Source organism: Carboxydocella thermautotrophica, assembly GCA_003054495.1.
Lineage (GTDB): Bacteria > Bacillota.
In genome coordinates, this window is the sequence record CP028514.1 from 226,626 (window position 1) to 284,296 (window position 57,671).

52 protein-coding genes, 10 tRNA genes and 2 riboswitches (2 of these 64 cut by a window edge) are annotated in these 57,671 nt (G+C 50.6%); of the genes, 47 read left to right on the plus strand and 15 right to left on the minus strand.

Annotated features, from left to right (window positions below; translation table 11 throughout):
• From gspM to CTH_RS01190, 10 genes are all read left to right on the plus strand, one after another.
• On the plus strand, positions 1 to 326 hold the 3' portion of the coding sequence (gspM, locus tag CTH_RS01145; protein ID WP_079906939.1) for a type II secretion system protein GspM. The gene continues 232 nt to the left of window position 1, outside the view; only the last 326 of its 558 coding nucleotides appear in the window; the start codon falls outside the window, past its left edge; its stop codon occupies positions 324 to 326.
• A 90-nt stretch (positions 327 to 416) separates the two neighbouring features.
• Positions 417 to 1,565, plus strand: a complete 1,149-nt coding sequence (gene aroC / locus CTH_RS01150; protein ID WP_078666029.1) for a chorismate synthase — start codon at positions 417 to 419, stop codon at positions 1,563 to 1,565.
• Positions 1,562 to 2,122 carry a shikimate kinase gene (locus CTH_RS01155; RefSeq protein WP_107752760.1) on the plus strand — a complete coding sequence of 187 codons (561 nt, stop codon included), beginning with the start codon at positions 1,562 to 1,564 and terminating at the stop codon, positions 2,120 to 2,122. The genes aroC and CTH_RS01155 overlap by 4 nt, the downstream gene beginning before the upstream one ends.
• Positions 2,100 to 3,191, plus strand: a complete 1,092-nt coding sequence (gene aroB, locus CTH_RS01160) for a 3-dehydroquinate synthase (RefSeq protein WP_242946630.1) — start codon at positions 2,100 to 2,102, stop codon at positions 3,189 to 3,191. The genes CTH_RS01155 and aroB overlap by 23 nt, the downstream gene beginning before the upstream one ends.
• The gene (locus tag CTH_RS01165; protein WP_477021180.1) at positions 3,191 to 4,606 is read left to right on the plus strand and encodes a TldD/PmbA family protein; all 1,416 of its coding nucleotides are present in this window, start codon (positions 3,191 to 3,193) and stop codon (positions 4,604 to 4,606) included. The genes aroB and CTH_RS01165 overlap by 1 nt, the downstream gene beginning before the upstream one ends.
• Positions 4,607 to 4,668: 62 nt before the next feature.
• Positions 4,669 to 6,153, plus strand: a complete 1,485-nt coding sequence (gene glgA, locus CTH_RS01170; protein WP_078666026.1) for a glycogen synthase GlgA — start codon at positions 4,669 to 4,671, stop codon at positions 6,151 to 6,153.
• Between the two features lie 206 nt (positions 6,154 to 6,359).
• Positions 6,360 to 6,698, plus strand: coding sequence for a sulfurtransferase-like selenium metabolism protein YedF (gene yedF / locus CTH_RS01175; protein WP_078666025.1), 339 nt, complete (start codon positions 6,360 to 6,362; stop codon positions 6,696 to 6,698).
• Positions 6,699 to 6,776: 78 nt separating this feature from the next.
• Positions 6,777 to 7,016: a hypothetical protein gene (locus CTH_RS01180; RefSeq protein ID WP_079906946.1), complete on the plus strand. Its 240-nt coding sequence runs from the start codon at positions 6,777 to 6,779 to the stop codon at positions 7,014 to 7,016.
• 73 nt (positions 7,017 to 7,089) lie between these two features.
• Positions 7,090 to 7,617, plus strand: a complete 528-nt coding sequence (gene rbr, locus CTH_RS01185) for a rubrerythrin (protein WP_078666663.1) — start codon at positions 7,090 to 7,092, stop codon at positions 7,615 to 7,617.
• A 23-nt stretch (positions 7,618 to 7,640) separates the two neighbouring features.
• A complete protein-coding gene (locus CTH_RS01190) occupies positions 7,641 to 7,973 on the plus strand; it encodes a rubredoxin-like domain-containing protein (protein ID WP_078666664.1) in 333 nt (110 codons plus the stop codon).
• 63 nt (positions 7,974 to 8,036) lie between these two features.
• Here the strand turns inward: CTH_RS01190 and CTH_RS01195 are convergent, their stop codons facing one another.
• Positions 8,037 to 9,209, minus strand: a complete 1,173-nt coding sequence (locus CTH_RS01195; RefSeq protein WP_078666665.1) for an MFS transporter — start codon at positions 9,207 to 9,209, stop codon at positions 8,037 to 8,039.
• Between the two features lie 148 nt (positions 9,210 to 9,357).
• Between CTH_RS01195 and CTH_RS01200 the strand changes: the two genes are divergently transcribed.
• From CTH_RS01200 to ald, 13 genes are all read left to right on the plus strand, one after another.
• Positions 9,358 to 10,965, plus strand: coding sequence for a methyl-accepting chemotaxis protein (locus CTH_RS01200; RefSeq protein WP_107752762.1), 1,608 nt, complete (start codon positions 9,358 to 9,360; stop codon positions 10,963 to 10,965).
• A gap of 78 nt (positions 10,966 to 11,043) precedes the next feature.
• Positions 11,044 to 11,991, plus strand: a complete 948-nt coding sequence (locus CTH_RS01205) for an L-lactate dehydrogenase (protein WP_107752763.1) — start codon at positions 11,044 to 11,046, stop codon at positions 11,989 to 11,991.
• 134 nt (positions 11,992 to 12,125) lie between these two features.
• A complete protein-coding gene (locus CTH_RS01210; protein ID WP_107752764.1) occupies positions 12,126 to 13,616 on the plus strand; it encodes an IS200/IS605 family accessory protein TnpB-related protein in 1,491 nt (496 codons plus the stop codon).
• Positions 13,617 to 13,871: 255 nt separating this feature from the next.
• Positions 13,872 to 15,863, plus strand: a complete 1,992-nt coding sequence (locus CTH_RS01215; RefSeq protein ID WP_107754230.1) for a DNA translocase FtsK — start codon at positions 13,872 to 13,874, stop codon at positions 15,861 to 15,863.
• Positions 15,845 to 16,573: a pseudouridine synthase gene (locus CTH_RS01220; protein ID WP_078666609.1), complete on the plus strand. Its 729-nt coding sequence runs from the start codon at positions 15,845 to 15,847 to the stop codon at positions 16,571 to 16,573. The genes CTH_RS01215 and CTH_RS01220 overlap by 19 nt, the downstream gene beginning before the upstream one ends.
• A complete protein-coding gene (locus CTH_RS01225; protein ID WP_078666610.1) occupies positions 16,554 to 17,189 on the plus strand; it encodes an ABC transporter ATP-binding protein in 636 nt (211 codons plus the stop codon). Before CTH_RS01220 ends, CTH_RS01225 begins: the two co-directional genes overlap by 20 nt.
• Positions 17,182 to 17,952: an ABC transporter permease gene (locus CTH_RS01230; RefSeq protein ID WP_078666611.1), complete on the plus strand. Its 771-nt coding sequence runs from the start codon at positions 17,182 to 17,184 to the stop codon at positions 17,950 to 17,952. Before CTH_RS01225 ends, CTH_RS01230 begins: the two co-directional genes overlap by 8 nt.
• A gap of 40 nt (positions 17,953 to 17,992) precedes the next feature.
• A complete protein-coding gene (locus CTH_RS01235; protein ID WP_078666612.1) occupies positions 17,993 to 19,522 on the plus strand; it encodes a HEAT repeat domain-containing protein in 1,530 nt (509 codons plus the stop codon).
• A gap of 80 nt (positions 19,523 to 19,602) precedes the next feature.
• Positions 19,603 to 20,394 carry a ZIP family metal transporter gene (locus tag CTH_RS01240; protein WP_143311875.1) on the plus strand — a complete coding sequence of 264 codons (792 nt, stop codon included), beginning with the start codon at positions 19,603 to 19,605 and terminating at the stop codon, positions 20,392 to 20,394.
• 11 nt (positions 20,395 to 20,405) lie between these two features.
• A complete protein-coding gene (locus CTH_RS01245) occupies positions 20,406 to 20,846 on the plus strand; it encodes a DUF441 domain-containing protein (protein WP_242946631.1) in 441 nt (146 codons plus the stop codon).
• A 14-nt stretch (positions 20,847 to 20,860) separates the two neighbouring features.
• Complete coding sequence (locus tag CTH_RS01250) at positions 20,861 to 21,955, plus strand: tetratricopeptide repeat protein (protein WP_159073787.1); 1,095 nt, start codon at positions 20,861 to 20,863, stop codon at positions 21,953 to 21,955.
• A gap of 10 nt (positions 21,956 to 21,965) precedes the next feature.
• Complete coding sequence (locus CTH_RS01255; protein ID WP_079933385.1) at positions 21,966 to 23,534, plus strand: sigma-54 interaction domain-containing protein; 1,569 nt, start codon at positions 21,966 to 21,968, stop codon at positions 23,532 to 23,534.
• A gap of 155 nt (positions 23,535 to 23,689) precedes the next feature.
• The gene (gene ald / locus CTH_RS01260; protein WP_078666617.1) at positions 23,690 to 24,820 is read left to right on the plus strand and encodes an alanine dehydrogenase; all 1,131 of its coding nucleotides are present in this window, start codon (positions 23,690 to 23,692) and stop codon (positions 24,818 to 24,820) included.
• A gap of 94 nt (positions 24,821 to 24,914) precedes the next feature.
• Here ald and CTH_RS01265 read toward each other — a convergent pair.
• The 10 genes from CTH_RS01265 to CTH_RS01310 all read right to left on the minus strand — a co-directional run bounded on the left by CTH_RS01265 (position 24,915) and on the right by CTH_RS01310 (position 25,938).
• Positions 24,915 to 24,990 (minus strand) — tRNA-His (locus tag CTH_RS01265).
• Positions 24,991 to 25,000: 10 nt separating this feature from the next.
• Positions 25,001 to 25,077, minus strand: a tRNA-Arg gene (locus tag CTH_RS01270).
• Positions 25,078 to 25,100: 23 nt separating this feature from the next.
• Positions 25,101 to 25,176, minus strand: a tRNA-Trp gene (locus CTH_RS01275).
• Between the two features lie 7 nt (positions 25,177 to 25,183).
• Positions 25,184 to 25,260, minus strand: a tRNA-Arg gene (locus tag CTH_RS01280).
• Positions 25,261 to 25,268: 8 nt separating this feature from the next.
• Positions 25,269 to 25,343: transfer RNA gene (locus CTH_RS01285), tRNA-Gly, on the minus strand.
• A 187-nt stretch (positions 25,344 to 25,530) separates the two neighbouring features.
• Positions 25,531 to 25,606: transfer RNA gene (locus tag CTH_RS01290), tRNA-Lys, on the minus strand.
• 10 nt (positions 25,607 to 25,616) lie between these two features.
• Positions 25,617 to 25,691 (minus strand) — tRNA-Gln (locus CTH_RS01295).
• A gap of 7 nt (positions 25,692 to 25,698) precedes the next feature.
• Positions 25,699 to 25,777 (minus strand) — tRNA-Asp (locus CTH_RS01300).
• Between the two features lie 5 nt (positions 25,778 to 25,782).
• A tRNA-Val gene (locus CTH_RS01305) sits at positions 25,783 to 25,858 on the minus strand.
• A gap of 4 nt (positions 25,859 to 25,862) precedes the next feature.
• Positions 25,863 to 25,938: transfer RNA gene (locus CTH_RS01310), tRNA-Glu, on the minus strand.
• 200 nt (positions 25,939 to 26,138) lie between these two features.
• A riboswitch (SAM riboswitch) is annotated at positions 26,139 to 26,230 on the plus strand.
• An 81-nt stretch (positions 26,231 to 26,311) separates the two neighbouring features.
• Here CTH_RS01310 and CTH_RS01315 point away from each other — a divergent pair.
• Both CTH_RS01315 and CTH_RS01320 read left to right on the plus strand, forming a co-directional pair.
• Positions 26,312 to 27,460 (plus strand): trans-sulfuration enzyme family protein, encoded by a 1,149-nt coding sequence (locus CTH_RS01315; RefSeq protein ID WP_107752766.1) that lies wholly within the window; start codon positions 26,312 to 26,314, stop codon positions 27,458 to 27,460.
• A gap of 3 nt (positions 27,461 to 27,463) precedes the next feature.
• Complete coding sequence (locus CTH_RS01320; RefSeq protein WP_079933384.1) at positions 27,464 to 28,609, plus strand: trans-sulfuration enzyme family protein; 1,146 nt, start codon at positions 27,464 to 27,466, stop codon at positions 28,607 to 28,609.
• A gap of 69 nt (positions 28,610 to 28,678) precedes the next feature.
• Here CTH_RS01320 and CTH_RS01325 read toward each other — a convergent pair whose 3' ends face one another.
• Positions 28,679 to 28,888: a hypothetical protein gene (locus CTH_RS01325; protein WP_078666659.1), complete on the minus strand. Its 210-nt coding sequence runs from the start codon at positions 28,886 to 28,888 to the stop codon at positions 28,679 to 28,681.
• An 86-nt stretch (positions 28,889 to 28,974) separates the two neighbouring features.
• A riboswitch (cyclic di-GMP riboswitch) is annotated at positions 28,975 to 29,065 on the minus strand.
• A gap of 156 nt (positions 29,066 to 29,221) precedes the next feature.
• Here CTH_RS01325 and scfA point away from each other — a divergent pair.
• Both scfA and scfB read left to right on the plus strand, forming a co-directional pair.
• Positions 29,222 to 29,362 (plus strand): six-cysteine ranthipeptide SCIFF, encoded by a 141-nt coding sequence (gene scfA, locus CTH_RS01330; protein ID WP_078666660.1) that lies wholly within the window; start codon positions 29,222 to 29,224, stop codon positions 29,360 to 29,362.
• 74 nt (positions 29,363 to 29,436) lie between these two features.
• Complete coding sequence (scfB, locus tag CTH_RS01335) at positions 29,437 to 30,786, plus strand: thioether cross-link-forming SCIFF peptide maturase (RefSeq protein WP_318262721.1); 1,350 nt, start codon at positions 29,437 to 29,439, stop codon at positions 30,784 to 30,786.
• A gap of 239 nt (positions 30,787 to 31,025) precedes the next feature.
• Here scfB and CTH_RS01340 read toward each other — a convergent pair whose 3' ends face one another.
• The gene (locus CTH_RS01340) at positions 31,026 to 32,348 is read right to left on the minus strand and encodes an ISNCY family transposase (protein ID WP_107752771.1); all 1,323 of its coding nucleotides are present in this window, start codon (positions 32,346 to 32,348) and stop codon (positions 31,026 to 31,028) included.
• A gap of 182 nt (positions 32,349 to 32,530) precedes the next feature.
• On the opposite strand from CTH_RS01340, the gene CTH_RS01345 reads away from it, so the two are divergent.
• The 15 genes from CTH_RS01345 to CTH_RS01415 all read left to right on the plus strand — a co-directional run bounded on the left by CTH_RS01345 (position 32,531) and on the right by CTH_RS01415 (position 45,976).
• Positions 32,531 to 33,895, plus strand: coding sequence for a peptidoglycan DD-metalloendopeptidase family protein (locus CTH_RS01345; RefSeq protein WP_078665427.1), 1,365 nt, complete (start codon positions 32,531 to 32,533; stop codon positions 33,893 to 33,895).
• A gap of 155 nt (positions 33,896 to 34,050) precedes the next feature.
• Complete coding sequence (trxB, locus tag CTH_RS01350) at positions 34,051 to 34,977, plus strand: thioredoxin-disulfide reductase (RefSeq protein ID WP_078665426.1); 927 nt, start codon at positions 34,051 to 34,053, stop codon at positions 34,975 to 34,977.
• A gap of 77 nt (positions 34,978 to 35,054) precedes the next feature.
• The gene (locus tag CTH_RS01355; protein ID WP_159073788.1) at positions 35,055 to 35,804 is read left to right on the plus strand and encodes a tetratricopeptide repeat protein; all 750 of its coding nucleotides are present in this window, start codon (positions 35,055 to 35,057) and stop codon (positions 35,802 to 35,804) included.
• Between the two features lie 118 nt (positions 35,805 to 35,922).
• On the plus strand, positions 35,923 to 36,774 hold the full coding sequence (locus tag CTH_RS01360; protein WP_078665424.1) for a peptidase MA family metallohydrolase: 852 nt from the start codon (positions 35,923 to 35,925) through the stop codon (positions 36,772 to 36,774).
• A gap of 26 nt (positions 36,775 to 36,800) precedes the next feature.
• Entirely contained in the window at positions 36,801 to 37,664 is an 864-nt protein-coding gene (locus tag CTH_RS01365) for a BON domain-containing protein (RefSeq protein ID WP_078665423.1), read from the plus strand.
• Between the two features lie 118 nt (positions 37,665 to 37,782).
• Entirely contained in the window at positions 37,783 to 39,045 is a 1,263-nt protein-coding gene (gene murA, locus CTH_RS01370) for a UDP-N-acetylglucosamine 1-carboxyvinyltransferase (RefSeq protein WP_079906417.1), read from the plus strand.
• Between the two features lie 42 nt (positions 39,046 to 39,087).
• Complete coding sequence (locus CTH_RS01375; RefSeq protein ID WP_079906418.1) at positions 39,088 to 40,368, plus strand: methyl-accepting chemotaxis protein; 1,281 nt, start codon at positions 39,088 to 39,090, stop codon at positions 40,366 to 40,368.
• Between the two features lie 74 nt (positions 40,369 to 40,442).
• The gene (locus tag CTH_RS01380) at positions 40,443 to 41,069 is read left to right on the plus strand and encodes a class I SAM-dependent methyltransferase (RefSeq protein ID WP_107752775.1); all 627 of its coding nucleotides are present in this window, start codon (positions 40,443 to 40,445) and stop codon (positions 41,067 to 41,069) included.
• Positions 41,044 to 41,835: an MBL fold metallo-hydrolase gene (locus tag CTH_RS01385; RefSeq protein ID WP_078665419.1), complete on the plus strand. Its 792-nt coding sequence runs from the start codon at positions 41,044 to 41,046 to the stop codon at positions 41,833 to 41,835. The genes CTH_RS01380 and CTH_RS01385 overlap by 26 nt, the downstream gene beginning before the upstream one ends.
• Before the next feature lie 38 nt (positions 41,836 to 41,873).
• A complete protein-coding gene (locus CTH_RS01390; protein ID WP_079906420.1) occupies positions 41,874 to 43,034 on the plus strand; it encodes a S1C family serine protease in 1,161 nt (386 codons plus the stop codon).
• Between the two features lie 18 nt (positions 43,035 to 43,052).
• Complete coding sequence (locus CTH_RS01395) at positions 43,053 to 43,220, plus strand: CxxH/CxxC protein (RefSeq protein ID WP_078665417.1); 168 nt, start codon at positions 43,053 to 43,055, stop codon at positions 43,218 to 43,220.
• Between the two features lies 1 nt (position 43,221).
• On the plus strand, positions 43,222 to 43,701 hold the full coding sequence (gene rlmH, locus CTH_RS01400; protein ID WP_107752777.1) for a 23S rRNA (pseudouridine(1915)-N(3))-methyltransferase RlmH: 480 nt from the start codon (positions 43,222 to 43,224) through the stop codon (positions 43,699 to 43,701).
• The gene (gene mntA, locus CTH_RS01405) at positions 43,698 to 44,162 is read left to right on the plus strand and encodes a type VII toxin-antitoxin system MntA family adenylyltransferase antitoxin (protein ID WP_107752779.1); all 465 of its coding nucleotides are present in this window, start codon (positions 43,698 to 43,700) and stop codon (positions 44,160 to 44,162) included. The genes rlmH and mntA overlap by 4 nt, the downstream gene beginning before the upstream one ends.
• Before the next feature lies 1 nt (position 44,163).
• The gene (hepT, locus tag CTH_RS01410) at positions 44,164 to 44,592 is read left to right on the plus strand and encodes a type VII toxin-antitoxin system HepT family RNase toxin (protein WP_078665414.1); all 429 of its coding nucleotides are present in this window, start codon (positions 44,164 to 44,166) and stop codon (positions 44,590 to 44,592) included.
• A gap of 193 nt (positions 44,593 to 44,785) precedes the next feature.
• Entirely contained in the window at positions 44,786 to 45,976 is a 1,191-nt protein-coding gene (locus CTH_RS01415) for an RNA-guided endonuclease InsQ/TnpB family protein (RefSeq protein WP_107752781.1), read from the plus strand.
• Positions 45,977 to 46,018: 42 nt separating this feature from the next.
• On the opposite strand, the gene CTH_RS01420 is transcribed toward CTH_RS01415, so the two are convergent.
• Entirely contained in the window at positions 46,019 to 46,435 is a 417-nt protein-coding gene (locus CTH_RS01420; protein ID WP_079907544.1) for a secondary thiamine-phosphate synthase enzyme YjbQ, read from the minus strand.
• 138 nt (positions 46,436 to 46,573) lie between these two features.
• Between CTH_RS01420 and gltB the strand changes: the two genes are divergently transcribed.
• The 3 genes from gltB (at position 46,574) to CTH_RS01435 (ending at position 53,560) form a co-directional block, all read left to right on the plus strand.
• Entirely contained in the window at positions 46,574 to 51,154 is a 4,581-nt protein-coding gene (gene gltB / locus CTH_RS01425; protein WP_078665412.1) for a glutamate synthase large subunit, read from the plus strand.
• A 21-nt stretch (positions 51,155 to 51,175) separates the two neighbouring features.
• Positions 51,176 to 52,660: a glutamate synthase subunit beta gene (locus CTH_RS01430; protein ID WP_107752783.1), complete on the plus strand. Its 1,485-nt coding sequence runs from the start codon at positions 51,176 to 51,178 to the stop codon at positions 52,658 to 52,660.
• Positions 52,661 to 52,801: 141 nt separating this feature from the next.
• Complete coding sequence (locus tag CTH_RS01435) at positions 52,802 to 53,560, plus strand: carbonic anhydrase (RefSeq protein ID WP_079933376.1); 759 nt, start codon at positions 52,802 to 52,804, stop codon at positions 53,558 to 53,560.
• A 42-nt stretch (positions 53,561 to 53,602) separates the two neighbouring features.
• On the opposite strand, the gene CTH_RS01440 is transcribed toward CTH_RS01435, so the two are convergent.
• A complete protein-coding gene (locus CTH_RS01440; RefSeq protein WP_159073789.1) occupies positions 53,603 to 55,495 on the minus strand; it encodes an AMP-dependent synthetase/ligase in 1,893 nt (630 codons plus the stop codon).
• 186 nt (positions 55,496 to 55,681) lie between these two features.
• On the opposite strand from CTH_RS01440, the gene CTH_RS01445 reads away from it, so the two are divergent.
• Together CTH_RS01445 and CTH_RS01450 are read left to right on the plus strand one after the other, a co-directional pair.
• A complete protein-coding gene (locus CTH_RS01445) occupies positions 55,682 to 56,938 on the plus strand; it encodes an MBOAT family O-acyltransferase (RefSeq protein ID WP_107752787.1) in 1,257 nt (418 codons plus the stop codon).
• A gap of 122 nt (positions 56,939 to 57,060) precedes the next feature.
• A protein-coding gene (locus CTH_RS01450) for an SGNH/GDSL hydrolase family protein (protein ID WP_107752789.1) crosses the window boundary here: on the plus strand, positions 57,061 to 57,671 show its 5' portion. 490 nt of this gene lie beyond the right edge of the window; only the first 611 of its 1,101 coding nucleotides appear in the window; the start codon lies at positions 57,061 to 57,063; its stop codon lies off the right edge, out of view.

A 57,671-nucleotide genomic window follows, 5' to 3' on the forward strand; every position in this document is an offset into this window, starting at 1 on the left:
AACTGGAAAAGCGCTTGCCTTCCAGCCTGGCTCAGGCTGATCTGCTGGGGCAATTGCGCCAGCTGGCCCAGGAGCATCAGGTCACTCTTGAACTGGTGCGCCTCAATTCCCAGCAGGAGGAACAAACTGTTGCCGGGGTGAAGGTCAAGAGTGTGCAGATGGCGCTGGCTTTAAGCGGCAGCCGTCAGGCTTTGCGGGATTTTCTTGCCGACCTGGAAAAACTGCCCCGGGCTGTCCGGGTACAGGCCGGGGAGCTCAGTACCAGTGAACAGGGGCAGCGACTGGACTTGAATCTGGTAATTTATTTTTTGCCCCCGGAGGTGTAAATTGACAACATACTGGTTTTGGCGGCATAATAGTAGATAACATCCAGGATGATGTTATCTGCTATTTTTTTGAGTTGAGGAGGAGCAGGGATGAGGAGATTGCGCTTTTTAACTGCCGGGGAATCCCACGGGCCGGCGTTAACAGTGATCATTGAAGGAATGCCGGCAGGGGTGCCTCTGACCAAAGCAGAGATTGATGAGCAGCTATGGCGCCGCCAGCAGGGTTATGGCCGCGGTGGGCGCATGGCCATAGAAAAGGATGAAGTGGAAATTTTGAGCGGAATCAGGCACGGTCTGACTCTGGGCAGTCCCATCAGTTTGTTAATTCGCAACCGGGACTGGGAAAACTGGCAGGAAATAATGTCTCCCCATCCCCGAACGGAAGGGACGGGGACAGAAAAAAAAGTGACCCGGGCCCGGCCTGGTCACGCGGATTTGAGTGGTGGCATAAAATACAAACACGGGGACCTGCGGAATATACTGGAACGGGCTTCGGCCCGGGAAACAGCTGCCCGGGTGGCAGCCGGTGCTGTGGCCAGGGCCTTGTTGAGGGCAGCCGGAATAGAATTAGTTGGGCAGGTGACAGCAATAGGTGGTGTAACCGCAGATACTTCCGACCTAACCTGGGAGGAGATTGCTTGCCGGATACCCCGGTCTCCTGTTTTTTGTGCCGATGAAAAGGCCAGCCGGAAGATGATGGCCGCTATTGATGAAGCCCGGGCAGCAGGAGATTCCCTGGGCGGGGTAGTGGAGGTAGCTGCCCTGGGAGTACCGGTGGGGCTGGGCAGCCATGTCCACTGGGACCGGCGGCTGGACGGGCGGCTGGCGCAGGCTGTAATGAGTATCCAGGCCATCAAAGGGGTGGAAATCGGGATGGGGTTTCTCGCCGCAGCCCGTCCTGGTTCGGAAGTGCATGATGAAATTTTCTGGGAAGAGGGACGGGGGTATTACCGGGAGACTAACCGGGCCGGAGGGATTGAAGGTGGTATCAGTAACGGTGAGCCCATTATTGTGCGGGCAGCAATGAAGCCCATTCCCACCCTCTATCGTCCTTTGCGCAGTGTGGATATCGAAACCAACCAGCCGTATCTGGCTTCGATTGAACGCAGTGATATCTGCGCTGTACCGGCAGCCCTGGTAGTGGTAGAAGCGATGGTGGCCCTGGTGCTGGCTGATGCAATTCTGGAGAGATATGGTGGAGATAACTGGCAGGATCTGAAAGTGGCTTTAGGTAGGTGAGGGTAGTGCTGGTATTTTTAACAGGTTTTATGGGTACCGGTAAAACCGCTGTTGCCCGACGGCTGGCGGCCATACTGGGATGGCCCTGGGTGGATACTGATCAGGAAATTGAAAAGGTAACAGGCCTCTCTATTGAGGATATTTTCCGCAAACACGGGGAAATTCGCTTTCGTTCGGAAGAAACCCTGGCTCTGAAGCGGATTGTGCGGGACTGGGCAGGACAGCCGGGAATAGTTTCCACCGGGGGCGGTATGGTTTTGAAGGCGGAAAATGTGGAACTGATGAGGGCCCACGGGGTGATCATTGGCTTAACAGCCACCCCGGAGGTGATTTTCCAGCGGGTAAAAATGCGGCAGTTGCGGAAACGGCCACTGCTCAGGACCAAAGGGGATGTGCGGGCCCGCATTGAGGAGCTGATGAGCCTGCGGGAACCGGTTTATCGGTCGGTAGCAGAAGTGATTATCGATACCTCCAGCAAAGAACCGGAGCAGATTGCCCGGGAGCTGGTCGAATGGATAAAAGGCAGGATGGCAGGTGAAAAGAGTGGAAAAAGTTAAAGTGGAACTGGGGCGGCGCAGCTATGAGATTCTGGTGGGACGTCAGCTGCTAGTTCAGATAGGAGAAAGCTTGGCCACCCTGGGTAAAGGGCGGCGGGCACTGGTAGTGACCAACCCCCTGGTCTGGGATTTATACGGGTCAGAAGTGGAAAAAGGCTTGCGGGAAGCCGGTTTTTCCTGGCGGGTAGCGATTTTGCCGGATGGGGAAGAGTATAAGACTTTGGAATCGGTCCAGACCTTGTATGATCAGGCACTGGTTGCCGGTTTGGATCGCCAGAGCTGGATAGTGGCCGTCGGTGGCGGTGTGGTGGGCGATATGGCTGGTTTTGCTGCTGCCACCTTTATGCGCGGTATCAATTTTGTGCAGGTTCCCACTACCTTGCTGGCTCAAGTGGATAGCAGTGTGGGGGGTAAAACCGGAGTCAACCACCCCAAAGGCAAAAACCTGATCGGGGCTTTTTATCAGCCCCGGCTGGTGGTCAGTGACATCGATAGCTTAAACTCCCTGCCAGAACGGGAATGGGCAGCCGGTCTGGCGGAAGTGGTAAAATATGGTATGATCTGGAATGAGTTTTTCTTTGAGTTTCTGGAGCAAAATAAAGAAGGAATCTGGCAGAGACAGGCTCAGCCGGTACAGGAAATGGTCAAGGCCTCCTGCAGCATCAAAGCCCAGGTGGTCAGCCAGGATGAGCAGGAACAGGGGCTAAGGGCTATCCTCAATTTTGGGCATACTTTTGGTCATGGCCTGGAGGCGCTGGGCCAGTATCGGGAATGGAAGCATGGTGAGGCAGTGGCTGTCGGCATGGTCATGGCCAGCCGGCTGGCTGTCCGGGCTGGCTGGCTGAAAGAGGCAGCACTGGAACGGCTGGAACGGCTGCTTACGGCCTTTAATTTACCAGTACGGGCCCCGGGGGTAGATCCGGAAGCTCTCTGGCAGGCCATGCTCTATGACAAAAAAGGCGAGGAAGGGCGTTTAACTTTTATCCTGCCGGATCGCATCGGAGGAGTGAAAATCGTCAAGGAGCTGGATCGCCAGCTGATTTTAGCTGCAATTGCGGAGGTGGTATGATGCTGAAATGCGCCGATTGGGTGGCGGTTTTGCAAAAGGCCCTGGCCCGGGGTGGCGATTTTGCCGATATCTTTTTTGAGGAAAAGGAAACCACCATTATTACCTGTGAGGATAATCGGATTGAACGGATTAATACCGGGATTGACTGTGGTGCCGGGATTCGAGTAATCAGTGGAGAAACTACCGCCTATGCCTATACCAATGACCTGTCCCAGTCCGGTCTGGAACAGGCGGCTCAGGTGGCGGCCAAAGGGGTGGCGGGGGCCCAGCCTGGTACATATGTGTTTGACCTGACTACACCCAGTGCCAGGGTTCCGGCGCCGGTAATCAAGGAACTGCCGGAACAGATTCCGGTAGAAAACAAAGTAGAGGCGGTGCTAGCCGCCAATACGGCAGCCCGTCAGGCGGATGAGCGGATTCGCCAGGTTTCTGTCACCTATGGGGATGTAAAACAAAAAGTAGTGATTGCCAGCAGTGAGGGCCAGCTGGTGGAAGATGAACGCCGGCGCCTCAGGTTTGTGGTCAATGCTATCGCAGCAGCAGATGGAGTCATCCAGACCGGTTATAATGCTGTAGGCGGCGTGGTTGGCTGGGAGTTTTTACAGGAGGAACAGCCAGCGGCTGTGGCCCAGGATGCGGCCAGGCGAGCCGTACTGATGCTGGGGGCTAAACCGGCTCCGGCAGGCCGAATGCCGGTGGTGATGGCCGGAGAAGCCGGGGGAACCATGGTCCATGAAGCCTGTGGCCATGGCCTGGAGGCTGACCTGGTACAAAAACAGCTATCGGTTTATCAGGGCAAACTGGGCCAGGAGGTGGCCAGTCCCCTGGTAACGGTGGCCGATGATGCTACCTTAGCAGGCAAGTATGGTTTTTACCGCTATGATGATGAAGGCACTCCGGCTCAGCCGGTAACCTTGATCGAAAACGGGGTACTGGTGGATTATCTCTATGACCGGCATACCGCCGGCAAGGAAGGGCGGAAGTCCAATGGCCATGGGCGGCGGGAGAGCTATCATTACAAGCCCATTCCCCGCATGGCCAATACCTATATCGCTCCTGGTAAGGAGGACCCGGAGGATATTATCCGGGATGTGAAATATGGCTTGCTGGTTAAAAAGATGGGTGGCGGACAGGTAAATACAACCAACGGGGATTTTGTTTTCGACGTAGCTGAGGGCTATCTGATTGAGGACGGGGAAATCAGGTATCCGGTCCGAGGGGCGACCCTCACCGGCAATGGGCCCCGGGCCCTGCAACAGGTACAGCGGGTGGGTAAAGACTGGGGCTTTGCCATCGGTACCTGCGGCAAAGACGGACAAGGGGTTCCGGTGAGTGATGCTCAGCCTACCATCTTGCTGGAAGAGTTGGTGGTCGGGGGAACAGCTACGGGCGAGAAAAAAATTCGCCGGCTGTAAATAGTTCCTCCCTCTTCCGACTCATACTAACAGAGGAAACTGTCAGAAGAGGGAGGTTTTTTATGCTTCTGGAACGGAATTTAAAGATTTTGCTGGTCTCCGCAGAAGTCGCTCCTTTTGCCAAGACAGGGGGGCTGGCGGATGTGGCGGGCTCCCTGCCCAAAGCCCTGGCGGTTATGGGTAATGATGTGCGGATCGTTTTACCCCGCTACCGGGAAGTGGGAAAACAGAGCACTGTCACCGATTTTCCTGTGGAATTTGGACCGCGGCGGGAGACAGCGATTGTCCGGCAAAACTATATCGAGGCTCATTTAGGGGAGATTCATCGACAAATTCCGGTTTACTTTATCGATAACTATCACTATTTTGACCGGGACGGCTTTTACTGTCATCATGATGATGGGGAAAGATTTGCTTTCTTCTGTAAGGCGGTGCTGGAAATGCTGCCCCAGCTGGATTTTCAGCCGGATATTATTCATTTAAATGACTGGCAAGCGGGGCCCATTGCCCTTTTGCTGGAGGAAAAATATCGCTCCCAGCCGTTTTATGAGAAAATCTCCACCATTTTTACCATCCACAATCTGCAGTACCAGGGCCACCATGATCCCTATCTGCTGGATTGGCTGGGAGTAGATCGGCAACGGGTATTCCATCCTGAGGGAGTGGAGTTTTACGGCAGTTTCAATTTCCTGAAGGCCGGTCTGGTTTATGCCGATAAAATCAATACCGTCAGCCGCACCTATGCCAGGGAAATTCAGACTCCGGAATACGGGGAAAGGCTGGATGGGTTATTGAGAAAGAGGGCGGCTGACCTGTCCGGAATCGTCAATGGCATTAACTTCCACGAGTTCGATCCCAGGACCGACCCGCGCATTTATCGCAACTATGATGCCGACTCACCGGAAATGAAGCGGGAAAACAAATACGCTTTGCAACAGGAACTGGGTCTGCCGGTGCAGGATGTGCCGGTAATGGGGCTGGTCAGTCGGCTGGTGGAGCAGAAGGGGCTGGATTTGCTGGTAGAAAGCGCAGACCAGTTGCTGGCACGGGATGTCCAGCTGGTAGTGCTGGGATTGGGAGAGGCGCGCTATGAACAGTTTTTCCGTCAGTTGAAACAGCGTTATCCGGAAAAGGTGGGAGTGTTTATCGGCTTTAATGGGGTGCTGGCCCAGCGCATCTATGCCGGAGCCGATATCTTTTTGATGCCTTCCCGGTTTGAGCCCTGTGGTTTAGGCCAGCTGATTGCCCTGCGCTATGGCACCATCCCGGTGGTGCGGGCTACCGGTGGCCTGGCGGATACTGTCCAGGATTTTGATATCCGCACCCAGACCGGCAATGGTTTTGTTTTTGCTGAATATGACGCCCGGGCCTTTTTGCGGGCGGTAGAACGGGCCCTGGAGATTTATCAGCATCACCCTTATCTCTGGCGTAAACTGGTACTGGGGGCGCTCCGGGAAGATAATTCCTGGAACAAAGCGGCCGCTGAATACATGGAATTATATGAAGCAGCCCTGGCCAGACGCCTGCATCTGGAAAGAATAGCTTAAAGGAAACGCCCCGCTTTAGGGGCTATTTTTTTGGGGTAAGTCAGGCAAGCTGCAGGCATAAAAAATATTTATAGGCATTACCGCTTGATTAAAAATCATTATACTTTACCTACCAGCTCTCCCAATCTGCTATAATTTGCAACAGAAAAAACTTCAGGGGAGAGATCAGATGTTTAAAGCGTTAACTGTAAAGGAGGAGAGCCCAAATGGCCAATAAGGTAATGGTGATTACCAGTGAGGTTTTAGGTAATGGCCCGGAGGAACTGGGGAAATTGCTGATGAAGAATTTCTTTTATACTTTGACCAGTGCTGAGGCACTGCCTGGCGCCATTTTATTTCTGAACAGTGGAGTGAAATTGCTGGTAGAGGGTTCGGTGGCAGCGGAATCCCTGCAAGTGCTGGCGGAACGGGGCGTAGATCTGCTGGCCTGTGGCACCTGTCTGGATTATTATCAGCTCAAGGATAAACTGGTAGTGGGCCAGGTTTCCAATATGGCAACCATCCAGGAAAAAATGTTGCAGGCTGAAACGGTAATAAATTTTTAGCGGCGGCAGGAATTTGCCGGAAAAAGTAGAATTAGAGTATATAAACCGGGAGAAGCTGTCAGTAAAGGAGGAGAAGCATTGGACAAGGTGGAAACCTACCCCCTGAGTCAGTATCCTGCCCTGGTACCGGTATTAAAAGAGGTGCGGCAGGGGGCCCAGGGGCTGAAAGTGCCGGAGCTTGGTACTCCTTTTGATGGTTGTGCCATTCGCCGCTGCCCGCAGACTATTGATAAAGGCATTTATCTGGTGGTTCTGGAGGAAGACGGACAGATGTTTTTTGTAGAAGATGATTTGCAGGCATTACCTCCCCTGGCATAAGGCCAGGGTTTTTTGCACATCCTTGATAAAAGTAATGGCACAAGCCATTAAATAAAGCAAAGGAGTGGTGAGCATGAGCGAGAAAAAAACTGTTGCCAACCTTTTAGCTGCTTTTGCCGGGGAAAGCCAGGCGCGCAACAAGTACACCTTTTTTGCCAGCATTGCCCGCAAGGAAGGCTGGCTGGAGATTGCCGAAATTTTTGAGGAGACTGCCAAGAACGAAAAAGAGCATGCCGAGGTTATTATTAAACTGCTGAAAAAACTGGGTGACAGCAAAATGAATCTGAAAGCGGCCATCGAAGGGGAAACCTATGAATGGCAGGATATGTATCCGGAATTTGAACGGGTGGCCCGGGAAGAAGGAGAAGAGGAAGCGGCCCGTTTCTTTGCGGAAGTGCAGAAAGTGGAAAAATTTCATGCCGAACGCTTCCAGCAGTTATTGAAACAGCTGGAAGAAGGCACTCTGCTGAAAAAACCGGAAACCATCCACTGGCAGTGCCGGGAATGCGGTTATATCTGGGAAGGCAACGAACCGCCAGCAGTTTGCCCGCTCTGTGGCCATGAGCGCAGCTATTACAAACCTATGCCCAGGGAATGCTAAGTTTTCGAGAGGAGGCAAGAGAGATGATGTGGAAATGCGGTGTTTGCGGATATATCTATGATGGAGAACAGGCTCCCGATAATTGCCCCAAGTGCGGTGCCCCGAAAGAGAAATTCAGTCAGGTTCCCCAGGAGACGGTGGATCTGATTTTAAAGGCCCGGCGGACCAATGACATACATATGGAACTGGCAGGTCTTCTGGACCATGTTCTGGCTCTGGCCGAGGAAGGGATTGAACTTAACCTTGATCCCCCCTGTGTGGGCATTTTCACCAGAGCCAAAACCTGTGCCTGGGAACTGAGACAGGCTATTAAAGCGGAAATAGTGGGGCATATCAGTAAAGGCAAATGGGGTTAAAAGATTGGCCGCAGCGAGCGGCCATTTTTTTTCGGGAACTATTAGGCTCAAAGACTGGAAGAATTATTGCCTGGCTTTCGTTTGTAAGGAATAGCGATTAAACTGGAACAGCAACAGCAAGGCAAGCAGGGCAGGTGCCAGTAGCCAGGTTAGAGCCGGGATAAGACCAGAGCTTTCGGCCTGGTGCCCGGTCAAAAAAAGGCCGAGACTGCCCAGGCCAAAGCCCAGGCCCTGCATCATGCCGGAAGCCATACCGGCAAAGTCTGGTAACAGCTCCTGGGCCATAACGATAGTCAGAGGGAAAGAGGCGGAAAGGGCAGCACCCAGCAGGCCCAGATTCAGCCATAATAGCCAGCCGTTGCTGACTAAAGTAAGGCCCAGGAAAACCACGGCCGCACTCATGCTGAACCAGAACACCCGCCGGGCCCCCCAGCGGTCAGCCCAGCGGCCGGCCATCAAGGTGCCGATGGTACCGGCAAAGAGAAACCAGGTGAGAGCGAGACCGGCGATTTCGCCCCGATAGCCTTTTTCTACCATCAGCTGAACGGCAAAACTGTTAAAAGCCATCTGAATCCAGGAGCGCAAACTGACAATCAGGTTTAACAAAATTAAAGGCATTAAAGGCAGCTGCCGCCACTGCTGGCGCAGAAGCGAAGCCGCACTGGTGGTAGACTGCGGGTTAATGCGCACACTGGCAACAGAGGAAATTGCCAGCAACAGGGAGGTAATCACTCCCGGGATGGCTAGCCAGGCCGTACTGACCAGACCATAATGCAAGGCTATGGGTACAGCGATAACAGGGGTAAGGGCGTAGCCCAGACTGCCAGCTGTTATGTAGGCAGATAGGACAGAGCCTTTATTGTATGCTGCTACCTGGGTGGTTACTACCGAACCCAGAGGGTGGTAGAGGGCGTTGGCCATACCGGCCAGAGAAACGGCCAGCAGCATAAAGGGTAATCCAGGCACCCAGGCCACTGCTGTCATGGCCAGGGAAATAATAGCACCTGTTACGGCCAGGTGCCAGCCTTTGCCCCGGCTGTCTGCCCACAGGCCCAGCAAAGGTTGCAGGGTGGCGGAAAACATGGAAAGGACCAGCATCAGGGTACTCTGCTGGCCTAGAGTTAATCCTCTCTCCTTTCCCAGTAGATAAAGGAGAGGGGGTACAAAATTCATATAAAAATCGATCCAGAAGTGGTTAAAAGCTAGAACGGCCAACTGGAAAGTACGTCGCTGCATAGATATTCACCTGCCAGAAAAACTCGATAGTATCCATTATAGACCTGTATTAATAGAAAAACAACCTTATTTTTTCTTTTCTTTCGACAGGAATTGCTCGGAAAATGTCGAATTGTGAACATTAGAATTTTTAAACGGGGGGAGCGGAATGACTATTAAGCGGCAGATTTGGTATAGTGTCATTGCCTTCTGGTTAATGGGAGTGGTACAAGCGGTAGCGGCCTTTACCGGTCTGGCAACTCCTGCTTTTGTGCTTGTTTTCGGATTGCTGATGATTATCGGGGCCTTTCTGGCAGGCTGGCTTTTGCTGGGCCGTATCCTGCCTCGGCTGGAAAGAGTGCAGAAAGTAGCAGCACGGGTACGGGTGGGCGATATGACGGTACAGGCGGACATAGACGGAAAGGACGAGATTGCGGATTTAGCCAGAGACCTCAATGGGATTGGGGCCCACTTGCAGGGTATTATCCATTCCCTGAAGGAGAACAGTTATGAAATAGGAGATCGGTCCAAATTGCTGGCCCAGGCAGCGCAGACGGCAGCGGCAGCCACCAGCCAGCTGGCAACAGCGGTTAATGAGGTAGCAGCTGGTACCAATGAGCAATCAGCCAAGTTGCAGGAAGTAACTGATTTGGCCCGGCAGCTGGCGGAAGCCATCGACCAGATCGCCAGAGGAGCGGAGGAACAGGCCAGCCATGTCAGTGAAACAGCCCGTCTGACGGAGATGATGGCAGGTCGGCTGGCCCAGCTGGAAATGGCTTTGCAGCAGTTACAGCTGGCTGCCCAGACCACCCTGAATTCCGGCCAAAGCGGGCGACAGGCAGTGGAAGAAACTATTGCTGGTATGCAGCGCATCCAGACTGAGGTAGAAAAAGTAGGGGTGGTGGTGGCCAGATTAGGGGAACATTCCACCCAGATCGGCAATATTATTCAGGTAATTGATGAAATCGCGGAGCAGACCAACTTGCTGGCTCTAAATGCAGCGATAGAAGCAGCCAGAGCCGGTGAGCATGGTAAAGGCTTTGCGGTAGTCGCCGATGAGGTACGAAAACTGGCAGAACGGTCAGGCCGGGCGACAAAGGAAATCGCCCAGCTGATTAACAATATCCAGTCCGGTATCGAAGAAGCCGTTCATGCCATGGGACGCAGTCAGAAAGAGGTAACCAGCGGAGTAGAACTGGCGGCTGGAGCCGGGCAGGCTTTAGCGGATATTCTGGCCAACCTGGAACAGACCGGGATTGTGATGCAGGAAATGGTCCAATCTCTGGCGGCAATGGCAGAAGCCAATGAGTCAGTGGTGAAAGCCGTCAGCAATGTGGCAGCTATAACCGAGGAAAATACGGCCTCTACTGAAGAAATGGCTGCCAATTCCGCTCAGGTTCTCAACGCCCTGGCCGAAGTGGCCATGGCAGTAGAGGCCCAGGCAGCAGCCAGTGAAGAAATGGCTGCAACCGCCCAGGAAATGAATCGTACGACCGGGGAAGTAGCGAAAATGGCTACCGACTTACAGACTATTTCCGAGAAATTACGGGAATGTCTGGGAGAGTTTCAGCTTTATCCCATTGAACGCCCCTGCTGGGAAATCCAAAACTGTCCCACTGAGCGCAAGGAAATGTGTCCAGCCTACCAAAACGAAGAGCTGCGCTGCTGGTTGATTAGTGGCACCTGGTGTGGAGGTGTCAAACAGGGAGATAAGGATGCCAAGCGCCATAACTGCATGAACTGCACTGCTTTCAAGGAAATGATGCGTTTGAAATAGGGAGCTGCGGCTCCCTTCAATTTTTTTGAGAGGCCAGGGTTTTTTGTGGTAAAATATTAAAGATGGAGGTGGAGGTTGATGGAAAAAACCAACAAGATAGTAATTGTCGGAGCAGGCAATGTAGGAGCCACCACCGCGTATGCTTTGCTAATCAGTGGCATTGCCTCTGAACTGGTTTTGTATGATATAAACCGGCAGAAAGCAGAAGGGGAAATTATGGACTTGGCCCATGGGGCTTCCTTTGTTCCTCCTGCCAGACTGAGGGCCGGGTACCTGGCTGATTGCCGGGAAGCGGATATTATCATTTTCACTGCCGGGGCAGCCCAGCAACCCGGGGAAACCCGGCTGGATCTGGTAGATAAAAACACCAGGATTGTGGAAAAGGCTCTGCTGCCCATTCTGGAGCAGGCACCGGAGGCGCTGGTTTTAATGGTAACCAACCCGGTAGATGTTATCACATACCAGGCATGGAAGCTTTCTGGCCTCAGTCCTGAACGGGTGCTGGGTTCGGGTACGGTACTGGATAGTGCCCGTTTTCGGCACGTGCTGGGCCAGCATTGCGGAGTAGATGTCCGCAATGTCCATGGTTATATTCTGGGTGAACACGGGGATAGTGAGCTGGCTGCCTGGAGCTCAGTACATATTGGCGGTATCCGGCTGGATGATTACTGTCTGGCCTGTGGCCAGGGCTGTGGTCAGGAAAAGCGGGAAGAAATGTTCCGCCAGGTTCGGGATGCTGCTTATCAGATTATCCAGGCCAAAGGAGCAACCTATTATGCAGTTGGGCTGGCGGTCCGGCGTATCTGTGAGGCCATCCTGCGGGATGAACACTCTATTCTGACGGTATCCAGCCTCATGCAGGGGGAATATGGCTTGCGGGATGTTTGTCTCAGCGTTCCCTGTGTGATTGGCCGGCAGGGAAGAATCAAGGTGCTGGAGCTCAATCTGACTGCGGAGGAAAAGGAGAAACTGCAGCATTCTGCGGCCGTTATTGCCAGTTATCTGCCCGCGACAGACCGGAAGTAAGGAGGTAAGCAGCAGCTTCAGAAAACTAGACTATAATTGATTGTATTTAACTGTTTTGCTACAATAAAAAAATGGAACTATTATCCATTGGAGAAGCAGCTAAGTTCGGCAGGGTTTCGGGGAGCTGATCAGGAATGCCAGAGAAACACGAGAAGAAGAAATTTAGCATAACTGTGTGCGGGGAGTTTTTTCCGGAGATTTACCCGACTCACCGGTCTTCGAAGTGGAGCCGGGGCGAAGAAGACCCGCTGACTACGGAGATGCGTCTCTTCTGTGCCTGTATGCGGTGGGCCTTTAACCGGCTCCTGGAAGGTGCTTCCCGCCATGAAATCAAGAAGGCAGGACAAGAACTTTTCGGGCTGAACTCCCGCTATGCGGATGATGATAGACTTAAAGCACAGGCCCTGCTGGACTCCCAAACAGAACTGCTGAAGTTAGAAAATGAAGAAACAGAAGAGAAGCTGGGCCGGGCCAGGAAGAAGCTCAGCCTGGCTATGAGGAAACTGGCGAAGGCAGAGGAAAAGGGGGCTGCTTCAGAAGTTATTGAAAAGCTCCGCCTGGCAGTCAAGGGGCGGAACAAGCGGGTGGTTTCACTGGCAAAAAGGCTGGCTGAACTGAAGGATTACCAGGAGAAGGGTACAATACCAGAGGTAGTCTTTGGGGGCAGAAGGCTGTGGGAAAAGGTCTGCCAGGGCCGGGCCGCCCGTGAAAAATGGCGGCACGCCCGCAGGAACCGCCTCAACTCCCGGGGAGACGAGAGCAAGGGAGGCAACCCCAACATTAAGATATTTTATGAAGGACGCTACTTGGTACATTTGACATTTGAAGTGGTCAGGGTGCAGGAACCGGACTTTGCTAAAGGTTGTCTGGCTATAGACACAAACCCTGATGGGGTAGCCCTGTGTAACGTTAGTGCTTCCGGCCAGCCGGAACCGTGGGCGGAGGGTTTCAGCGTTCCTTATCCCGGCAACCTGGGCAAGTACGAAGGAGAGTTTCAGGTTATCCCTTACCCGAACGGTTTTCTTTATATCAGAATACCAGACTTAGCCCATGCTTCCAGCTTCCGGCGTAGCTACCTGATAGGCGTTTTAGCCAGAGTAATGGTAGATATAGCTTTCTTTTCAGGCAAACCCATTGTTTTAGAAAACCTGAACTTTAGCAAAGACAGACTGGACACTAATAAAAAGTTTAACCGCATGGCCTCCAATTTTCCATTTGCGAAAATGGTAGGAGCAATGTATCGGAGAGCGACAAAAGAAGGGGTGCCTTTCAAGTTAGTATCACCCCGGCATACTTCAACCATAGGTTACTGGAAGTATATGAAACGTTACGCCGTTCCGGTGCATTGTGCGGCGGCACTGGTTACAGGACGCCGGGCGATGGGCTTCAGGGAACGGGTGACTGAAGAACTCAGGCAACTGGTATCGCAAATCAAGCAAAACCTGACCCGGAAGGTTAATCCTGATAGACCTGGGGAAGGAAAAGGGATGACCCGTGGGGTCAGGGCCTGCTTGAGGCGGCTGGGGGAGAGGCTTCCTGTGCATAACGGGCTTGCCCAGAGTGAGCAGGAGGCGTATAACTCCGTCTGGCATGACCTGAAGTTATTGGCCCTGTCCGTACGGTGACCCCGTTTAGCCGGTGTCGGACAAACCGGTAGGCGTCCTAACAGGACGCGGGAGGCGGAGTTATACTCCCACCGGGAGGTCAGCATAAACCGGTGCAGTACTCCCGTCCGGGTGGAACTCCCGGGCCGAGGTCCCCTGTCGCCCTGCCCCGCGGGGGCAAATCAAGTATTCGGAAAGGAGGCGAAATCCTGGTCTGGGGGCCGACTTGGCTGGAGATAAAAACAGTCAAGTTTTTTGAACCAGGTTTCAGGGAACATGGGAGAGGAACCGAGATTTTATCGGGAGATTCCGGCTCCAAAAGGGCGGGATCTGATTGACTATATTAAAAATCTGGGGCAATCAGCATCTCAGCCGGCTACGGAGAAAGCCAGACCGGTTACACCGCCGGCTAACCAGGATGCTGGGGTGAGTCCGGGTGCGGGGCGACGCAGTCCGGCTCAGGGATTGTCGGTATCCAAGTTTGAGGAATTGTTTAGCTACCGGCGTCCCGTGTTGCTGGAAGAACTGGAGCGAAAAAAACAAAAGGAAGCGGAAAAAAGGCAAGGGGAAATACTGGCGGCACAGGCAACGGCCATGGAAATGGCCCCGGTTGTGGCGGAGACTATCACAGAATCTTTTCAGGAAGACATGTCCCCTACCCGGCTCTTGACTGACGATGAGTTACTGGCTCTGACCAGCGCCTGGGAAGAACTGGAGGGATGGGATGCTGAAACAGCAGATGGGGAAGAGTCTGAAGAAACAGTAGTGCAGACTGAATCAGAAGAGAAACCGCTTCAGCCGCTAGAGATCAGCAAGGAGGCGGGAGCCAGCTGGCAGGAACCGCAGTCAGTACTGCCTCCTCTGGAGTTTCTTACCTTGCCACCGACAGAACAGACTGCCAACGATGATGATGAGGAAATCCTTCAAAACGCTGCCTTGCTGGAGCAGACTCTGTCTCATTTTGGCATCAAGGCTCAGGTTACCGATTTCAGCCGTGGACCGACCATTACCCGCTATGAATTGCAACCGGCACCGGGGGTTAAGGTCAGCCGGATTGTTGGTCTGGCCGACGATCTGGCCCTCAGTCTGGCGGCAGCCGATATTCGGATTGAAGCTCCCATCCCTGGCAAATCGGCGGTGGGCATTGAAGTACCCAATCGTCAGGCCCGGCCCGTCTATTTTCGCCAGGTGCTGGAGGATCCCCAGGTAAGCAAGCATCCTTCGCCGCTGGCGGTGGCCCTGGGCCAGGATATTGCCGGGGAAACGGTGGTAGCTGACCTGGCCCGCATGCCTCATCTGCTGATTGCTGGTTCTACTGGTTCGGGAAAATCGGTTTGTATGAACACCCTGATTGCCTCCGTCCTCTTCAGAGCCCAGCCCTGGCAGGTCAAGTTCCTGATGATTGACCCCAAGATGGTGGAGCTATCAGTTTACAATGGCATCCCTCACTTGCTGGCTCCGGTGGTAACTGATCCCAAACAGGCTACTGCTGCGCTAAAATGGGTAGTAACTGAAATGGAAAACCGCTATAGCCTGTTTGCTGCCAGTGGTGTGCGCAATCTGGAAAGCTATAATCAGCTGCTGGTATCCCGCCAGGAACAGCCTTTGCCCCTGATTGTGGTGCTGATTGATGAGCTGGCAGACCTGATGCTGGTGGCCTCCAAGGAAGTGGAAGAATACATTTGCCGGCTGGCCCAGATGGCCAGGGCGGCAGGGATACATCTGGTCATCGCTACCCAGCGGCCATCGGTAGATGTAATTACCGGTATTATCAAAGCCAATATCCCTAGCCGTATAGCCTTTGCCGTATCTTCCCAGGTAGATTCCCGCACCATTTTAGATATGGCTGGAGCAGAAAAACTGCTGGGCCGGGGAGATATGCTCTTCTTCCCCCTGGGACAACCCAAACCGCGCCGGGTACAGGGCGCCTTTGTCAGTGACCGGGAGATTGAAAGACTGGTTAACTTCTGGCGCCAGCAAGGCGTGCCTGATTATCTGGTGGGTTTTGGTAGCGAAGACAACAATAATGAAGGCAAAAACCTGGAGGAAGAGGATGAATTGCTGCCGGAAGCTATCCGTCTGGTTATTCAATATGGTCAGGCTTCTGCTTCCCTTTTGCAACGCCGCTTCCGCATCGGGTATACGCGGGCTGCACGGCTCATCGATATCATGGAGCAAATGGGAGTAGTGGGCAGTTATGGAGGCAGTAAACCCCGAGAAGTTTTGATGACAATGGAGGAATTTGAACAGTGGCTCGGGAACGCTTAGACAGGATTCTGGCCCATCTGGGTCTGGGCAGCAGAAAAGAAGTCAAAGGCTTAATTAAGGCTGGCAAGATTACGGTAGACGGGCGGCTAGCCAATGACCCAGGTGAACCCATCGACCCGGAGAGCTGTTGTCTGGCCGTAGATGGCCAGTGCCTTACTTATCGGCGGCATTTTCATTATTTGCTGAACAAGCCGTCTGGTGTGATTACGGCCACTACCGACCGGCGAGAAAGGACGGTGCTGGATCTATTGCCGGCTGAGTGGCGGCGACCGAATCTTTTCCCGGTGGGAAGATTAGATAAAGATACTGAAGGGCTCCTTCTCCTGACTACTGATGGTCAGCTGGCGCATCGCCTGCTAGCTCCCAAACATCATGTGGATAAAACCTATCTGGTGCGGGTGGATGGTCCGCTGGGGGAAAGGGAGCAAAAGGCTATTGAGCAGGGGGTAGAGCTGGAAGATGGCTACCTGACCCAACCTGGCCGGCTGGAGATTCTACGGGCAGAAACTCCGGGAGAAGGGCTGATTACCATCCATGAGGGAAAATATCATCAAATTAAGCGCATGTTCGCAGCTCTGGGACTAAAGGTAATCTATTTAAAGCGAATGAGTATGGGCCCTTTGCAGCTGGATCCGGCACTGGCTCCAGGGGAGGCCCGGCCGCTGACAGCAGCTGAGGAGGCGAGTTTGTATGCTTTCATCCAAACTTGAAGTGAAGGGGCTGACCATTCCGCCCCTTTTTTATAATCTTTCTTTTCAACTTAATGCCGGGGAATGGAAGCTGATAAGTGGTCCTTCTGGTACGGGAAAAAGTACCTTGTTACATTATCTTATCAACTACTGGCAGCCACCAGCAGGAACGATCTGGTTTAATGGCAGGGACATAACTACTATTGATCCGATAAGTTTGAGGCATCAGATGGTTCTGGTGCCGCAGCGGTTTTTTTTATTTCGAGGTACTGTGGCGGAGAATTTGCAAAAACCCCTGCTCTGGCGGGGAAAAAGTTTTAGCTGGTCGACTGCCCGGGACTTGCTGGCTGAATTGGGCTTACCGGAAATTGCGGCGGAGCAACGGGCTGAACTGTTATCGGGTGGGCAACAGCAGAGACTGGCGTTGGCCCGTGCCCTTTTGCTGGAACCAGAAGTGTTGCTCCTGGACGAACCTACTTCAGCCCAGGATGAGGACAATAGTCTCAGAGTGGAAAAAATAATTCGCCGCTATTGTGCCCGGGGAGGAGCCTGCCTCTGGATAAGTCACGATCCCAGGCAACTGGAGCGAATGGGGAATGTTCTCCACTTGAAGCAAGGGGGGGTTTTTCATGAATAACCTGGCCCTGGTACTGGCTTCCAGTCTGGTAATACTGGCTTTGTTCTTATCCAGAGCTTTTCGCCTGGGGCTGGAAAAGGAAATGCTGGCGGGTGTGGGACGAGCAGTAATCCAGCTTCTGGTCATCGGAATGTTACTTAACTGGGTTTTTGCCCGAAACCGCTGGTATTTTACTCTTGCCATGATCGGAATCATGGTTATTGTCGCTGGAGGAAACGCGGCTCGAAGAGGAGAGGGGATACCGCGGGTAAAACGGATAACCATACTGTCCATTGCTACCGGGGTGGCCGTACCGTTGCTGGTATTAGTGCTTACAGGAGCTATTAAAGCTACTCCTAAAGAAATGATTCCCGTGGCCGGAATGCTGGCCGGCAATGCTATGGTAGCCAGCGGATTGGTTTTGAAAAACATGAAAGAGAGCATGGTGCAACAAAGGGAAGAGATAATGAACGCCCTCTATCTGGGTGCTACCATTGCCCAGAGTGTAGCAGAGATTCGCCCCCGGATCATCAAGACGGGGATGCTCCCTACCATTGATGGTTTGCGTACTCTGGGCCTGGTACAGCTGCCAGGCATGATGACCGGGCTGATTCTGGGCGGAGTCTCTCCTCTGGTAGCAGTAAAGTATCAGATTATGGTGGCCTTTATGCTTTTAGGGGCCGTAAGTATTACCAGTATAATGGTGATTTTGCTGGCTTTACCTTCTTTTTTTACTGCGAATGCCAGTTTAAATGAAAATTTACTGAAGGAATTCGGTTCGTAAACGTCGAAATAGTTATCACCGGAAAGTGAAGGTGATAACCGTGAATTTTCAGCAGACTTTACAGCAACTGATAGAGGGCACCAGTAAAGCTGATTTTGCTGCAGCAGAAAAATTGCTGGAACTGACTGCTATTTTAGGGGAGTTTAAATGCCGTTCCTGGCAGATTCATCAGGCCCTGGACCAGTTTGCTGAAGACCCGGATTTGGCCCGGGAATTCAGTCGTCGCCTGATTCTGGCGGGAAGTATACCCAAGACCCGCTGGTGGGCCAAGCGCATAAAACATCTGCGGCGGCAGGGAGATCAGCTGGTGGCCCAGGTTGTGGCGGAAGAAGCGGCCAGCTGGTTGGGACATCCTGAATGGCCGGTTAGGCAGGGAGCAGTAGAGCTTCTGGCGGTAGGCTGCTCTATCCGTGGAGAATGGTTACAGCAGGCTTTGCGGGATTTTCGTGTCTATGTTCGGGGCATGGTTTACCGAATAATTTGTTTTGCTCTGGCCAACCCGGATGTTCAGAAAGTGGAAGGGCTGAGCCGTACTCAGCTTATCGAAATGGTGGAACAGGGGCTGGCGGACCCATCTCCCTATGTGCGGGAAAAGGCTGCCTATTGTCTCAGTTACCTGCCGGAAGTGGATAGTATTGAGCTATTGCAGCCTTTATTATATCAGACTGAGCAGCCATCCCGGGTACGTCTGGCTATTCTCAATGCCCTGATGGAAAATCTGGGGGAAGAGGAACAACGGCATTTGCTCTGGTCTTTGCGGCGGGACCAGCGGCTGGTAATGCGGCTGGCTATCCGGGAAATGGATTGTCAGTTAAGTCGACTGGACCTGGAAGAAGATGAACCCCTGCTGGCCTGGGGACAGTATTATTCTCCCTGGGATTCAGGGAACAAAGAGGCACTGGATCGCTGGTTAGCTATGCTGTTACAATCTGAACCGGCAGGACAGAAAGAAATCATAGGCCTGCTCAAAAGAGCCTGGCAGTTCCACTGGTTAACTGACTGGTTGGATTTTTTGAAGGAAGCCAGTGATAAACAGCTGCAAATACCGGTAGACCTCTGGGAGCTGGTTGGGGAGGAAGCTGTACCGGCATTGCTGGAAATCCTGCGTAAGGAAAAGGATGTGCAGCTGCGCCAGATAGCCATGGCTATCCTGGGACGACTGGGCTGTTATGACGAGCTGGAAAGACATTTGCTGGAGACCAGGAATCCCCCTGACTGGGAGGGGGTACTGGAACAGCTGGCCCGGGAAGGAAATCCCATCAGGTTGAACAACATCAGACCACTCTTAACCAGTTTTGCGCCCAGGGTGATTCTGGCTGCAACCCGTTATTTGCTGGCGATAGACAGTCAACAGCTGAGCCAGTGGCTTAAGGCAGAGCTGTTGCAGCAATTGCTGCAAAATGTAGCAGAAGGTAAAATTTACGGAAAAAACTGGGGAGACCTGGCCCGCTTACTGGCGGCTCTTGCCTGTAAATGGCAGGTGGATTTGCGGCTATTGTTACCCGGTAGTGAGCAGGATAACATTTTATTACAACAGTTCATCCTGGAGGTTTATACCCACCGCAGCTAGGGTGGGTATAACTTTTTCCTGTAATTATGGACAAGAGTTAACGAATATGTTATGGTAAAGCTATTGAAGAGGGTGATAGATTGTTACTACATCTCAGTATGAGTTTAGCGGCGGGTTTAACTATTACTCTGGGTGCGATCCTGGCTTATCAGATTCGCAAGCCGGACCAGAAATTGATGGCAGCTTTTTTGGGTTTTGCCGCCGGGGTAATGGCAGCTTTGATTGGTACAGATCTGTTGCCAGAAGCTATGGAAACAGCAGGCTGGCCGCGGACTATCATCGGTGTTTGCCTTGGCTTTCTTTTCCTGGCCGGTATGGACAGGATTGCCCACCATACCCATGGTTTTGATCCGGAGGTGGAAAAGGAGATAGCCAGCAGCAAAGAACCGGATTGTGGCTGCTGTATCCACCTGGATCATACCAATCTTAACCCGGTCCATTTATGGAAACTGGGGTTCCTGGTGGCTTTAGGAACGGCCTTGCATAACCTGGTTGAGGGATTGACAGTGGGGGTTGGCTTCACGGTTGGGGAACACCTGGGAGAGGCTATTTTGCTGGCTGTAGTCCTGCATAATATTCCTATCGGCATGGCTATTGCCGTGCCCTGGCGTCTGGCCCGGCAGAGCCTGGTGAAAACGATAGCCATGACTTCATTGGTTGGGCTTTTTACCCCCCTGGGAACCTTATTGGGCCTGCTGGCTGATAGCCTGATTGCTCGTTTCGATGGGTTTATTATGGCAGTAGTGGCCGGGACCATGATCTATATCGCCTCCCTGGAGTTGATTCCCAAGTCCTACCGCAATCATCCCTGGTATGGGGCCATTGGGCTGGTAGTAGGGATGTTCACAATTTTTATTGTGCATCAACATTAGGAGAGATGGATATGGGGCAAAATATCCTTTTGTTAATTTTACTGGCTTTAGGGATACTGGGCCGGAATAATACGGTTGCTCTGGCAGCCTGTTTATTACTGGCCTTGCGTTTACTTAAATTGGACAAGCTGTTTCCCCTCATAGAAAAACACGGGCTGGAACTAGGGGTAATAGTTCTGACTATCGGGGTACTGGCTCCCCTGGCCAGTGGGGCGATTTCTCTAGAAACCATCTGGCAAACAGTGCGCAGTTCTTCCGGTTTGCTGGGGATTGCAGTTGGGGTACTGGTTGCCTATCTTGGGGGGCGTGGAGTCCATTTATTATCCGACCTGCCTCAGGCGGCAACAGGGATTATCATCGGTACAGTCATGGGTGTGGCCCTGTTACGGGGGGTACCGGTAGGACCATTGATTGGAGCTGGGATTTTAGCATTATTGCTTCAATATAAGTAGGGGAGGTTGTCATGGTGATTGAATACTTTTATCTACAAGCGGGAGAAAAAGAGTTGATAGGGAATGTGGTGATTGACGAGAGGTTTCCCTTGCCTGTGGTGCAGGAAGACCTTGCTTATATGTTCAATAACGATAAGGGTATTCCCTGGGCTTACTTCATTAAAGGAATGGTATATGTGCTGGCTGAGGAAATCGACCCGGAAAACCACCAGAAATACTGGGAGTTTCTTCAGAATTATGACCCCAACCTGGCGGAAAAACTGGTGGCAGAAGGAGCAAAAGCTGCTGAAAAAGGTGCAAAAGACTGGGCGTTACGCTACTGGCAGGTAGCTGCTCGTCTAGATGGCAATCAGCCGGAGTTGCTCTATAATTATGGCATGTATTTTCTTGAAGAAGCGGCCAGGGCTAATGAAAACAGCAAAAGGGAAGAAATGCTGGAAAAAGCGGAAGAATATCTGGAAAAAGCGATTTGTATTAAAGGAGACTGGGCTCTGCCCTGGTACCGTCTAGGGTTTGTTTATCGTCATCTAGGCGACTGGGCTGAGGCTAAAGAAGCCTGGCAAAAAGCCCGGGAGCTGGGAGTGCCGGTAGAAGTAGAGGCGGAGATTGAACAATTAATCAATGATATCGATAGAATAGAACTGGTAGAATCCCAGTTTAAAAGCGGGCGAGCTTCACTGGCTCAGGGCAAGCTGAAGCAGGCAGCTTTGCTGCTTCAACCCCTGGTAAAAAAATATCCCGACTGGTGGGAAGCAAAATACTACCTGGGGCTGACGTATCGTTATCTAGAGGAATATGATAAAGCGATTGCTGTTTTAAGCGAAACAGTAAAACAGGCTCCCTGGTTCATTTCCGCTTACAATGAGCTGGCTATGTGTCTTTTTGTCCAGGGAGAACTGGAAAAAGCAGCAGATTATCTCTGGTTGGCTATTGCTAAACAACCTAAGGATGCTGGTTTATGGACAAACCTGGGCCTGGTGTATCAGAAGCGGGGTCAGTTGGATGATGCTGCTAAATGTTTCTACAAGGCACTGGAATTTAATCCTAAAGATGCCTTTGCTTTAAATTATCTTGCCGAATTGCCGGAAGAGTATCGCCGACCCTGCTAGGAGGGGAATTATGGCTATACTGCGATTTCGCATTGTCTACCAGGATCGGGTAGGGATTTTGTCTGATATAGCCAGGGAGCTTTCCCTGCAACAAGTTAACATCATTACTCTTGAACTTTCCCCCAATGTTATGTTTATGGAAGCGGAACTGCCGACGGGCCTGGATTTCAGCCGGATTAACCTGCTATTGCATAAGGTGGAAGGAGTCAAGGACGTCGAACTGATTGAGCGCATGCCCCACCAGGAACGGGAATGGCACTTACAGGCCTTGCTGGATTCCATCAGTGATGGTATTCTGGCTATCGATCAGGAGGGCAAAATCGTAACCATTAATCCGGTAGCGGAAACTATTTTCCGCATTAAGCGGCAGGAAGCTCTGGGCCGACCGGTAGCGGAAATTTTAAGCCCGGATATTCCCATGCTCAAATGCTTGCAGGATGGGCAGCCATATTCCCATAAAGAAATGATTCTCAATACCAGGCGGGGGAGATTGCACTTCCTGACTACCGGACGTCCGATTAAAGATGAAAAGGGCCGGGTTATCGGGGTGGTAGCCAGTATCAAGGATATGAGTGAGGTCAGACAGCTGGTTTACTCGGTAACCCAGCCGCCAATGACCACTTTTGCAGATATTCTCAAGACCAGTCCCTCCTTGCGCCCCCTAATCGATTTGGCGCAGACCGTAGCCAGAGGCAATTCCACTATCTTAATCAGGGGGGAGAGCGGTACGGGGAAGGAACTGCTGGCCCGGGCCATCCACATGGCCAGCCGGCGGCGGGGCAAGCCCTTTGTCCCTATTAACTGCGCTGCCCTGCCTGACTCCCTGCTGGAGGCGGAATTGTTTGGCTATGGCGAAGGAGCTTTTACCGGGGCCAAAAAAGGCGGTAAACAGGGGCTATTCGAATTTGCACACCAGGGTACCCTTTTTCTTGATGAAATCGGAGAACTATCTCCCCATCTGCAGGCCAAGCTTTTGCGAGTATTGCAGGAAGGGAGAGTGAGAAGAATTGGGGAGCAAGAGGAAATCCCGGTAGATGTCCGCATCATCTGTGCTACCCATCGCAACCTGGAGGAAATGATTGGAAATGGGCGTTTTCGGGAAGACCTTTACTACCGTTTAAATGTTGTCCCTCTATATTTGCCCCCCTTGCGCGAGAGAAAAGAAGATATCCCCGGTCTGGTGAAAAGCTTTATTGAAAAGTTTAACCAGCGCCTGGACAAAAATGTCCAGGTCATTGAACCTCAGGCTCTGAAGCGGCTGGAGAGTTATGACTGGCCAGGCAATATCCGCGAGCTGGAAAATGTAATTGAAAGGGCTATGAATCTGGCAGCTGGTCCGCGTCTGCAGGAACAGCATATACTCCTGGAAAGAAATCAGGAAGTGCGCTCAACCCTTCCCAGAAACAATTTTGGGGAAATGCGCACTTTGGCTGAAATTGTTGCTGAAGTGGAGAAAGAAGTTATACGTCAGGCCCTCAGTCGGTATAAAAGTGGGCGCCAGGCGGCTAAAGCGCTAGGGCTATCTCACACTGCCTTGCAAAATAAAATCAAGAAATATCAGCTGGCCGATGGCAACTAATCTTGCCATCGGCAATTTACGTTGCCATAATTGGAAACTAATATTGCCAAAATAAAAGAATGGAAACCGGGAACCTTATTAATAAGCTATTCGACAAATCGGCACAATTTTTGCAATAGTAGATGGTGCAGAGATTCAAGGGAGGTATGTTTTTTATGATTATTGGTGTACCCAAAGAGATTAAAAATAATGAAAACCGGGTTGCTATTACTCCGGCAGGTGTCCAGGCAATGGTAGCTGCCGGGCATAAGGTAGTAATTGAAAACAATGCCGGTGCAGGCAGCGGTATTAGCAACGAAGAATACATTGCTGCTGGGGCGGAAATTCTGGCCACTCCTCAGGAAGTATTTGCTGCTGCCGATATGATTATGAAGGTAAAAGAGCCCCTGCCGCAGGAATATGACCTTTTCAAAGAAGGCCAGGTTTTGTTCACCTATCTGCATCTGGCTCCCGAACCGGAACTGACCCGGGCCCTGCTGGCCAGGAAGGTAGTGGGCATTGCTTACGAAACCGTTGAGCTGGACAACCACACCCTGCCCCTCTTGACTCCCATGTCTGAAGTGGCCGGCCGGATGGCAGTGCAAATTGGTGCCCGTTTCCTTGAAAAACCCCAGGGTGGCAAGGGTATCCTGCTGGGCGGTGTGCCCGGGGTACCTGCTGCTGATGTAGTGATTATCGGTGGCGGTGTGGTAGGTACCAATGCTGCCAAGATGGCTATGGGTATGGGTGCTCAGGTAACCATTATTGACAAGAGCGCTGACCGTCTCCGTTACCTGGATGATATTTTCGGTGGCCGCATTAAAACCCTGATGTCTAACTCCTACAACATCGAACGGGCTGTGCGTTTTGCTGACCTGCTCATCGGGGCGGTTCTGATTCCGGGAGCAAGGGCGCCCAAACTGGTTACCGAAGAAATGGTCAAGCAAATGAAACCCGGTTCCGTAATCGTCGACGTAGCCATTGACCAGGGTGGTTCAGTAGAAACTATTGACCGGGTAACCACTCACAGTGATCCGGTTTACGAAAAACACGGTGTGGTTCACTATGCTGTAGCTAACATGCCTGGTGCTGTGGCCCGAACTTCTACTTTTGCCCTGACCAATGTTACCTTGCCGTATGCTCTGGAACTGGCCAACAAAGGCTGGGAAAAAGCTGTACGGGAAAGCAAGCCTCTGGCCCGTGGAGTTAATACTGTCGATGGTAAGCTGACCTATCAGGCAGTAGCTGAGGCTCTGGATCTGCCCTATACTCCTTTGACCGAAGTCTTACCTGGCGTACAACTCTAATAAAAAATAACAGCCCCCATCCCTGCGGATGGGGGCTTTAGGATTCGCATTAAAAAGGTTCGAACCTCCAACTTCGAACCTCGAACTTCGTATATGGGGTGACCGATGGGAGTCGAACCCACGCATGCAGGGGCCACAACCCTGTGCCTTAACCACTTGGCGACGGTCACCATAAATAAATGGCGCGCCCGGCAGGACTCGAACCTGCGACACTCTGCTTAGAAGGCAGATGCTCTATCCAGCTGAGCTACGGGCGCAGTCTATATGCAAATAAAATAAATGGCAGGGGAGACAGGACTCGAACCCGCAACCTACGGTTTTGGAGACCGCCGCTCTACCAATTGAGCTACTCCCCTACATAAATGGCGCGCCCGGCAGGATTCGAACCTGCGACCACCAGATTCGTAGTCTGTTACTCTATCCAGCTGAGCTACGGGCGCATGTTGTATGGAGCGGAAGACGGGATTCGAACCCGCGACCCTCGCCTTGGCAAGGCGATGCTCTACCACTGAGCCACTTCCGCATTGTATAGTTCGCTTGATTATAAACTTCGCATTACTGCGTCAGCTGTCGCTGCGGCATCCTCGACGTACCTCCAGTACGCCTCCGGTGCCTCGCTTCAGCTTCCTTGTACTGCTCGTTTCTAATCAAGCTCAATGAGCAAGCTGACGATTTCGAACCTCGCACCTCGAACTTCGAACTTCGAATAGTGGTGAGCCATGCTGGACTCGAACCAGCGACACCCTGATTAAAAGTCAGGTGCTCTACCTACTGAGCTAATGGCTCACATTGGAAATGGCTGGGGTGGCTGGATTCGAACCAACGCATGGCGGAGTCAAAGTCCGCTGCCTTACCGCTTGGCTACACCCCAGCGGAGATGGCGGAGCAGACGGGATTCGAACCCGCGACCTCCTGCGTGACAGGCAGGCATCCTAGACCAGGCTAGACCACTGCTCCGCGTATGGTGGGCGATGACAGGATCGAACTGCCGACCCCCTGCTTGTAAGGCAGGTGCTCTCCCAGCTGAGCTAATCGCCCATGATGGTGACCCCTACGGGATTCGAACCCGTGTTACCGCCGTGAAAGGGCGGTGTCTTAGACCACTTGACCAAGGGGCCGTTACCGAACTCGTCAGCGACATTTGATAGTTTATCGCATTCCGGCTCACTCTGCAATGGCAAGTAGATTCGATTTTAATAGTTTATTCCCGACATTCTTATATTTTCTCCGAAATACAATGGAATATTCCTCGGCACAAAAAATTTTGCAGAAACTTTTATTGACAAATCCGATGGGAAAACTTAAAATTAAGAAGACGACCTTATCAAGAGTGGTGGAGGGACTGGCCCGATGAAACCCGGCAACCGGCTGGTAAACCAGCGTCCTGGTGCCAATTCCTGTAGATAAGGCGGTTTTGTGCAAACAAGACCTGCCTTGGGCAGGTTTTTTTCTTATCCAAAAGGATAAAGTAAATGGAGGAGGTAGAAGGAAATGCAGCTGGAAACTATTCTGGCTCAGCTAGGGGTTCGCAAGGATCAGGGGACAGGCAGTATTACCATGCCTATCTATCAAACGGCCACTTTTGCTCATCCTGCCCCAGGGCAATCTACCGGTTTTGACTATTCCCGTTCCGGCAACCCTACCCGGCAGGTGCTGGAAGAAGCTATTGCCGCTTTAGAGGGCGGGTGTAGAGGTTTTGCCTTTAGTTCCGGCATGGCGGCTTTGACAGCAGTCTTTCAAATATTTAAGCCAGGAGATAGAATCCTGGTTTGTGATGATTTATATGGCGGTACCTATCGTCTGTTTGAACAAATCCTGCGTCCTCTCGGACTGGCCTTTACCTATCTGGATTTCAGTAATACCAGCGAGGCGGACTGGGAAAACTATGCAGGTCAGGATGTAAAGGCGGTATTTATTGAAACCCCTACTAATCCGTTGATGAAAATCTATCCTTTATCCCGCCTGGCCCAATTCTGTCAGCGGCATCAATTATTATTGCTAGTAGATAATACTTTTATGACTCCCCTGCGCCAGCGACCCCTATTGCTGGGGGCGGATATCGTTATTCATAGTGCCAGCAAATATCTGGGTGGGCACAATGATTTGATTGCAGGCCTGGTCGCAGTCAAGGACCCTGAGCTGGCGGAACGGGTGTATTTTTATCAGAATGCCTGCGGAGCTATACTGGGACCACAGGATAGCTGGTTGTTGCTGCGCGGCCTGAAGACTCTGGCGGTGCGGCTGGAACGGCAGGAGCAAAATGCAGCCGGAATAGCTTCTTATTTAAATAAACACCCGATGGTAAGAAAAGTCTGGTATCCTGGCCTGGCAGAGCATCCGGGAAGAGAGTGGCATTTTGCTCAGGCCAGCGGGCCAGGAGCTATGGTGTCTTTTGAAGTGGAATCAAAGGAGCTGGCATTAGAGGTCTTAAGCAAAATCAGACTTATTTCGTTTGCGGAAAGCTTAGGCGGAGTAGAATCGCTGTTGACTTATCCTGAAACCCAGACCCATGCGGATATCCCGGAAACGGAGAGAAGGAATAGGGGTATTACTGATTGTTTGTTGCGCTTATCAGTTGGCCTGGAGCATCTGGAAGATTTGCTGGCAGATCTGGAACAAGCTCTAGGCGGGGAGGTATAGAAAATGGAACGCGATTTAAAGGAAAAAAGTCTTTACGTTCATGCGGGTCCGCGGGGTGATAAATATACAGGTGCCGTAAATGTCCCTGTTTATCTCACCAGTACCTTTGACCAGGAGGAATTGCCTGCTCGCAAACCCTATGAATACAGCCGGGGCCAGAACCCTACCCGGGAAGCTCTGGAACAGGCTATTGCCAGACTGGAAGGGGGTAAATACGGTTTTGCTTTCAGCTCCGGGATGGCGGCTATCTCTACAGCTCTCTGTTTATTCGCGACCGGGGAGCATGTACTGGTGACGGAAGATTGTTATGGTGGTACTTACAGGATTTTGACCAAATTCTTTGCCCGCTATGGGGTGGAATTTGATTTTGTGGATACTACCGATCTGGAACAGGTAAAAAAGGCGATAAAACCCAATACCAGAGGGATTTTTGTGGAATCGCCCAGCAATCCCCTGATGCGGATTACCGACCTGGCGGCTTTGAGCCAGCTGGCCCGGGAAAAGGGGCTGATTACCCTGATTGATAATACCTTTGCTACCCCTTATTTGCAAAAACCCCTGGCGTTAGGCATTGATGTGGTGATCCACAGTGCGACCAAATACATCGGGGGACATAGTGACCTGCTGGCGGGTCTGATTGTGGTCAATGATGAACAGCTGGCCCGGCAAATCAAGCTGGTTCAGATGGCCTTTGGGGCAGTTCTCAGTCCTTTTGACTCCTACCTGACCTTGCGGGGGCTAAAAACCCTGGCTATTCGCATGGAACAGCAGCAAAGCAACGCCCGGGAACTGGCCCTCTGGCTGCGGGATAGAAAAAAGGTGAAAAGGGTGTATTATCCCGGCTTCAGCGACCATCCCGGTGCGGAAATTCACCAGCGCCAGGCCCGGGGACCAGGAGCAGTGATCACCATTGACCTGGGCAGTGAAGAAGAAGCCATTGCCTTTATTAATTCTACCAGCATTCCGGTCATCGGGCCTAGTTTGGGCGGAGTAGAAACCATTATCACCCATCCTTTTTCCATGTCCCATGCCGGTATTCCGGCGGAAATCAAGAACCGGCTGGGAATTACGCCGGGACTGGTGCGAATTTCGGTAGGGATAGAAGAAGTTGAGGATTTGAAACAGGATTTTTCAGCTCTGGACCGATAATTGCAATTATTTTTAGTCACGTGTCTGCCAGAAAAAACTCCCCTGAACTTTCTGTTCAGGGGAGCCTTGTTAGCTCTCAAATAACACATTGGCATTATAACCGGAACCGCCCGTTTGCCGCATCAGGTCTTTGAAAGTCTTGGGCTGAACGGTACGGATGGGAATTTGTTTGCCGCAGACCGAGCAAATAATGCGCCGTTTCCCCGAAATCGGCTCTCTCTTGGTGATGAGTGTGTCCATTGAGACATGAAGAAATCCACATTTGCATTCCAGTTCCATATATTACACCCCCAAATGAAAAAGCCTTTCCAGGAAGCCTCCAATGGAAAGGCGGAGCAGTCTGTGGCTCTCTATCTCTTTCCAGCTTCGGCAACCTGGCAATCATAGCCTCCGGAGCGAGGCCTTAGACCCATGGCTTTGCGCCCCCACCTTTCGATGGGTTTGCCTTTATCGACTGTGTGTAGTATTTCACTTATTAATTTAGCACTATTTGTAACAAGTGTCAACTCTTAATTGGTGAAAAATGACGAAAAAACTCAAATGGCTTGCCAAGGCAGGGTTTAACTGTTAAAATTATTTAGGGAAAATCAATAATGTGAGGAGGATATTCTAATGGCTAAGCATATTAAAACTCTGGCTGTAAAAAATCTGCAAAATACCGTTAAAACCGGGGGTTGTGGCGAATGCCAGACCAGCTGTCAATCAGCTTGCAAAACTTCCTGCACAGTTGGTAACCAGGTTTGTGTAAGATAAAGAAAGGGCCTGACCTCACCTGCGGGGTCGGGTTTTTTACTGTCTAATGCTGTTTAATGAGGTGGTAGACATTGTTGCATAAATTTACCCTCTTTGGCAGTAGGATTGTCTATGATGTGGCTTCCGGCTCCGTCCATGTAGTGGACGAGCTGACCTGGCGGATTCTGGACTACTGGCCGGTTGCAAGTCGGGAGGAGATTGGAGCCAAATTAGGGCAGGAATATAGCCAGGAAGAAATCGAGGAAGCGGTCCGGGAGCTGGAGGAATTAAAAAAGGAGGGTCTATTGCTGGCAGAGGACCAGGCTCCGGCTGCTTTGCATTTGCGCCAGCAATCGGTAGTAAAGGCCCTTTGTCTCCATGTGGCCCATGACTGCAATTTGCGCTGCCGTTATTGTTTTGCCGGCACCGGGCCTTTTGGCGGGGACCGTACTCTGATGAAGGAGGAAACAGGGCGTCAGGCCATTGACTTCTTGCTTAAAGCCAGCGGAAAGCGGCAGCAGGTGGAAATTGACTTCTTTGGCGGGGAGCCGCTGCTGAATTTTCCGGTAGTCAAAAACCTGGTGGCATACGGCAAAGAGGCGGCCGCGGCAGCCGGGAAGAAAATCAAATTTACTTTGACTTCCAATGCCCTGTTGCTAACTGAAGAAATTGAACGGTGGTTGAATGAAGAGGAAATGGCAGTGGTTCTAAGCCTGGATGGGCGTCCGGAGGTCCATGATCGCATGCGCCCCCGGCTGGATGGCAGTGGTTCTTACCAGCGTACTGTTGACCATATCCTGCGTTTTGTTAACAGCCGTAACCAGGAAAATTATTATGTGCGGGGAACTTTTACCGGCTTACAACCGGATTTTGCGGCAGATGTCATTTACATGGCTGACCTGGGGATTAAACACCTGTCGGTAGAACCGGTAGTAGGGGCGCCGGAAGAGGATTATGCCCTGAAGGAAGAGTATCTACCACAATTGCTGGCAGAATATGAACGGCTGACAGAGGAGTTTTTGCGGCGCCAGGAAACAGGGCAGCCCTTTACCTTTTTCCATTTCAACCTGGATCTAACGGGTGGCCCTTGTCTGGCCAAACGGCTATCCGGTTGTGGTGCGGGCCATGAATATCTGGCCTGCGACCCGGAGGGCAACCTCTACCCCTGTCATCAATTTGTCGGCAATAAAGATTTCTGGCTGGGAACAGTAGATACAGGAGTAGAAAAACCGGAGCTGGTCCAGCGTTTTCAGGAGGCCCATGTCTTCAACAAGCAGAAATGTCAGAATTGCTGGGCCCGCTATTTATGCAGCGGTGGTTGCCATGCCAGCAACTACCACAGCCATGGCCATTTGCTGGAACCATATGAAATGGGATGTGCCCTGGAAAAGAAGAGACTGGAATGCGCTATTTATATTCAGCTAAAAACTGCAGGTCTTGTTTAAATTTTAAAGAAAAGGTGTCAATAACTTGTGAAAATGTCACCCCAAAATAGGGTTAATTATCGTCACAAAATGTCACACCCTGCTAAGAACCTAACCGGGCTTTGGCAATTGTAGTTATTACGTTCGGTTAAGTCAAGGGTAAAGTGAACGGGCTTCGCCCGCCCTTGACTTAACCTCACTTCATAACTTTTGGCAAATCAAGCCCGGTTAAGGTTCCTAAAAATTAGATCCAGGCAAAGCTAAGCATACTTTCGGAGAAATATCTCTTCAAGCATTTTTAATATATCCCTGTCACTGTCTTCGTAGGTAAGTCTTTTAACCAGATTGTGTCCATACTTAAAGTAATGCGTATCTGGAGGTATATAGGGCTTTCTTTCAGTAGCTTCAGTTTTTGGCTTTTGCGTCTTTTGTGGCTTAACATAGGGGATCGTTTCAAATACAGTGTTTTTGTATTGCACTTTTACACCAAAAACCGGACTTATTAATACATCTATCTTCGTACGTGGCGGAATAGGATTGGTTTCTTTATAGATAACCTTAAAATGCCTGTTATAGAAAGAAAATACGCCCCCATTATCGATAGTTCTTTTTTGTTTAACACATAGTATATGGCCAATATCAATGTTTTGGTCAAGCGCCCTATAAGCAGTTTCTGGCTCTAAAGCTTTCACTGCAAACTGACTGTTAAATTTCTCTATATATTGAGATAGGAACTCATTAGCTTCATCAATAGTGGTAATACCGGCTATTTTGAATTCAACGGGGAGCCTGCTTTGAAGCGTTTCCCATAGTCGCTCTACTCTACCTTTGGCCTGGGGTGAACGTGCTGGAATAAGGGTTATACCTAGCTCTTTCATAGCTCTGCCAAACTGGGTGTCGTTAACAACTTTGCCTTGCAATTGCTCCTCAATCGTAAGCCTTGAAGCGTTTTGGGAGAGAAAAATTGAGTGTCTGTCTGCATAGATACTTGCTGGAATACCGTGTTTGTTAACGATTTGCCAGGTTACCTCAAAATATCCTTGCAAGCATTCATTCTTGGCCAGGTAGAGTCCTACTATTTTCCCGGTGGCATCGTCAATTGCACCATGGAGAGCAAACTTTTCATTAGTGCCAAACCATTCAAAAGGAGTGGCATCCATTTGTATAAGGAGGCCTTCCTGAGGCCTTCTCTTTCTGCGGCGATGAGGTTTAAATCTCCTTCGTTTCTTAGGACTGTTAATGCCTGCTTTGGTCAAAATAGTGTGGAGACAGGAATAACTTATGGCTATTTCCTCGTGCACCTCCAGAAGCTCCATAAAGTGCTTGAAATTGGCGTTCTTGTACTTATCGGACTGTTTCAATAAGATAATCTTGCTTTTAAGCTCGTCAGTGAGCGCATGCTGCGGCTTACGACCTGTATTTTTATGGATAAGGAACGCCGGCCCTTGTTCCATCACTCCTTTTTTAAGGCGCTTAATCTGGCGTTCACTTAGACCTAAGCTCATAGCTGCTTCACTGATTGATAGTTTCCCATCAATTAAGGAAGAAATTACCTTGTACCTATTTAGTTGTTTTTGTGTCATTAGATAACGCACCTCGTTTCTCATAGTGACATTTTATCAAAATACTTTACAAGGTGACATTATCACAAGATAATCACAAAATTTTAAAGAAAAGGTTGGCTGGATAGTTAAAATATGATATAATAGAAAAGCCATGTTTATCTTTTGCGGACTGCAGTGGATGAGCAGGGAAAGGAGGGGCCATGCAGAAAGAGCTTGCAACCAAACAGCAAAATGGCAACTGGCTGGGGGTTGTGCTGGGCCTGGCACTGGTAGCCAATGTCCTGGCAGCCTGGCAAACTGATGATAGAATTAAAGCTTTTGCAGTAGAAATCGATGGGAAGCAAGTAGCAGTGGTAGAAGAACGCCAGCAGGCAGACCGCTTGATCAAGCAGTTGATCAAAGAACGCCAATTAAGGGGAGAGGCTTCTCATCAGCCGGTGATTGTCTATGAACCGGTAAAGGCAAGAAAAGAGGAATTGACTGCAGCTGACCGGCTGCAACGAATTTTACAGGAACAGTTGTTGCCGATCCGGGCCGCATATGGAATCGAAATCAACGGCCGGGTGGAAGTGGTTCTGCCAACCCGGGAAGAGGCGGAAAAAGTACTGACTCTATTGCAGCAACAGGCCAATGGCGGTATGAAAGGCACAGTAGTGTCCAGTCAAATTAAAGAAAAGATTGCGGTTGTTAAAACAGTAGCAGCCAGTGGTGAGCTGGTCACGGCTCCGGAAGCGGCTCGAATCCTGCTGCAAGGGCGGACAGAAATCAAGGAATATACCGTTAAGGAAGGGGATAGTCTCTGGCTGATTGCCCGGCGCTATGACTTAAGGGTGAAAGACATCCGGGCGTTGAATCCGGAGATTACCGGTGAATTCGTCGATGTGGGCCAGGTCATCAAACTGGCCAAAGTTGAACCCCTGGTACATATTGAAACCAGGCTACGGACTCAGATTGTCGAGAACATTCCGGCTCCTGTTAAGGTGGAAATGAAACGGACCTTGCGCCGGGGGGTAGAAAAGGTAGTTCAGGAAGGTAAACCGGGTAAACAGGTTAAACAGGTGGAAACGGTATTTATTAATGGGGTACCGGTAGGACAAAAACTGGTAGCCAGCCGGATTGTGGAAAATCCTCGCCCCAGAGTTATTTACAAAGGCGGACGGGGAGGGAGTTATATGATTGCCTCCCGGGGTAACGTGGGCAGTGACTTGCTCTGGCCTACTCGTGGTCCGATCTCTTCTCCCTATGGTGAACGCTGGGGTCGGATGCATACCGGAATAGATATTGATGGCAGTACCGGCAACCCTGTTTATGCTGCTGAAGATGGAGTGGTTATTCAGGCTGGCTGGTATGCTGAATACGGTAAGTTCATAGCGATTCGCCATGACAATGGACTGGTTACCCGTTATGGCCACCTATCTTCCATAGATGTAACCGAAGGCCAGCGGGTCAGCCGGGGTGAATATATAGGTGCTGTAGGTTCAACTGGCCGCAGTACTGGTTCTCATCTCCATTTTGAGGTACTGAAAAACGGTGATTTCCAGAATCCTCTTGCATATTTGCGCTAAACTACAAAACCAGGGACTGCCCTGGTTTTGTTCTTTTTCGGGGTTTACCTGAACAAAAATTTTAATATACTATACGGGGGTATACTTGACAAAAGAGATTTTTCGTAAGAAAATAAAGGTAGCGAAAATACAGGAAAGTGAAAGAGGGATGAAAAATGGCCAATACTGTGTATGATATTATCATCATCGGAGGGGGGCCGGCAGGGTTGACGGCTGCCCTCTATGGAGCCCGCTCCAATCTGAAAGTGCTGGTAATCGAAAAAATGATGCCCGGTGGGCAGGCTGCCATTACGGAAAGCATTGAAAATTATCCTGGTTTTCCCCAGGGCATTGCCGGTTTTGAACTGGGCATGAAATTGCATGAACAGGCCGGACGTTTTGGTGCTGAAATGGTAGTGGAAGAAGTGGTGGAACTGCAACTGGCCGGCCAGCCCAAGGTGGTCAAAACCACCCAGAATACTTATGAGGCTAAAGCGGTAATTCTGGCTACTGGGGCCAAAAACCGCGCCCTGGGTTGTCCGGGGGAAGAACAATTCCGGGGCCGGGGAGTTTCTTATTGTGCCACCTGTGATGGAGCCTTTTTCACCGGCAAAAAGGTGGTAGTAGTAGGTGGCGGCAACTCCGCAGTGGAGGAAGCGGTGTACCTGACCAAGTTTGCGGAAAAGGTAACCATTATCCACCGTCGGGATACTTTGCGGGCTGACAAAGTAGTACAGGAAAAGGCTTTTAATGAACCAAAGATCGATTTTCTCTGGAATAAAGTAGTGGTGGAAATCACCGGGCAGGATCAGGTAACAGGGGTAGTGGTTCAGGATACGGTGACCGGAGAAAAATCTACTGTAGCCACTGATGGGGTTTTCGTCTTTGTCGGCATGGAGCCCCAGACTGCTCTGGTAGCAGGACAGGTGGAACTCACTGAAGATGGCTATATTCGGGCCGATGAAAGCACTGCTACCAATTTGCCGGGGGTTTTTGCTGCCGGAGATGTGCGCAAAAAACCCCTGCGCCAGGTGGTAACAGCCGTAGCTGATGGAGCGGTAGCAGCCATGGCTGCTGAAAAATATGTCGAAAATTTGAAATAGATCAGGCCTGGCAGGAATCTGCCTGCCGGGGTAGAATATAACCTGTGGGAATTTTACCACAGGAAGGAGAATGTCTGGTGCCAAAGCCAAAACACCGGAAAAAGCCAAAGGTCGTGAAACAGGATGGGCTGGTTGGTACTGCGCCTACCGGGAACAAAAAGAAAGATCACTGGGTTATTCTGGCCATCTTTACCATTGCAGCCCTGATCGGGGCCATCCTGTTACCGGCAATATTCAACCGGGGGCAAGCCCAGCTGGGCGGCAGAGGAGTTAATATCAGCCAGCAGGAAGAGATAGTTAAGAAAAACCCTCAGGATATTGATGCCAAGGATGCGCTGGGGACTGCCTATTTCAACCAGGGCAGCAGCAAATTGCAGGCCGGGGACCAGAAAGGGGCCCAGCAGGATTTGCAACGGGCAATCGCTCTTTTCAATGATGTACTCAAAGTCAAGCCCCAAAAAATCGAAACCCTGGGTGACCTGGCCACAGCCTATTATTATACTGGCGATACGGTTAAAGCCATAGAACTGGCCCAAAAGGCCCTCAGTATTAATCCCGATTTTACTCCGGCGCGCTTGAACCTGGCTATCTACCTCAGCAGCCAGGGCAAATACCAGGAAGCGATAAATGAGCTGAAGAAAATCCCCGCTACCAGCCCGGATTATGCCACAGCTCAGGCGCGGATTAAGGAATATCAGCAGGCTCTGACCCAGCCTGCCCCTTCCGGAACAGGAAGCGCTGGAACGGGCAGCAGCACTACAGGAACAGGCGGTACTCCGGTTCCCGGTCCGGCACCGGCTCCCACACCGGCTAAACCGGCTCAATAAGGATTTTCACCTCTGCCTTTCAGGGCAGAGGTTTTTTCTTGCCATAACTTACCGGGACCGCAAATAGCATATAAATTGTATAATAGAGGAGGAGAAAGAGTTAAAGGGAGAGATTAATATGCCGATTTTAGATACTAATCTTTATTACTGGCGGGGATTGCTGGCTGGTCTTGCCCTTTGTTTGCTAGGGCTGGTTTTGGTCTGGTGGCCTCAACCAAAACAGGGACTTTACCTGATTTTGCAGCAGCTACTCAAGGCCAAACTGGTCTGGGAGACCAGAGATTGGCGGGAAATTGAAGGGGAGCATTTTCGCATTCGCTATCAGGGCGATGCGGAAGGAGCTGATGAAGCCCGATTGGTTTTGCAGACTGCGGAAAAATTTTATCCTTCGCTTCTGAAAAAGTTTCATATTTCAGGAATAGAGGGAAAAACCCTGGTAGTCATTTTCCCCGACAAAGACAGCCTTAATCGTTCTTTTGGCTGGGGTGGGGATCAGGGGACTATGGGTGTCTACTGGGCAGGTACGATTCGGGTGCTGGCTCCGCAGCAATGGGCACAGGCAGAGGAGGATTTTGTGGTCAATGGACCTATGGCTCATGAATTTGCCCATTTGCTGGTGGATAAACTGACTCTGGGCAATTATCCCCGCTGGCTGACGGAAGGGATTGCCCAGCAACTGGAATATGAATTGACCGGTTTTGAATTTAAGGCCAGGTCAGGCTCTCATTCCTGGTATCCGGTAGAAATGATGGATGGACAGTTTGACAGCTTGCCTGATCAGGAGCTGGCCTATATCCAGGCCCGGCAAATGGTCAGGTTCATGGAGGAAAGATATGGCGAAAAAGCCTGGCGGCGCCTGTTGCCATATCTCGGTCAGGGCTGGCCTTTTAGCTGGGCCTGGTACAAAGCTTTTGGCGAAAATTTTGCTGATTTTTCCCGGGCATTTATAAGCACCGATCAAGCTGGGTAAACTACTGCCAAAAAGGGGTGCTGCTGATGAATCAGGATAACCGCTTGCAGGAAAAAATTACCCGGCATTTGCAGGAAAAGATGAACTTGAGTGCTGAAGATATCAATGTCCGGGTGGTCAAGGGCAAGATCCAGCTTTCCGGTTGTGTGGATTTACTGGCAGAAAAGGAAAGGGCAGAGGAACTGGTACGGGAAGTGGCCGGGGCTGAACCCCTGGATAATAGCCTGACGGTGGTAACGGAAAATGTGCCTGCCGATAAGGATGTAGAGGCGGCAGTACGGGAAAGATTGCAGCGCCATGGGATTGACCTGGGCCATATAGGAGTTAAAGTTAGTAACGGTGTGGTGGTACTGGTCGGCAAGACCGCCAGCTGGGCGGAAGAAGAGGCGGCTCGCCAGGCTGCCTCCCAGGTCTACGGGGTGAAGGAAGTAATTTCTCAGGTAGAAGCGGGGGCACTGGCAGACTGGGATGACGCTACCATTACCAACAGTATAGAGGATGTTTTTGCCCATGCCGAAACCCTGGCCAACCATGACATTGTGACCCAAACCCGGGCTGGAGTGGTTACCCTGTTGGGCTGGGTAGACCGCCCCGAGGACAGAACTACTGCTGAAAAGCTGGCTGGACAGGTACCAGGGGTAAAAAAGGTGCGCAATCATCTGCGGGTCAGGGAAGGAGCCCGGAACGGGGATATTGCCCTGACCAATCAGGCTCGCAGTTTGCTGGGAGCCAGTGGTTTGGCCATGGTCAGGGTTTATGTGGTAGAGGGGATCGCTTTTCTGGCTGGTCGGGTAGCCAGCATTGACCAGAAGAAAAAGGCCGAAGCCCTGGTGACCGGGATTGAGGGGATAAAAGGTATCAATAATTCTATAATTGTTTCTCTGCATTGAAGGATTTTGCTGCTCAATGGCGAAAAATATTATAGGGAAAACGATACAAATGAAACGGAGGCGGGCCCTGAACGGTCCCGCTCCTTCTTTGCTTGCAGAGAATGGAGGAGACACGAGAGTGACAGTATTGAAAATACGCGGTGGTGTGAGACTGGAAGGAAAAGTACGGGTTAGTGGTGCCAAAAATGCTGCTCTGACTGCTATCAGTGCAGCCATGCTGGCTACCAGCCCTGTTTATCTGGAAAATATGCCGCAAATCAGCGATGTGCTGGTGATGCTGGATATTATTCGTCTGCTGGGAGCGGAAGTAAGCTGGGATGAGCCGACGGTAGTGCGGATTGTTCCCCCGGAGCACCCCGGTTATGATACCCCTTATGAACTGGTGAAAAAACTGCGGGCCTCCAATCTGTTACTGGGTTCGCTGCTACCACGGACCGGCCGGGCCCACATCGCCCTGCCGGGAGGCTGCAATATCGGGAGCCGGCCCATGGACTTGCATATCAAAGGGCTGGGGGCGCTGGGAGCCGAGGTGGAACTGAGCCAGGGGTATATTAAGGCCCGGGTTAGAAATGGCTTGCAGGGGGCCAAGATCTATCTGGATTTTCCCAGTGTTGGCGCAACGGAAAATCTGATGATGGCAGCTGCTACTGCCAAAGGCCAAACAATCATCGAAAATGCGGCCAAGGAACCGGAAATTGTGGATCTAGCCAATTTTCTCAATGCAATGGGTGCCAAAATCCGCGGGGCCGGCACTGATGTGATCAAAATCGAGGGAGTCAAGGCTTTGCAGGGGACCCGTTATGCCATCATTCCTGACCGTATTGAAGCCGGGACCTACATGGTGGCAGCGGCAGCCACTGATGGGGATGTTACTATCGAAAATGTCATTCCCACCCACGTGGAACCGGTGACAGCTAAACTAAAAGAAATGGGTGTAAGAGTAATTGAGGAAGATGATGTTATTCGGGTTATCAGCACAGGAACACGCCGACCGGTAGATATAAAAACGATGCCTTATCCTGGTTTTCCGACCGATATGCAGTCTCAAATGATGGCCCTGTTAGCTGTAACCCCTGGTGTCTCCATGGTTACCGAAAATGTCTTCGAAAACCGGATGCAACTGGCTGATGAGTTGAAACGCATGGGAGCCCGGATTAAGATTCAGGGCAGAACCGCAGTGGTGGAAGGAATTGAGCGGCTGGAAGGAGCCCAGGTGCGGGCCACGGATCTGCGGGCAGGCGCTGCCTTGATCATCGCCGGTCTGGTAGCAGAGGGAATTACTGAAATCGATAATGTTCACTATATTGACCGGGGTTATGAAAATCTGGAAGAAAAATTTAATGGTCTCGGGGCAGGAATTTGGCGGGAAATAGCGAAATAAGTCGCGTAGGTTAGATTATGGAAGTAGAGGAGTGTGAGAGGTGTGATATTTACCAGGTGGAAATACAGGCCGTTCTGGCGTCTGGGCGTAGTTTTTCTAACGGTGACCGGAGGCGGAACACTGATCTGGACCGCTTTTCTGGCCTGGTATCTGGAGGTACCGGATGATAAGCTGCTGGCCATTTTCGGACCAGTAATTCCTATCGGTGTCGTAGCGGCAGCTGCGATTCTGGCCTACGTGAATAGGTTGCTGGTGGAGGTCTTAACGATATTTGCAGATGCAGCGAAGCGGGTAGCAGAAAAAGACCTTACCACCACCATCTATTTTCCTACCAATGATATTTTTGGCAAGACCGCCGAAGCTTTTAATAAAATGATTGTCGATGTGAGAGCTACTGTCCAGCAAAGCGCTGTTACAGCAGAAGGGGTAACAAAAGAAGCTGTTGAGGTTTCAAAGGCTACGGAGAGTGCCACTGCCTCTATTCAGCAGATTTCCGCAGCCATGGAGCAAATTGCCGGCGGTTCGCAGCGACAGGCTGATGAGATTCTGGAAACCGTGCAGACCATGCAGGAAATATCGGCTGCTGTATCCCAGGTTGCGGCCCATTCCCAGCAGGCCTTTGCTTCCTCTCAGCAGGCAGCCCAGCTGGCCAGTAAAGGACTAAAGCAGGTGGAAGAGGCGGTAGCTAAAATGCATGCCATTTCAGAGGCGGTACAAACCTCCTCGGCAGCAGTGGAAAAACTCTATCAACGGTCCACTTACATTGGCGAGATTGTCAATGTCATTACCGGTATTGCCGATCAGACCAATTTGCTGGCCTTGAATGCGGCGATTGAAGCGGCCCGGGCCGGTGAACACGGACGCGGCTTTGCTGTTGTAGCCGATGAGGTGCGCAAACTGGCAGAAGGCTCAGGAGAAGCTGCCCAGAAAATTGGTGAACTGATTGAGGAAATTCAGGCTGAAACCGCCAGTGCTGCTCTGGCCATGACCAATGGCAACCGGGAGGTTGAAGACGGGGTCAAGGTTGCGCTGAAAGCAAAACAGGCCCTGGATGAAATTCACCATGCTGTTCTTTTAACCGAGGAAATGGTACAGGGTATAAGCAAGGCTTCCCAGGAGCAGTCTCAGGGACTATCCCAGCTGGCTGGAGCAGTGGAAAAAATCAGTGGCATTGCCCAGCAGTTCTCCACTGCTACCCAGCAGGTGGCAGCTTCCCTGGAACAGCAAATGTCGGCTAATGAGCAAATCAATGTTCTTTCCTATAACCTGGTGAAACTGGCAGAGGAATTGAAAAGGTATATTGATAATTTTAAAGTTCAGTGAACTTTAGCCGACCACGGTTGTCGCCGTGGTTTTTTTCTTGCTATAATGAAGAAGTACGGGAGGAACTGGTAATCATGGAACTGGAGCTGGTGAGCTGGCAGGGCAAGAAGAGGAGTTTTCAACTGTACCGGGTGCGCGACCTTGATACTCTGCTGGCTCAGGTGGAAACGGATGAAGATATTCCCTTCTGGGCCGAACTGTGGCCGGCGGCAGAAGGGCTGGCCCTGTGGCTGGAAGCGAGACCGGAACTGGTACAGGGCAAGCGGGCCCTGGAGCTGGGCTGTGGTCTGGGACTGGTGGGTCTGGTAGCAGCTGCCAACGGAGCAGAGGTAGTGCAAACCGATTTTGTCCCAGCGGCCCTGGAACTGGCCGGTCGAAATGCCCGGGCTAATGGCCTGGAACAACTGACCTGGCAGTTGCTGGACTGGCGGCAGCATCGAAAGCTGGGAGAGTTTCAGCTCATCCTGGGTTCGGATTTGTTTTATGAACCCGGGTTGCATGAAGATTTACTGGCCACCCTGGAACTTAACCTGGCTCCGTCTGGACACTGTCTTTTCAGTGACCCTGGGCGTGAAGGGGCCCAGGCCTTTGTCCGCCTTCTGGAGCAACTGGGCTGGCAGATTGAGAAAACCAAAGTGGAAAAGATCGATATTATCCAGGCAAGGAGAGGAGACCATGAGAATAGCTACCCTGGCGAGTAGCAGTTCAGGCAATGCCATCTGGGTGGAGGGAGAGGAAACGGCTGTACTGATTGATGCCGGACTGAGTGTACGCAAGCTAAAAGAGGCAGCTGCCCAGCTGGAACGCTGTCTGGAACAGCTAGCCGCAGTAGTGGTTACCCATGAACACAGGGATCATACCTGCGGACTGGGAGCTTTAAGCAGGAAATATAACTTGCCTGTGTATGCGACGGAATCCACCTGGGCGGCCATGGAGGCTCAGCTGGGCCCTATTGCCGAGCATAATCGCTGTATGCTGGCACCGGAGGAAAAAATAGAAATCGGGGAGCTGGCTTTCGAGGCTTTTTCCACTTCCCATGATGCCGGTGATCCGGTTGGCTATGTTTTTCATACCCGGGAAGCCACGGCAGGGGTTATGACTGATACCGGCTATGTCAGCCGGGGCATGGCTCGCAAATTGATGGAGTGTGAGCTACTGGTTTTTGAGGCTAACCATGACCGGGAGATGCTGATTCAGGGCCCTTATCCCTGGTCTTTAAAAAAGCGTATACTCAGTGACCGGGGGCACCTGGCCAATGATACGGCCGGTGATGTACTGGCCCGGCTCTGGGGTGGCCGCCAGCAGGGGGTGTTGCTGGCCCACCTGAGCCAGGAAAACAATACGCCCCAGAAGGCGCTGAAAACAGTGGAGGAACACTTTCAGGCTCTGGGAATCAAACCGGGAGAGGAAGCATGGCTGGAAGTGGCACCGGCCAGCAGTCCTTCTGCCTGGTTAGAAAAAAAATAATAAGGTAATCCTAATAAACAAAGGGAAGGAGGATACTTATGGATCAGTTTTATTATGAACGGAGACCTGGATTTTTAAGCTACATAGTTGTCAGTCTGCTTAGCGCCATAGTGGGCGGTCTGGTAGTAGGAGCTGCTTTATGGGGGCCACTTCGCGATCTGGAAAAGAAACAGGCAGAAGTGAAGATTAATCAGCCAGCGCAAATTACGCCCGGACAGACTGTCCCCCTGCCCGCAGGCTCGGCGCCAGTTGTGGATATTGCCAAACAGGTAGGACCGGCGGTAGTGGGAATATCTAACCGGGCTACCCGCATTGATTTCTGGGGTGAAACTCATGGCAGTGTGGAACAGGGTTCTGGCTCCGGGGTAATCATCGATCCCCAGGGTTATATAGTTACCAATAACCATGTAGTGGAAGGGGCCCAGGAACTGGTTGTCAGTCTGGCTAATGGCAAACATATCCCCGCCAAACTCATCGGCCGGGATCCCCGAACTGACCTGGCCGTAATCAAAATCAATCCGGCGGAAGCGGGAGAACTGACGGTGGCCAAACTGGGAGACTCCTCCCAGCTGCAGGTTGGGGAACTGGTAGTAGCTATCGGTAACCCGCTGGGGGAAGAATTTGCCCGCACGGTTACGGCCGGAATTATTTCCGCTCTCAACCGGACTCTGACCGTGGGGGAACAGAAATTTACCCTGATTCAGACTGATGCTGCCATCAACCCGGGTAATTCCGGTGGGGCCCTGGTCAATTCCAGGGGAGAAGTTATTGGGATCAACAGTGTAAAAATCATCAGCGAAAAAGTGGAAGGCATGAATTTCGCCATTCCCATCAATACCGCTAAACCCATAATTGAACAGCTCATCAAAAACGGGAAGGTAATCCGGCCCTGGCTGGGTATTCTCTACCGTGGTGTGGAAATTGACAAAGATCTGCAGCAACAATATGACTTGCCAGTAGATTACGGAATCGTGGTCGATGATGTAGTGGCCAATGGCCCTGCTGGTCTGGCCGGGATCCAGGCCCAGGATATCATCGTGGGAGTTGACGGGGAAAAGGTAAAGACCTTCCAGGATCTGCAGGAACTGGTCGGAAAGCATAAGGTGGGCGATACCATCAAGGTAAAAGTGGTGCGTAACCGTCAATTCAAGGAATTTAGTGTAAAACTGGGTGAAATGCCGGGGACTTTACAGCCCTAAATGATGGGAGTGGCTAATGTGTACTGTGTTTGTGAACGCCATTTGGAGAAAGCAATGGACGAATTCGTCGATGTCTATGAACAACCTCCCGACCTCTATCTGCTAGAGAAGGTATCCTTTACGGACTGGCTGGCTCCTCAGCACTGCGATTTCTGCGACCAGCCGCCGAAATACCTGGTGGTTTAAGATGCAGGTTACAGTTGTTTGTGTGGGTAAGCTCAAGGAAAAATACTGGCGGGAGGCGGAACAGGAATACCTGAAGCGGCTGGCACCCTATGCCAGGGTGAAAATCATTGAAGTCGCGGATGAGTCCTGCCCGGAAGAGGCCGGGGAGAGTGTTCGGGAACAGGTACGACAAAAAGAGGGGGAACGCTTGCTGGCGGCTCTCCCTCCTCATTCCTGGCGGGTAGCTCTTGACCTGCGGGGAAAGACCTGTTCTTCGGAGGAGATGGCGGCCAGGGTCGAGGAATGGTTACTGGCAGGCTGGAGCCATCTGGTCTTTGTCATTGGGGGTTCCCTGGGGCTGGCGGATAAGGTGCTGGCTGCCTGTCAGTTTAAGCTCAGTTTTGGAGCTTTTACTTATCCGCATCAGATGATGCGAGTGATTTTGCTGGAGCAGATTTATCGCTGGCAGAAAATCCGGCGGGGTGAGCCTTATCATAAGTGATTTCGGGTGATAAAATGATAAAGTTTAATAAAATTAATTTCCAAAAAATAAAACAACGATTGCCATTAACCAGTCAAATTTTTTCAAGATACAGTGAAGAAATAATTGCAGTATATCTTTTTGGGTCATTAGTAAAGGATAATATCAAGCCTTTAAGTGATATTGATCTGGCCATTTTATTTAATTTTAAATTGACTCAGACAGTAATGGTCGATTTAGAAAACCGGATATTTATCGAGCTTATAAGATTTCTAGAAACAGAAGAAATAGACGGGATTGTTCTCAACTACCAGCCAATAAGCAGACAATTTGCGGTCCTTAAGAATAAACAGATCCTATATTGTTCTGATCATAAAAAAAGAATAGATTTTGAAACAGGGGTAATCCTTAGTTATCTTGATTTTAAGCCCTACCGGGAGGAATTTAACCGGGAGTTTGTTAGGGCACTGGGGGGAAGGTAAATTGGATGAAAAGTTACTTACTCAAACAAGATTGCTAAAAAAATATATCAATCTGTTAGAAAAAGTTGCTCATACTGAAAAAAACGTTTTTTTAAAAGATGAAATTTTAACAGCTGCCGCTGAACGTTATTTACAGTTAGCTATTGAAACCTGCATCAATATAGGAAATCGAATAATAGCTTTAGAGCAGATAGATAGAAACTTGCCTCCCCCGGAAACTTACGTGGAAATTTTTGAAACAATGTTTAAGATAGGATTAATCAATGAGCAACAACTGAATAATTATAGAAAAATGGCCAGATTTAGAAACAAGCTTGTGCATGTATATTGGGAAATTGACCATGAAACGGTATATGAGATAATCACAAACAACCTAAGTGATTTAAAAGAGTTTTTAAATATTGTGGTCAGCTACCTACAAAAAAACTAAAATCCTTCCCCGCCTATTCAGCGGGAAAGGATTTTTTATAAAAAAATTAAGCAAGAAGACCCCCACCTCTATAGGTGGGGGATAAATTGCAAAAATAACACACAAAAAATGAAGAATTTTCCAAAATGGATATAATATAAACAAAATGTATAATAATGCGCTATATGTATTTTTTTAGAAAGGAGGTGCGCCTGTGCAAGTAACAAGAGTCGTAGTAGTAGAGATAAACCTTGCAAAACAACAGGAAATAATATGTCAACATCTAACATATTCCGCATCTAAACTTTGGAATGTAGCAAACTATGAAGTTGCAAAGAATAACCTAAAGCCCAATAAATTAAAAAGCAATCTTAAAAACAACTTTTGGTATAAGAACCTACACTCTCAATCTGCTCAAGCTGTTCTTGAAAAACTACAAATTGCTTGGGAGAATTGTTATAAAAAACATACTAAAAGACCAAGATTTCAACCCAAAGATGGACACTTTCCTGTAAGGTGGAAGAAGCAGGGGATACAAGTTCAAGATGGAAAGATTAGACTTTCTCTATCTAAACAAACTAAAGAATATTTAAAAACTGCGCATTCAATTGAGTCCGATTACCTATGGATAAGTTTACCGAAAAACTTATCGCTCAATAATGTGCAGGAAGTTGAAATAAAACCACATACAATATATGGACATACCACATATGTTATGCATGTTGTATATAGAAAAACCTTGCAAGATAAAACAACTCAAGGCAATGGTGTTATGGCAGTAGATTTAGGAGTAGGAAACCTTGCAACAGTAGTCACAACTAATAATACTGCAACAATATATGATGGCAAATCTCTTGTATCAAGGCTTAGACTTTTTTCTAAAAAGAAAGCTAAACTACAAAGTGCTATTGATAAAAATAAACATACTACATCTAAGAAAATGCATTATCTTATCATCAAAGAAAGGAATTATCTTAAAGATTATACACACAAGGTATCAACATTCATTGTAAGACAAGCAATACAAGAAGAAGTTAAAACAATAGCAATAGGTAAGTTAAGTTATGGTATAACCAATATGGATATAGGCAGAAGAAACAATGAAAAACTGCATAAAATACCATTTGGGAAACTATGTAACATGATAGAGTATAAAGCTAAAGAAGTAAGTATAGATGTAGTATTAATAAATGAAAGCTACACATCACAAACTTGTTCAACTTGTGGCAGAATAGATAAGTCTAATAGAAAGTTTAGAGGTCTATATGTTTGTGATTGCGGGAATGTATTAAATGCAGATATAAATGGAGCAGCAAACATATTAAAGAGAGTAGTCCCAAGCCTAAAGGCAGGTAGGGATAGAGGGTTTTTGAACAACCCGGTTAGAGTGGCGATAAACCACTGACTAACTTAAAAGAATCCCCCACTTCTATAAGTGGGGGAGGGTTCAATCCCCAATAATCTTAATCAATACCCTTTTTCGGCGTTTGCCATCAAATTCCCCGTAAAAAATTTGTTCCCATGGTCCCAGGTCTAACTGGCCATTGGTAACAGCTACCACTACTTCCCGACCCATGATGGTGCGCTTGAGGTGAGCATCGGCATTGTCCTCAAAGCCATTATGCCGGTATTGTTCATAGGGCTTCTCGGGAGCCAGCTTTTCCAGCCAGGTTTCAAAATCGTGATGCAAGCCACTTTCATCATCATTGATAAAAACACTGGCGGTTATATGCATGGCATTACATAATAAAAGACCTTCCTTGATTCCGCTTTCCCGCAGGGCGGCTTCTACCTGAGGTGTAATATTAATAAAAGCCCGCCGGGTTTTGGTTTCAAACCACAGTTCCTTGCGATAGCTTTTCAATTTAATCCCCTCCTGCTTCCATTTTACGAACCTTAATGCAAGTATGCAATATGCATGCAGCAGAATGATTGTATTTAAGCACAAGCAATGTTAGAATATACAGCAATAGGAAAACTTAAACGAAGAAAGGTGCATGCTATGAGAGAGTACATGAATGGCTTACCACCCAAGCAAGGACTGTATGATCCCCAGTTTGAGCATGATGCCTGCGGTATTGGATTTGTGGCCAATATCAAGGGCAAGAAGTCCAATGAGATTGTACGTCAGGCTCTGACTATTCTCCTGAACCTGGATCACCGGGGAGGCCAGGGTTCGGAGACCAACACCGGTGACGGTGCCGGTATACTTATGCAAATTCCTCATGCCTTCCTGGTAAAGGAATGTGCCCGGCTGGGCATTGATTTACCTGAACCCGGACAATACGGGGTTGGTATGCTCTTTTTACCGGTTGATCCGGAGGAAAGGGCAGCCTGTGAACAGAAACTGGAGGAAATAATCGCAGAAGAAGGCCAGGTCTTGCTGGGCTGGCGGACTGTGCCTACCGATAATTCCAGCCTGGGGGAAATGGCTCGCAAAGCGCAGCCTTTTATTCGCCAGGTCTTTATTGCTCCTCCCCGGCCGCAGTCAGATCGGATGGCCTTTGAGCGTAAGCTCTATGTTATCCGTAAACGGGCTGAAAAGGAAATTCGCCATGGGGACCACCCTGGTGGTAAATATTTCTATTTCGCTAGTCTCTCGGCTAGCACTATTGTCTACAAGGGCATGCTGACTCCAGAACAAGTAGACCGCTTCTACATCGACCTACAGGACCCCGCAGTTGAAACAGCATTGGCCCTGGTTCATTCCCGCTTCAGTACCAATACCTTTCCCAGCTGGGAGAGGGCTCATCCCTACCGCTATCTGATTCACAATGGAGAAATCAATACTTTGCGCGGCAATGTCAACTGGATGCATGCACGCCAGGCGGTTTGTGAAAGCGAGCTTTTTGGTGAAGATATGGCCAAAATCCTGCCAGTTATCGATCCAGATGGCAGTGACTCGGCAATGTTCGATAACTGCCTGGAATTCCTCTACTTAACTGGACGGTCCTTGCCTCATGCCATGATGATGATGATTCCGGAACCCTGGCAGAACCATGAGAGCATGAGCCCGGAGAAAAAAGCCTTTTATGAGTATCATAGCTGCTTGATGGAACCATGGGATGGTCCGGCGGCTATGGCCTTTACCGATGGCCGCATCATCGGGGCTGTGCTGGACCGGAATGGGCTCAGACCTTCCCGCTATTATGTTACAGAAGATGACCTGATTATCATGGCTTCTGAAGTAGGGGTGCTGGAAGTTCCCCAGGAAAAAGTGATTATCAAGGAAAGACTGCGTCCGGGCCGCATGTTGCTGGTGGATACGGAAGCAGGCCGTATTATCTCCGATGATGAACTAAAGCATCAAATTGCAACCGAACATCCCTATGAAGAATGGCTGAAAGAACATCTGGTAGCACTGGAAGACCTGCCCGAAGGTCCGGTGGCACCGGAGCTGGATCACCAGACAGTACTGAAAAAACAGCTGGCCTTTGGTTATACTTTTGAGGAACTGAAAGATACCCTGGCGCCCATGGCGGAAAAGGGGATGGAACCGGTTGGGTCCATGGGGATGGATGCACCGCTGGCGGTGCTTTCCGACCGGCCGCGGCTTCTGTATGATTACTTTAAACAGCTGTTTGCTCAGGTGACTAACCCGCCTATTGATGCTATTCGGGAGGAAATCATCACTGCGACGGTGACCAATCTGGGCCCGGAAGGAAACCTTCTCAAACCAGAGCCCACCAGTTGCCGGCAGATTAAAATCCAGACCCCGATTCTGAGCAACGAAGAGCTGGCCAAAATCCGCTATCTCCGGCGTGAGGGGGCCAAATCAGTAACTCTACCCATTCTCTTCCGGGCAGCAGACGGCGCCAGAGGCATGGAACAGGCACTGGAAGACCTGTGCCGGGCGGCGGATGCAGCTATTGATGCAGGGTGCAATTATCTGATTCTTTCCGACCGGGGAGTAGACGCCTATAATGCACCCATTCCCGCTTTGCTGGCCCTGTCCTGTGTCAACCATCATCTGGTCCGCAATGGCAGAAGGACTAAAGCCAGCCTGATTCTCGAATCAGGGGAGCCGCGGGAAGTTCACCATTTTGCTGTTCTACTGGGCTATGGGGCCGGCGCCATTAACCCTTACCTGGCTTTTGAGACCTTAGATGACATGATCAATCAGGGCATGTTGCCTGGCATCAGCCGGGAAAAGGCCATCAAAAACTATATCAAGGCTGTTACCAAAGGGGTAGTAAAAGTCCTGTCCAAAATGGGTATCTCCACTATCCAGAGCTACCGGGGAGCTCAGATCTTTGAAGCCATTGGCCTTTCCCAGGAGTTTATAGACAAGTATTTCACCTGGACTCCTTCGCGGGTGGGAGGTATTGGGCTGGATATAGTAGCCCAGGAGGCTTTAATGCGCCATCAACGAGCATTTTCTGCTCAGGAGGGGCTGGACCAAACCCTGGATCCTGGCTCCGATTACCAGTGGCGGCGAAATGGAGAGGACCATCTCTTCAATCCTGAGACCATTCATCTGTTGCAGGAAGCTTGCCGCCGGGGAGACTACCAGCTCTACAAAAAGTATGCTGCTTTAATTAATGACCAAACTCAGAAACACTTTACTTTACGGGGATTATTCAAGTTTAAACCCAAGCGCAAACCTATTCCACTGAATGAGGTCGAATCGGTGGAATCCATTTGCCGTCGTTTCAAGACGGGGGCGATGTCCTTTGGCTCCATTAGCAAGGAGGCCCATGAATGTCTGGCCATCGCCATGAACCGCATTGGCGGGAAGAGCAATACCGGGGAAGGCGGGGAGGATCCTGCCCGTTTTAAACCCGACCCCAATGGGGATCTCAGACGCAGTGCCATTAAACAGGTGGCTTCCGGACGTTTCGGGGTTACCAGCGAATATCTGGTCAATGCCGATGAAATTCAGATCAAAATGGCTCAAGGGGCCAAGCCCGGGGAAGGGGGCCAGCTGCCAGGGCGTAAGGTTTATCCCTGGGTAGCAGCGGTGCGGCATTCTACTCCTGGAGTGGAGCTGATTTCCCCTCCGCCTCACCATGATATCTATTCCATAGAGGATCTGGCTCAGTTGATCCATGACCTGAAAAACGCTAACTCCAATGCCCGTATTAATGTGAAGCTGGTATCGGAAGTGGGCGTAGGGACCATTGCTGCCGGGGTGGCCAAAGGCCGGGCTGATGTGGTGCTGATCAGCGGTTATGATGGTGGTACTGGAGCTTCCCCGCGGACCAGTATCAAGCACGCAGGGTTGCCCTGGGAGCTGGGACTGGCAGAAACCCACCAGACCCTGGTGTTAAATAACCTGCGGGACCGGATTGTGGTGGAAGTGGATGGCAAGCTGATGACCGGCCGGGATGTAGTGATTGCTACTCTGCTTGGGGCAGAGGAATATGGCTTTGCCACCGCGCCGCTAGTAGTTATGGGCTGTGTGATGATGCGGGTCTGTCATATGGACACCTGTCCGGTGGGGATTGCCACCCAGAACCCGGAACTGCGGAAAAACTTCCAGGGTAAACCGGAACATGTGGTTAACTTCATGCGTTTTGTGGCCCAGGAAATCAGGGAAATCATGGCTGAGCTCGGTTTCCGCACCATTGATGAAATGGTGGGACGTACCGATGTGCTGGAAGTAAATGAAGCCATTGAACACTGGAAGGCCAGGCATCTGGATTTATCACCCCTGTTGTACCAGCCGGATGTGCCGGAAACAGTAGGCAGATATTGCCGCACACAGCAGGACCATGGGCTGGATAAGTCCCTGGACCGTCGGGAGCTGCTGGATATTTGCCGACCGGCCATCGAGCGGGGTGAAAAGGTTACTGCCACTCTGCCTATCCGCAATATTAACCGGGTGGTGGGAACCATTGTGGGCAGTGAAATCACCCGTCGCTATGGTTCGGAAGGCCTGCCGGAAGATACCATCTGGCTCAAGTTTAAAGGCTCAGCAGGCCAGAGTTTTGGTGCCTTTATACCCAGAGGTATGACACTGGAGCTTGAAGGAGATGCCAATGACTATATTGGCAAGGGTCTATCAGGGGGCAAGATTATCGTCTATCCGCCTCTGGAAGCCAAATTCAAGCCGGAGGAGAATATCATTATCGGTAACGTCGCCCTTTATGGGGCTACTTCGGGGGAAGCGTATTTCCGGGGTGTAGCCGGGGAAAGATTCTGTGTGCGGAACAGTGGCGCCTATGCCGTGGTAGAAGGGGTAGGTGACCATGGTTGTGAATATATGACCGGTGGCCGGGTAGTAGTGCTGGGTAAAACCGGGCGCAACTTCGCTGCCGGGATGTCAGGCGGTATCGCCTATGTGCTGGACGAAGACGGCACTTTCCCGCAGCGCTGCAATAAAGAAATGGTATTGCTGGAACGGCTGGAAAATGAACGGGAAATCGAGGAAGTCAAGACTATGATCACTAAACACGCCCGTTACACCGGCAGTGCTCTGGCCGAAGCCGTACTGGCTGATTGGGATAACAAGATAACCCAATTCGTCAAGGTCATACCCAGGGATTATAAACGGATGATTGAGGCCATCGAGGAAGCCTATGCATCCGGTCTGACCGGGGACGAAGCCCTGCTGGCGGCCTTTAAGAAAAACTGGAATTAAGGGTGTATAGGAGGTACGGCTATGGGTAAACCGACCGGTTTTATGGAATACCAGCGGCAACTGCCGGGTGACCGGGAGCCATTGGAAAGAATCAAGGACTGGAATGAATTCCACTACCAATTTGAGGAAGAACAACTGAAGATCCAGGGGGCCCGCTGCATGGAGTGCGGCACCCCCTACTGCCACACCGGAGTGATCATCAATGGAGCTGTTTCCGGCTGTCCCCTCAACAATTTGATCCCTGAGTGGAATGACCTCATTTACCGGGGTCTGTGGCGGGAGGCACTGGAACGGTTGCACAAGACCAATAACTTCCCCGAATTTACAGGCCGGGTCTGTCCTGCTCCCTGTGAAGGGGCTTGTACTTGCGGTTTGCACGGTCAGCCGGTAACTATCAAGAATAACGAATGTGCTATAATCGACCGGGCTTATGAAGAAGGCTGGGTTGTGCCCCGGCCTCCGGCCATCCGCACTGGCAAAAAAATAGCGGTGGTAGGGTCAGGTCCCTCGGGGTTGGCAGCCGCAGCTCAGCTCAATAAAGCAGGACACTGGGTTACCGTATTTGAGCGGGCTGACCGGGTGGGGGGACTGTTGATGTATGGCATCCCCAATATGAAGCTGGATAAGAAGATTGTCCAGCGCCGCATCGATATTCTGGCAGCAGAAGGCATTACATTCGTCACCAATACCGAAGTGGGTAAGGACTTTCCCGTAGGCCGCTTGCTGGGAGAATTTGATGCCGTTATCCTTTGCGGAGGTTCAACTAAGCCCCGGGATCTGCCGGTAGAAGGCCGTAACCTGCAAGGTATCCATTTCGCCATGGAGTTTCTCAAGGCCAATACCAAGAGTCTGCTGGACTCCAATCTGGAAGATGGTAACTATATTTCCGCCGCGGGCAAGGATGTAGTGGTGATCGGGGGCGGTGACACCGGTACTGACTGTGTTGCTACTGCCATCAGGCACGGTTGCCGTAGCGTGGTACAGCTGGAGATCATGCCCCAGCCACCGAAAACGAGAGCGGCAGACAATCCCTGGCCGCAGTTTCCCCGGGTATTGAAGGTGGATTATGGCCAGGAGGAAGCTGCCGCCCTTTATGGTGCAGATCCCCGTCAATATTGCGTGATGACCAAACGGTTTGTTGGTGATGAACAGGGGCGGGTCAAGGAAGTGCATACAGTCCAGGTGGAATGGGTGAAAGGGCCACAGGACCGCCTGGTACCACAGGAAATTCCCGGTACGGAAAAAGTCTGGCCCGCGCAGCTGGTGCTGCTGGCCATGGGTTTTGTGGGACCGGAAAGACAGCTCCTGGATCAGCTGGGAGTTGAACTGGACCAATTCGGTAATGTGAAAGCGGAATTTGGCAAATTCCGTACCAATATACCGAAGGTATTTGTAGCTGGTGACATGCGCCGGGGCCAGAGTTTGGTGGTCTGGGCCATTCGCGAAGGCCGGGGAGCGGCCCGGGAGTGTGACCGCTTCTTGATGGGAAACACCAATTTGCCATAAAGAGGGGCCTTATCGCCCCTTTTTGTTTTCTGTGGACTGTGCTACTTTTCACAAAAAATTCAGGGATTTAGCAGGAAAAAAAGAAAAAGCAGCGAATATAATTTGAGCGAAAAATTACAAACAATTACTGGAGGTGTCAAAATGGTAGAGAGAAAGAAAGTGCTGGGGGGAGTGCTGGCTGGGGCCTTATTGCTGGGGAGTTTTACTCTGGCTGGCTGTGGCAGTGAAGCCCAGAAGACCGGCGAAAATAGCGGTGAAAAGGCTGCTAGCGCACCGGCGGTTCAGGTCTATCAGCGACCGGAAATCATCAAAAATCCGGATGAAGCATTGAATCTGCTGAAAGATGGAAATGCCCGCTTTGCCGGCGAAAAGGTTTTGCCCGACAATCTGGGGGATGAACGGCGGGAAGAGCTGAAAAAGAATGGCCAGCATCCTTTTGCCATCATTGTCAGCTGTTCTGATTCCAGGGTACCGCCGGAAATCATCTTCGATCAGGCTTTAGGGGATTTATTTGTTATACGGGTAGCCGGAAATGTGATTGATCCGGTGGCTACTGGCAGTGTTGAATATGCGGCTGAACACCTGGGTACTCCCCTGATTGTCGTCATGGGTCATGAAAAATGCGGTGCCGTTACCGCTGCGGTTAAGGGCGGAGAAGTACCGGGCAGCATCGGCTCAATTATAGAAAAAATCAAGCCTTCGGTGGAAAAAGCGAAGGCTACCGGTCTGGCCGGCGATCAGCTGGTAGAAAAGTCTACGGAACTGAATGTGGAAGCTTCCATGGTCGAACTGGAAAAAAGCCCTATCATTAAGGAACTGGTAGAACAGGGTAAGCTGAAAATCGTGGGAGCCAAATATCATCTGGGCAGTGGCCAGGTTGAATGGCTGGAAACCAAATAAGGATAAAAGGCACTTTGCGGGAGAGCAAAGTGCCTTTTTATCTTACCGGGAGAGAGGAGTACCGGGGCTAATTGGAATATCTTCCTCTTCATCATGTTTGTAGATGACTTCCACATAGGGGCCCTGGTCCTGATACATGGCCAGGAAATCCTGTTCATATTTCTTGTATATGATCCTGCGTCGGATTTTCAGAGTGGGAGTGACTTCTCCGGCATCCATAGTAAATTCCTGGGCGCGGATGGTAATGCGTTTAACCTGTTCATACCTGGGGAGATGCTTGAGGGCTTTGGCTACCCGCTTGGCCAGAAGTTTCTGGATTTTGGGCAGGGTAATCAATTCCTGGCGGGTAGTGAAATTCACCCCTTTCTCGCGCGCATAGTGTTCCAGGTCGGTAAAATCAGGAACAATCATTGCAGTCATAAAAGGCTGTTTATCTCCATAAACAACGGCCTGGGCGATAAAACGGTCAGCTGTAAGGAGTTGTTCAATGGGCTGGGGGGCTACATTTTTGCCTCCGGCAGTGATGATTAAATCCTTTTTACGGTCGGTGATGAAAAGAAAGCCGTCATTATCAATGATGCCGATATCTCCTGTTTTTAACCAGCCATCTTCAGTAAATAATTCGGCAGTAGCTTCCGGATTGTTATAATAGCCTGGTGTGAGATTGGGGCCTTTGGCCAGAATTTCGCCATCAGGGGCAATTTTTAATTGCACTTCCGGAATGGCCAGGCCAACTGAACCAAACCGATAGTTTTCCCGGCGGTTACAGGTTAGAACCGGGGAAGTTTCGGTCAGACCATAGCCTTCAATGACCCTGATGCCTACAGCATAAAAGAATTCAGCCAGATCTCGGCCCAGGGGAGCGCCACCGGAGACGCAGAAATCCAGACGGCCGCCAAAGCGTTCCCTGATTTTACGAAAAACCAGACGGTCAGCCAGAGTGTCCTGCCAGCGTAGCCACAGGGGAACAGGTTGTTTGGCAGCCAGCAGGTTAGCGCGTTTTTTTCCTGCTTTAATTGCCCAGTGGAAAATGCGTTTTTTCAGGAAGGAAGAAGTGGCGACGTTTTCCATAATGCGGTGATGGATTTTTTCATAAAGGCGGGGTACACTGCACATGAGATGAGGACGAACTTCTTCCAGGTTTTTGGGGACGTCATTGATGCTTTCGGCATAGGCGATGGTTACCCCGGCATAAAGCATGTAGTACCAGCCCAGGGTTCTTTCCAGCACATGACTTAATGGCAGGAAGGAAAGGCTGACATGGGTATCCGGGCTGGGGACAACCTGGTAACAGCCCCAGGCATTGCTGAGAAAATTGATATGGGTCAGGATAACTCCTTTGGGGTTACCAGTAGTGCCGGATGTATAAATGATGGAACAGATATCAGTGGGTTTTACCTGGGGCCAGGTTCGATCATAAAGACCGGGTTGTTGTTGCCAGAGTTCCTTGCCAAGCTGACGCAAATCGGCAAAAGACCACAGTTTTATGTTTTCTGCTTTTTCTTTCAAAGAAGTGGGGATGGGGTCAGGCAGAATCAAATGTTTTAAATCTGGCATCAGCTGCTGATGATTTATTACTTCTTCTGCTAGTTCTGAGGAGCCAACAATCAGGATTTTGCTGCCACTATCATTGATAATATGAGCAACCTGAGGGCCTTTATTTGTAGGATAGATGGGAACATTGATGGCACGAGCAGCGATAATGGCCAGGTCCCAGAGGGGCCAGAAATACTGGGTTGTCATCATCAGACCTATCCGGTCTCCGGGATTGGTATCCAGGGCCAGAAGACCCAGGGTAAAGAGCTGGACTTCTTCGGCGGCCTCTTTCCAGGTTACAGGCTGATATTTGCCCTCTTTTTTGGTTAGAAACAGGGGTTTATTGATATATTTGGGCAGTTGTTGGTGAAACAGCCCAATAGTAGTTTGGTGATACATAGCATCTCCCTCCGGCCTAGCAGAATGAATATTCATTCAATTTAAAAATAATTCTATTTTCAGGCAAATACAACTTCTCTCCCCCTAAATGCAATTAAGTCATGGTAAATGGTAAAATATATAGGTTGGATGGTAGGTCTTTTTCATCGGTCAGCCTAACCGGTTACTGTTATCAGAAAGGGAAATATGCTACAATTAGCTTATGTCCAAATAGCAATATCTAAAACAGAAGGGAATGGATGGACAGCCATGGTTTTATTATCCTGGACCAGTGGGTTGATTTTGCTGGTCATGGTGGGAGTTTTCTGGCTCTTGCCGGGAAGCAGCAGCCGCAGCTTATGGTTGGCTCTGAGCAATATCGCACTCCTGCTATACTGGTATCCTGGGCAGGGCTTATTAATGCTGGGATTGGCCATGCTAACTTTTCTGCTGGGAGAAATTCTGAGTCGGTGGGGCCAGAGGCGAGCCTGGCTGCTGGCACTGGCTATAATAGTGGTGAGTTTTTATTTGCTTTATACCAAGTATTTTGCTTTTCTTTTACAAATACTCAATCAGGCTTTACAGGCCCTGGGACAGCCGGGCCGCTGGCACTGGGAACAGGTGGCGGTTCCGGTGGGGATATCTTTTGTCACCTTTCGCTGGCTGCATTATGTAATCGATAGCTACTGGGGCAAGGTTGAGCAAAGAGAGTTAATAACCTTCCTGGGCTATTCCTTTTTCTGGCCCATTCTTACTTCCGGGCCTATTGAACGCTGGCAGGATTTTTCTCGCCAATTGGGAGAAAAACAGCGCTGGCAGTGGAATTACCTCTGGGAGGGGCTGGAACGCATTTTGCTGGGGTTGTTCAAGAAATTGCTGGTGGCAGCGGCGCTGGCTCCACTGGCCAGTGGCTTGAGCAAGCCCGGACTGTCTGCAGGAGCCTACTGGCTGGCAGCTCACGCCTATGCCTGGCAACTCTATGTGGATTTTTCCGGCTATACTGATATAGCTGTGGGCAGCAGCCGTCTCTTTGGTCTGAGAATCCAGGAAAACTTCGACTGGCCTTATTTGCGAGGGAATATATCTCTGTTCTGGAAACACTGGCATATGTCTTTGACCCGCTGGTTCCGGGACTATCTTTTTATCCCCCTGGGGGGAAGCCGGGTGGCTTTCCGCCGGATTTTATTCAATACCCTGGTGGTCATGTTTGTAACCGGTATCTGGCATGGAGCGGGCTGGAACTTTATTTTCTGGGGGATGCTCCATGCTGGGGCGCTCATTCTCTGGCGGCTTTATCGCCGCTATCTTCTGCCCCGTTTACCCGAGAGCTGGCCTGACCAGTACTGGTATCGCGGTTTGGCCATATTCATTACATATAATTTTGTTGTACTGGCCTGGATACCTTTTACTACAAACCTGCAACAGGCCCTTCGGGTTCTGCAGATTATGGGAGGCGGTGGCTGATGCTGAGCTGGCGGGAGCTAATAGCGGCTATTTTCTGGCTTGGTTTGATCTTACTGGCTGTACTGGGCTCTACTCTTGGACAAACCCAGTTTATCTATAATCAATTTTAAGGAGAAAGAGGTATGAACAAAATTTTGCCTTTCAATGGCAAAGTACTGATCTTGATTATAATTGGCCTCTTCCTGGTGGACTGGGGCCTGAACCGCTATCTGGACTGGCGGCTCCTGGAAAAACAGGACTGGCGGGTGAATAATCCTGATCTGGGTTCAATCCGGGTAGTGCTGGACCGGTTACCACGCGCTCCCGGACTGGTGGTAGTCTGTCTGGGGGATTCGGAAATGTATGGTTCCAGTACTCCTGCTGACCGTACTATTCCGGCTTATTTGGCCCGCTCCCTGCGGGAGAAGTTTCCCGGTCAAAAGATAACTGTAATTAACCTGGGTATAAAGGGTTTGAAACCGGCAGAAGCCTATTTTCTGGTACGTCAGCTTAAAAAAATGCCGGTGGATATTCTGGTGTATAATATCAGCCGGGGCTGGTTTGCCGAAAAAGGGGGAGTGCGCTTTCAGGACGTACTACGCCTGCCCGGCAATGCTGAGGCAGCTCGTAACCTGGGCATAAAAGTAGCTGAGACCAGCAGGGAAGAGCAACTGGGGGAGAAAGTAGCGGCGGTTTGGAGTTTTTATCGCTATCGACAGGTGGTAGCGCGGGACTTTTTGCATTTATCTGATCT

Coding starts and splice junctions, on each gene's coding strand:
- aroC (WP_078666029.1), top strand. CDS start 417: ATGAGGAGATTGCGCTTTTTAACTGCCGGGGAATCCCACGGGCCGGCG.
- CTH_RS01165 (WP_477021180.1), top strand. CDS start 3,191: ATGCTGAAATGCGCCGATTGGGTGGCGGTTTTGCAAAAGGCCCTGGCC.
- glgA (WP_078666026.1), top strand. CDS start 4,669: ATGCTTCTGGAACGGAATTTAAAGATTTTGCTGGTCTCCGCAGAAGTC.
- yedF (WP_078666025.1), top strand. CDS start 6,360: ATGGCCAATAAGGTAATGGTGATTACCAGTGAGGTTTTAGGTAATGGC.
- rbr (WP_078666663.1), top strand. CDS start 7,090: ATGAGCGAGAAAAAAACTGTTGCCAACCTTTTAGCTGCTTTTGCCGGG.
- CTH_RS01190 (WP_078666664.1), top strand. CDS start 7,641: ATGATGTGGAAATGCGGTGTTTGCGGATATATCTATGATGGAGAACAG.
- CTH_RS01195 (WP_078666665.1), bottom strand. CDS start 9,209: ATGCAGCGACGTACTTTCCAGTTGGCCGTTCTAGCTTTTAACCACTTC.
- CTH_RS01200 (WP_107752762.1), top strand. CDS start 9,358: ATGACTATTAAGCGGCAGATTTGGTATAGTGTCATTGCCTTCTGGTTA.
- CTH_RS01205 (WP_107752763.1), top strand. CDS start 11,044: ATGGAAAAAACCAACAAGATAGTAATTGTCGGAGCAGGCAATGTAGGA.
- CTH_RS01210 (WP_107752764.1), top strand. CDS start 12,126: ATGCCAGAGAAACACGAGAAGAAGAAATTTAGCATAACTGTGTGCGGG.
- CTH_RS01215 (WP_107754230.1), top strand. CDS start 13,872: ATGGGAGAGGAACCGAGATTTTATCGGGAGATTCCGGCTCCAAAAGGG.
- CTH_RS01225 (WP_078666610.1), top strand. CDS start 16,554: ATGCTTTCATCCAAACTTGAAGTGAAGGGGCTGACCATTCCGCCCCTT.
- CTH_RS01230 (WP_078666611.1), top strand. CDS start 17,182: ATGAATAACCTGGCCCTGGTACTGGCTTCCAGTCTGGTAATACTGGCT.
- CTH_RS01245 (WP_242946631.1), top strand. CDS start 20,406: ATGGGGCAAAATATCCTTTTGTTAATTTTACTGGCTTTAGGGATACTG.
- CTH_RS01255 (WP_079933385.1), top strand. CDS start 21,966: ATGGCTATACTGCGATTTCGCATTGTCTACCAGGATCGGGTAGGGATT.
- ald (WP_078666617.1), top strand. CDS start 23,690: ATGATTATTGGTGTACCCAAAGAGATTAAAAATAATGAAAACCGGGTT.
- CTH_RS01315 (WP_107752766.1), top strand. CDS start 26,312: ATGCAGCTGGAAACTATTCTGGCTCAGCTAGGGGTTCGCAAGGATCAG.
- CTH_RS01320 (WP_079933384.1), top strand. CDS start 27,464: ATGGAACGCGATTTAAAGGAAAAAAGTCTTTACGTTCATGCGGGTCCG.
- CTH_RS01325 (WP_078666659.1), bottom strand. CDS start 28,888: ATGGAACTGGAATGCAAATGTGGATTTCTTCATGTCTCAATGGACACA.
- scfA (WP_078666660.1), top strand. CDS start 29,222: ATGGCTAAGCATATTAAAACTCTGGCTGTAAAAAATCTGCAAAATACC.
- CTH_RS01340 (WP_107752771.1), bottom strand. CDS start 32,348: ATGACACAAAAACAACTAAATAGGTACAAGGTAATTTCTTCCTTAATT.
- CTH_RS01345 (WP_078665427.1), top strand. CDS start 32,531: ATGCAGAAAGAGCTTGCAACCAAACAGCAAAATGGCAACTGGCTGGGG.
- trxB (WP_078665426.1), top strand. CDS start 34,051: ATGGCCAATACTGTGTATGATATTATCATCATCGGAGGGGGGCCGGCA.
- CTH_RS01360 (WP_078665424.1), top strand. CDS start 35,923: ATGCCGATTTTAGATACTAATCTTTATTACTGGCGGGGATTGCTGGCT.
- CTH_RS01365 (WP_078665423.1), top strand. CDS start 36,801: ATGAATCAGGATAACCGCTTGCAGGAAAAAATTACCCGGCATTTGCAG.
- CTH_RS01380 (WP_107752775.1), top strand. CDS start 40,443: ATGGAACTGGAGCTGGTGAGCTGGCAGGGCAAGAAGAGGAGTTTTCAA.
- CTH_RS01385 (WP_078665419.1), top strand. CDS start 41,044: ATGAGAATAGCTACCCTGGCGAGTAGCAGTTCAGGCAATGCCATCTGG.
- CTH_RS01390 (WP_079906420.1), top strand. CDS start 41,874: ATGGATCAGTTTTATTATGAACGGAGACCTGGATTTTTAAGCTACATA.
- rlmH (WP_107752777.1), top strand. CDS start 43,222: ATGCAGGTTACAGTTGTTTGTGTGGGTAAGCTCAAGGAAAAATACTGG.
- gltB (WP_078665412.1), top strand. CDS start 46,574: ATGAGAGAGTACATGAATGGCTTACCACCCAAGCAAGGACTGTATGAT.
- CTH_RS01430 (WP_107752783.1), top strand. CDS start 51,176: ATGGGTAAACCGACCGGTTTTATGGAATACCAGCGGCAACTGCCGGGT.
- CTH_RS01435 (WP_079933376.1), top strand. CDS start 52,802: ATGGTAGAGAGAAAGAAAGTGCTGGGGGGAGTGCTGGCTGGGGCCTTA.
- CTH_RS01440 (WP_159073789.1), bottom strand. CDS start 55,495: ATGTATCACCAAACTACTATTGGGCTGTTTCACCAACAACTGCCCAAA.
- CTH_RS01445 (WP_107752787.1), top strand. CDS start 55,682: ATGCTACAATTAGCTTATGTCCAAATAGCAATATCTAAAACAGAAGGG.